Source organism: Mycobacterium sp. 1482292.6 (assembly GCF_001672995.1).
Classification (GTDB): Bacteria; Actinomycetota; Actinomycetes; order Mycobacteriales; family Mycobacteriaceae; genus Mycobacterium; species Mycobacterium europaeum_A.
Genome location: NZ_LZKV01000049.1, coordinates 57,672 through 104,040 on the forward strand (window position 1 = coordinate 57,672; position 46,369 = coordinate 104,040).

At 69.8% G+C, this 46,369-nt stretch carries 45 protein-coding genes and 2 pseudogenes (1 of these 47 running past the window's edge); 27 read left to right on the top strand and 20 right to left on the bottom strand.

Annotated elements, in window-relative coordinates:
• Positions 1-576 carry the 3' portion of a sensor domain-containing protein gene (locus A5624_RS04435; RefSeq protein WP_197518916.1) on the top strand. 69 nt of this gene lie to the left of the window's left edge, so the window shows 576 of its 645 coding nt (coding positions 70-645); its start codon lies beyond the left edge, outside the window; its stop codon occupies positions 574-576.
• Here the strand turns inward: A5624_RS04435 and mnmA are convergent, their stop codons facing one another.
• Genes mnmA through A5624_RS04455 form a run of 4 tightly spaced genes read right to left on the bottom strand, consistent with a single transcriptional unit; the run spans position 577 to position 4,604 of the window.
• Entirely contained in the window at positions 577-1,653 is a 1,077-nt protein-coding gene (gene mnmA / locus A5624_RS04440; RefSeq protein ID WP_067184973.1) for a tRNA 2-thiouridine(34) synthase MnmA, read from the bottom strand.
• A complete protein-coding gene (locus tag A5624_RS04445) occupies positions 1,654-2,832 on the bottom strand; it encodes a cysteine desulfurase family protein (protein WP_066862127.1) in 1,179 nt (392 codons plus the stop codon). It lies immediately after the preceding gene.
• A 33-nt stretch (positions 2,833-2,865) separates the two neighbouring features.
• Entirely contained in the window at positions 2,866-3,768 is a 903-nt protein-coding gene (locus A5624_RS04450; RefSeq protein WP_066862130.1) for a 1-acyl-sn-glycerol-3-phosphate acyltransferase, read from the bottom strand.
• Positions 3,765-4,604: a GNAT family N-acetyltransferase gene (locus A5624_RS04455; RefSeq protein WP_066862135.1), complete on the bottom strand. Its 840-nt coding sequence runs from the start codon at positions 4,602-4,604 to the stop codon at positions 3,765-3,767. Before A5624_RS04455 ends, A5624_RS04450 begins: the two co-directional genes overlap by 4 nt.
• A 173-nt stretch (positions 4,605-4,777) precedes the next feature.
• Here A5624_RS04455 and A5624_RS04460 point away from each other — a divergent pair, with 173 nt between their 5' ends.
• Both A5624_RS04460 and A5624_RS04465 read left to right on the top strand, forming a co-directional pair.
• Positions 4,778-6,259, top strand: coding sequence for a cryptochrome/photolyase family protein (locus A5624_RS04460; protein WP_066862137.1), 1,482 nt, complete (start codon positions 4,778-4,780; stop codon positions 6,257-6,259).
• On the top strand, positions 6,256-6,636 hold the full coding sequence (locus A5624_RS04465; RefSeq protein WP_066862140.1) for an SRPBCC family protein: 381 nt from the start codon (positions 6,256-6,258) through the stop codon (positions 6,634-6,636). Before A5624_RS04460 ends, A5624_RS04465 begins: the two co-directional genes overlap by 4 nt.
• 163 nt (positions 6,637-6,799) lie before the next feature.
• On the opposite strand, the gene A5624_RS04470 is transcribed toward A5624_RS04465, so the two are convergent.
• Positions 6,800-7,756, bottom strand: a complete 957-nt coding sequence (locus tag A5624_RS04470; protein WP_066862143.1) for an electron transfer flavoprotein subunit alpha/FixB family protein — start codon at positions 7,754-7,756, stop codon at positions 6,800-6,802.
• Between the two features lie 40 nt (positions 7,757-7,796).
• Positions 7,797-8,588 (bottom strand): electron transfer flavoprotein subunit beta/FixA family protein, encoded by a 792-nt coding sequence (locus A5624_RS04475; RefSeq protein WP_066862146.1) that lies wholly within the window; start codon positions 8,586-8,588, stop codon positions 7,797-7,799.
• Positions 8,589-8,872: 284 nt separating this feature from the next.
• On the opposite strand from A5624_RS04475, the gene A5624_RS04480 reads away from it, so the two are divergent.
• The 4 genes from A5624_RS04480 to A5624_RS04495 are packed head-to-tail and all read left to right on the top strand — an operon-like array spanning position 8,873 to position 13,934.
• On the top strand, positions 8,873-9,706 hold the full coding sequence (locus A5624_RS04480; RefSeq protein WP_066862149.1) for a bifunctional 2-polyprenyl-6-hydroxyphenol methylase/3-demethylubiquinol 3-O-methyltransferase UbiG: 834 nt from the start codon (positions 8,873-8,875) through the stop codon (positions 9,704-9,706).
• On the top strand, positions 9,703-11,295 hold the full coding sequence (locus A5624_RS04485; protein WP_066862152.1) for a glycoside hydrolase family 57 protein: 1,593 nt from the start codon (positions 9,703-9,705) through the stop codon (positions 11,293-11,295). The genes A5624_RS04480 and A5624_RS04485 overlap by 4 nt, the downstream gene beginning before the upstream one ends.
• Before the next feature lie 22 nt (positions 11,296-11,317).
• Complete coding sequence (locus A5624_RS04490; protein ID WP_066862155.1) at positions 11,318-12,562, top strand: glycosyltransferase family 4 protein; 1,245 nt, start codon at positions 11,318-11,320, stop codon at positions 12,560-12,562.
• Positions 12,563-12,578: 16 nt separating this feature from the next.
• A complete protein-coding gene (locus A5624_RS04495; protein WP_066862157.1) occupies positions 12,579-13,934 on the top strand; it encodes a TIGR01777 family oxidoreductase in 1,356 nt (451 codons plus the stop codon).
• 9 nt (positions 13,935-13,943) lie between these two features.
• Here A5624_RS04495 and A5624_RS04500 read toward each other — a convergent pair whose 3' ends face one another.
• The 8 genes from A5624_RS04500 to A5624_RS04535 all read right to left on the bottom strand — a co-directional run bounded on the left by A5624_RS04500 (position 13,944) and on the right by A5624_RS04535 (position 21,886).
• Complete coding sequence (locus A5624_RS04500) at positions 13,944-15,023, bottom strand: NAD-dependent epimerase/dehydratase family protein (protein ID WP_066862160.1); 1,080 nt, start codon at positions 15,021-15,023, stop codon at positions 13,944-13,946.
• 24 nt (positions 15,024-15,047) lie between these two features.
• Positions 15,048-15,728, bottom strand: coding sequence for a phosphodiesterase (locus A5624_RS04505; protein ID WP_066862163.1), 681 nt, complete (start codon positions 15,726-15,728; stop codon positions 15,048-15,050).
• A 42-nt stretch (positions 15,729-15,770) separates the two neighbouring features.
• Positions 15,771-16,838 carry a sulfate/molybdate ABC transporter ATP-binding protein gene (locus A5624_RS04510; protein WP_066862166.1) on the bottom strand — a complete coding sequence of 356 codons (1,068 nt, stop codon included), beginning with the start codon at positions 16,836-16,838 and terminating at the stop codon, positions 15,771-15,773.
• A 16-nt stretch (positions 16,839-16,854) separates the two neighbouring features.
• A complete protein-coding gene (cysW, locus tag A5624_RS04515) occupies positions 16,855-17,673 on the bottom strand; it encodes a sulfate ABC transporter permease subunit CysW (RefSeq protein ID WP_066862169.1) in 819 nt (272 codons plus the stop codon).
• A complete protein-coding gene (cysT, locus tag A5624_RS04520; protein WP_066862172.1) occupies positions 17,670-18,572 on the bottom strand; it encodes a sulfate ABC transporter permease subunit CysT in 903 nt (300 codons plus the stop codon). The genes cysW and cysT overlap by 4 nt, the downstream gene beginning before the upstream one ends.
• Positions 18,569-19,606, bottom strand: coding sequence for a sulfate ABC transporter substrate-binding protein (locus A5624_RS04525; RefSeq protein WP_066862175.1), 1,038 nt, complete (start codon positions 19,604-19,606; stop codon positions 18,569-18,571). Before A5624_RS04525 ends, cysT begins: the two co-directional genes overlap by 4 nt.
• A 513-nt stretch (positions 19,607-20,119) precedes the next feature.
• Positions 20,120-20,833, bottom strand: coding sequence for a hypothetical protein (locus tag A5624_RS04530; RefSeq protein WP_066862179.1), 714 nt, complete (start codon positions 20,831-20,833; stop codon positions 20,120-20,122).
• A gap of 540 nt (positions 20,834-21,373) precedes the next feature.
• Complete coding sequence (locus tag A5624_RS04535) at positions 21,374-21,886, bottom strand: MarR family winged helix-turn-helix transcriptional regulator (RefSeq protein ID WP_066862182.1); 513 nt, start codon at positions 21,884-21,886, stop codon at positions 21,374-21,376.
• Positions 21,887-22,170: 284 nt separating this feature from the next.
• Between A5624_RS04535 and A5624_RS04540 the strand changes: the two genes are divergently transcribed.
• From A5624_RS04540 to A5624_RS04580, 9 genes are all read left to right on the top strand, one after another.
• The gene (locus tag A5624_RS04540) at positions 22,171-23,295 is read left to right on the top strand and encodes a polyprenyl synthetase family protein (RefSeq protein WP_066862185.1); all 1,125 of its coding nucleotides are present in this window, start codon (positions 22,171-22,173) and stop codon (positions 23,293-23,295) included.
• A gap of 28 nt (positions 23,296-23,323) precedes the next feature.
• Positions 23,324-24,844, top strand: a complete 1,521-nt coding sequence (crtI, locus tag A5624_RS04545) for a phytoene desaturase family protein (protein ID WP_066862276.1) — start codon at positions 23,324-23,326, stop codon at positions 24,842-24,844.
• Positions 24,841-25,794 (top strand): phytoene/squalene synthase family protein, encoded by a 954-nt coding sequence (locus A5624_RS04550; RefSeq protein WP_066862188.1) that lies wholly within the window; start codon positions 24,841-24,843, stop codon positions 25,792-25,794. The genes crtI and A5624_RS04550 overlap by 4 nt, the downstream gene beginning before the upstream one ends.
• Complete coding sequence (locus tag A5624_RS04555) at positions 25,791-26,114, top strand: lycopene cyclase domain-containing protein (RefSeq protein ID WP_066862191.1); 324 nt, start codon at positions 25,791-25,793, stop codon at positions 26,112-26,114. Before A5624_RS04550 ends, A5624_RS04555 begins: the two co-directional genes overlap by 4 nt.
• Complete coding sequence (locus A5624_RS04560; RefSeq protein ID WP_066862194.1) at positions 26,111-26,422, top strand: lycopene cyclase domain-containing protein; 312 nt, start codon at positions 26,111-26,113, stop codon at positions 26,420-26,422. The genes A5624_RS04555 and A5624_RS04560 overlap by 4 nt, the downstream gene beginning before the upstream one ends.
• Positions 26,409-27,134, top strand: a complete 726-nt coding sequence (locus tag A5624_RS04565; protein WP_066862197.1) for a class I SAM-dependent methyltransferase — start codon at positions 26,409-26,411, stop codon at positions 27,132-27,134. The genes A5624_RS04560 and A5624_RS04565 overlap by 14 nt, the downstream gene beginning before the upstream one ends.
• Entirely contained in the window at positions 27,131-28,657 is a 1,527-nt protein-coding gene (locus tag A5624_RS04570) for an FAD-dependent oxidoreductase (protein ID WP_066862199.1), read from the top strand. The genes A5624_RS04565 and A5624_RS04570 overlap by 4 nt, the downstream gene beginning before the upstream one ends.
• Entirely contained in the window at positions 28,654-29,661 is a 1,008-nt protein-coding gene (locus A5624_RS04575; protein WP_066862202.1) for a DUF5914 domain-containing protein, read from the top strand. The genes A5624_RS04570 and A5624_RS04575 overlap by 4 nt, the downstream gene beginning before the upstream one ends.
• Before the next feature lie 216 nt (positions 29,662-29,877).
• The gene (locus A5624_RS04580) at positions 29,878-32,145 is read left to right on the top strand and encodes a catalase (RefSeq protein WP_066862205.1); all 2,268 of its coding nucleotides are present in this window, start codon (positions 29,878-29,880) and stop codon (positions 32,143-32,145) included.
• Positions 32,146-32,222: 77 nt separating this feature from the next.
• Here A5624_RS04580 and A5624_RS04585 read toward each other — a convergent pair whose 3' ends face one another.
• Positions 32,223-32,477 carry a hypothetical protein gene (locus A5624_RS04585; RefSeq protein WP_066862212.1) on the bottom strand — a complete coding sequence of 85 codons (255 nt, stop codon included), beginning with the start codon at positions 32,475-32,477 and terminating at the stop codon, positions 32,223-32,225.
• A gap of 164 nt (positions 32,478-32,641) precedes the next feature.
• Here A5624_RS04585 and A5624_RS04590 point away from each other — a divergent pair, with 164 nt between their 5' ends.
• The 4 genes from A5624_RS04590 (at position 32,642) to A5624_RS04605 (ending at position 34,372) form a co-directional block, all read left to right on the top strand.
• Positions 32,642-33,070 (top strand): hypothetical protein, encoded by a 429-nt coding sequence (locus A5624_RS04590; RefSeq protein ID WP_156748804.1) that lies wholly within the window; start codon positions 32,642-32,644, stop codon positions 33,068-33,070.
• Entirely contained in the window at positions 33,067-33,282 is a 216-nt protein-coding gene (locus tag A5624_RS04595) for a DUF2945 domain-containing protein (RefSeq protein WP_066862218.1), read from the top strand. The genes A5624_RS04590 and A5624_RS04595 overlap by 4 nt, the downstream gene beginning before the upstream one ends.
• A gap of 28 nt (positions 33,283-33,310) precedes the next feature.
• Complete coding sequence (locus A5624_RS04600) at positions 33,311-33,646, top strand: DUF3140 domain-containing protein (RefSeq protein WP_082976017.1); 336 nt, start codon at positions 33,311-33,313, stop codon at positions 33,644-33,646.
• 150 nt (positions 33,647-33,796) lie between these two features.
• Positions 33,797-34,372, top strand: a complete 576-nt coding sequence (locus A5624_RS04605) for a MarR family winged helix-turn-helix transcriptional regulator (RefSeq protein WP_066862225.1) — start codon at positions 33,797-33,799, stop codon at positions 34,370-34,372.
• Here the strand turns inward: A5624_RS04605 and A5624_RS04610 are convergent.
• A complete protein-coding gene (locus A5624_RS04610) occupies positions 34,369-35,619 on the bottom strand; it encodes a glycosyltransferase (RefSeq protein ID WP_066862228.1) in 1,251 nt (416 codons plus the stop codon). The two genes, A5624_RS04605 and A5624_RS04610, sit on opposite strands and share 4 nt — an antisense overlap.
• Positions 35,620-35,630: 11 nt before the next feature.
• Positions 35,631-36,677, bottom strand: a complete 1,047-nt coding sequence (fni, locus tag A5624_RS04615; protein WP_066862231.1) for a type 2 isopentenyl-diphosphate Delta-isomerase — start codon at positions 36,675-36,677, stop codon at positions 35,631-35,633.
• A gap of 146 nt (positions 36,678-36,823) precedes the next feature.
• Here fni and A5624_RS04620 point away from each other — a divergent pair, with 146 nt between their 5' ends.
• From A5624_RS04620 to A5624_RS04635, 4 genes are all read left to right on the top strand, one after another.
• Positions 36,824-38,932, top strand: coding sequence for an MMPL family transporter (locus tag A5624_RS04620; RefSeq protein WP_066862233.1), 2,109 nt, complete (start codon positions 36,824-36,826; stop codon positions 38,930-38,932).
• On the top strand, positions 38,929-39,408 hold the full coding sequence (locus A5624_RS04625; protein WP_066862236.1) for a TspO/MBR family protein: 480 nt from the start codon (positions 38,929-38,931) through the stop codon (positions 39,406-39,408). Before A5624_RS04620 ends, A5624_RS04625 begins: the two co-directional genes overlap by 4 nt.
• Positions 39,409-39,410: 2 nt before the next feature.
• The gene (locus A5624_RS04630) at positions 39,411-40,739 is read left to right on the top strand and encodes a deoxyribodipyrimidine photo-lyase (protein WP_066862239.1); all 1,329 of its coding nucleotides are present in this window, start codon (positions 39,411-39,413) and stop codon (positions 40,737-40,739) included.
• Positions 40,740-41,003: 264 nt separating this feature from the next.
• A complete protein-coding gene (locus A5624_RS04635; RefSeq protein ID WP_066862242.1) occupies positions 41,004-41,555 on the top strand; it encodes a DUF4333 domain-containing protein in 552 nt (183 codons plus the stop codon).
• On the opposite strand, the gene A5624_RS04640 is transcribed toward A5624_RS04635, so the two are convergent.
• The gene (locus tag A5624_RS04640) at positions 41,552-42,289 is read right to left on the bottom strand and encodes an acyltransferase (RefSeq protein WP_066862245.1); all 738 of its coding nucleotides are present in this window, start codon (positions 42,287-42,289) and stop codon (positions 41,552-41,554) included. The two genes, A5624_RS04635 and A5624_RS04640, sit on opposite strands and share 4 nt — an antisense overlap.
• A gap of 141 nt (positions 42,290-42,430) precedes the next feature.
• Between A5624_RS04640 and A5624_RS04645 the strand changes: the two genes are divergently transcribed.
• Together A5624_RS04645 and A5624_RS04650 are read left to right on the top strand one after the other, a co-directional pair.
• Entirely contained in the window at positions 42,431-43,708 is a 1,278-nt protein-coding gene (locus tag A5624_RS04645) for a PQQ-binding-like beta-propeller repeat protein (RefSeq protein WP_197518917.1), read from the top strand.
• Positions 43,709-43,726: 18 nt separating this feature from the next.
• Entirely contained in the window at positions 43,727-44,116 is a 390-nt protein-coding gene (locus A5624_RS04650; RefSeq protein WP_066862251.1) for a DUF6264 family protein, read from the top strand.
• Here A5624_RS04650 and A5624_RS04655 read toward each other — a convergent pair.
• On the bottom strand, positions 44,113-44,796 hold the full coding sequence (locus tag A5624_RS04655; protein ID WP_066862253.1) for an esterase: 684 nt from the start codon (positions 44,794-44,796) through the stop codon (positions 44,113-44,115). The two genes, A5624_RS04650 and A5624_RS04655, sit on opposite strands and share 4 nt — an antisense overlap.
• A gap of 70 nt (positions 44,797-44,866) precedes the next feature.
• Positions 44,867-45,925 (bottom strand): annotated as a pseudogene (locus A5624_RS04660) (class I SAM-dependent methyltransferase); the annotation flags it as partial.
• Here A5624_RS04660 and A5624_RS04665 point away from each other — a divergent pair.
• A pseudogene (locus A5624_RS04665) lies at positions 45,905-46,237 on the top strand (SAM-dependent methyltransferase); the annotation flags it as partial. The pseudogenes A5624_RS04660 and A5624_RS04665 sit on opposite strands and share 21 nt — an antisense overlap.
• Positions 46,238-46,369 lie beyond the last annotated feature (132 nt).

A 46,369-nucleotide genomic window follows, 5' to 3' on the forward strand; every position in this document is an offset into this window, starting at 1 on the left:
ACCCGGGTGGTGGACGGCGCGGCCCTGGCGGGTTCCGGCGCCAACCGCAGAGTGGTGCACGGCGTCGACGTCGACGCGATCCTGCTGGACCAGTCCCGGATGCGCGCGATCACCGGCGCCGGTGAGCATCTGACCATCATCCCCTCGATGGACGGCACCAGCCCGGTGGACATCGACGCGCTCGCCGAGACCGCGCCGCGCGAGTGCCGGTTCATCTACGCCGAGACGGCGACGTTCGGCCGCGACCTGGAGGCATTCCACAAGACGACCTTTCAGGACCCGCCCGACGGCGCGCTGATCTCCGAAGGCGCCGCGGCCTACCGCGATGCCGACGCCGCCCGGCGCGCCTTCGGCGCCCTGGTGGGCACCGTCGGCGACTGCGCGAACGGCTCGAGCGGGCAGCTCTACGTCGGCGACTGGAACGCCGATGCCACCACGCTGCACCTGCGGCCGGGCGGATGCGGCCGCGACTACCGGATCCTGTCGGTGGCCATGCTGGAGGTCACCTTCTGCGGCTTCGCGCAGTCGGTGTCCGACATCGTGATGACGAATATCTCGGCGAACATGCCGCGTTGATCAGCGTGCGGTGCCGGCGATGGTGGCGCTGCCGAGCACCTCGTCGCCGTCGGGGTCGCGGCGATAGAGCACCAGCGTCTGGCCCCGCGCCACGCCGCGCATCGGGGCGCGCAGTCGCACCACCAGCTCGCCGTTGACCAGTTCGGCTATCGCGTCGGCGGCTTCACCGTGCGCGCGCACCTGAACCGCGCACTCCAGCGGGCCCGACGGCGCGACGCCCGAGGTGAAAACCGGTGCCCGCCCGACCATTTCGTGTATCTCGAGGTCGGCGGCCTCCCCCACCCGCACCGTGGCCGTCTCGGCGTCGATCGCTGTCACGTAGCGCGGGCGGCCGTCGGGTCCCGGTCCGGCGATGCCGAGTCCCTTGCGCTGCCCGATGGTGAAACCGTGTACGCCGTCGTGCTCGGCGAGCACCGTGCCGTCCGCATTGACCACCGCGCCGCGGCGCACCCCGATGCGCTCGCCCAGGAACGCGCGGGTGTTGCCCGAGGGGATGAAGCAGATGTCGTGGCTGTCCGGCTTGTCGGCGACGGTCAGGCCGCGCCGGGCGGCTTCGGCCCGAATCTGCGGCTTGGGGGTGTCCCCGATCGGGAACACCGCGTGCCGCAGCTGCTCGGCGCTCAGGACGGCCAGCACGTAGGACTGGTCTTTGTCGTGATCGACGGCCCGGCGCAGCCGGCCGTCGGCGAGCCGGGCGTAATGGCCGGTGGCCACCGTATCGAAGCCCAGCGCAACGGCTTTCGCGGACAGCGCCGAGAATTTGATCTTCTGATTGCACACCACACACGGGTTGGGCGTTTCGCCGCGCGCGTACGACGCCACGAATTCGTCGATGACGTCCGCGGCGAACCTCTCCGCGAAATCCCATACGTAGAACGGAATTCCGAGCACGTCGGCGACGCGGCGCGCATCGGAGGCGTCCTCCTTCGAGCAGCACCCCCGCGAGCCGGTGCGCAGCGTGCCGGGCGCGCTGGACAGCGCCAGGTGCACGCCGACCACGTCGTGTCCGGCGTCGACCATCCGGGCGGCGGCGACCGACGAGTCGACGCCGCCGCTCATGGCGGCAAGCACTTTCACTTAGGACGCCCCCGCGGCGGCCAGCGCGGCCCGTCGGGCGCGGTCCACCGCGCCCGGCAGCACGCGCAGCACGGCGTCGACGTCGGCGTCGGAACTGGTGTGCCCCAACGAGAGTCGCAATGATCCACGCGCGGTGGCCGCGTCGGCGCCCATCGCGATCAGCACGTGCGAGGGCTGCGCGACGCCCGCGGTGCACGCCGATCCGGTCGAACACTCGATCCCGTTGGCGTCCAGGAGCATCAACAGCGCATCGCCCTCGCAGCCGCGGAAGGTGAAGTGTGCGTTGCCGGGCAGCCGCAGCGGGTCGCGGGCCCCGTTGAGGGTGACGTCCTCGATGCCGCCCAGCACGCCGTCGACCAGCCGGTCGCGCAACGCCCGCAGCCGGGCGCTGTTGGTCTCGAGCCCGTCGACCGAGATCCGGGCCGCCGCGGCCATTCCGACCGCACCGGCGACATCGGCGGTGCCCGAACGGATGTCGCGCTCCTGCCCGCCCCCGTGCGCCAGCGGCACGCAGGCCACGTCGCGGCGCAACAGCAGCGCACCCACGGCCGGCGGGCCGCCGAACTTGTGCGCGGTCACGCTCATCGCCGACAGCCCGCTGGCGGCGAAGTCGACCGGTAGCTGCCCCACCGCCTGGACGGCGTCGCTGTGCATCGGCACGCCGAATTCGGCTGCGACGGCGGCGAGTTCGGCGGCCGGCAGGACGGTGCCGACCTCGTTGTTGGCCCACATCACCGAGACCAGCGCGACGTCGTCGTGGCGCGTGAGCACGTCGCGCAGCGCCGCGGCCGACACCGACCCGTCGGGGGCGGTCGGCAGCCAGGTGACCTCGGCGCCCTCGTGCTCGACGAGCCAATTGACCGAGTCCAGCACGGCGTGGTGTTCCACCTCACTGGTGACGATGCGCCGGCGGCGCGGATCGGCTCCTCGTCGGGCCCAGTAGATGCCCTTGACCGCCAGGTTGTCACTCTCGGTGCCGCCGGCGGTGAAGATGACCTCCGAGGGGCGCGCGCCCAGCCGGTCGGCGATCAGCTCGCGGGACTCCTCGATGCGGCGCCGCGCCGCCCGGCCGCTGGTATGCAGCGAGGACGCGTTGCCGACCGTGCCGAGCACAGCCGTCATCGCCTCGACGGCGGCGGGGTGCATCGGGGTGGTGGCGGCGTGATCGAGGTAGACCATGACGCGAACCACGATACCGGCCCGCCCGTTTGCTCAGGCCACCAGCACGTGCCCGTGACCAGCGCGCCGGATGGTTTCGCCGCCCACCGCGGACTGGCAGCGGTGGGCCAGGGCGCGCCGGTCGGTCCCCGGGAGCTGCAGGGACTCGACGCGCACCCGCGCCAGCGTGCGCGGCACGACGAGCAGCCGCCGAATGGAGCTCAGCAGGGTCTCGTCGCCGACGAAGGCCGGCACCGTCGAGGGGCTGCCGTCGACGTGGTGATAGGTCAGCCGCACGGGCTGCACCGGGCGGCCGGCATCGATCGCGGCCTGGAACATCGCCGGGTAGAAGGCGCCGCGGCCTTGATGCGATTGTCCGGCTTCTTTTCCGGCCGTGTCCCGACCGGCATCGTCGCCGGACACTCCGCACCAGGTGGTGCCCTCCGGGAAGGCCACCACCGTCTGACCGGCGCGCAGCCGGCGGGCGACGGCGTCGACCACGCCGGGCAGCCGCCGCAGACTGGACCGCTCGATGGGGATGATCTTCAGGATGCGGGCCACCACCCCGGTCGCGCGGCCGGTGAACATGTCGGCGCGCGCGACGAACGACCCGGGCAGCACCGAGCCGATGGCGAAGACGTCGAGCCACGACATGTGCGGGCTCACCACCAGCACCCCGCGCAGGTTGCGAATCGGGTTGCCCGTCACGGTGATTCGCACCCCCAGGCAGCGCAGCACCGCGCGGCAATAGATGCGCTGCGCGCGGGTGCGGCCCGGCAGCGGCACCGCCAGCAGCGGCAGCCCCGGCGCCAGCAGCAGCGCCAGCGTGAGGCGAAGGGCGATCCGCAGCGTCACCCGCAGCCGTCGCGGCGTCGCCACGTCGCCCACGCCCACGCAGCCCGCATCGCACGAGGCGCGCGGCAGCCAGGAGTGTCCGGTGCCCGCCGGGGCGTTCATCGCCGGCCGCCCGCCATTTCCGATGCCGCCGACACCGACCGGAGGCGTTTGAGATATCGGGTGTCGGCGTGCGCCTTGTCCAGCAGGACGCAGAAATCGCCGACGCCGAAGTCGGGGTCGTGCGCGGGTTCGCCGCACACCTGGGCGCCCAGCCGCAGGTATCCGCGCATCAGCGCCGGAACCGACGGCCGCGCCGGCGGCGCGATGTCGTCGATCGCCGTCCCGTTGACCACCACCGGCCGGTGCGGGTACACCCGGTGTTCCGGCGGTGCCGCGTGCCGGTCGAGGATGAAGTCGCGGACGCCGCGCAGCCGGCTGCCCGGCGCCGGGCCGTCGTCTTCATCGCCGATGGGCACCGACACGCATCCGGTCACGTGGTCGTAGCCGTAGCGGTCCAGGTAGGCCAGGATGCCCGCCCACATCAACAGCACGACGCCGCCGTTGCGATGCCCATCGCGCACCACGGCGCGTCCCATCTCCACCAGGGACGGCCGCAGCGGGTCCAGGGCGCGGATGTCGAACTCGGTGGCGGTGTAGAGGCCCCCGGCCGCGATGGCGCCGGCCGGCGCCAGCATGCGGTAGCAGCCGACCAGCTCGCCGGTGTCGTCGTCGCGCACCAACAGGTGGTCGCAGAACTCGTCGAACCGGTCGAGATCCCGCCCGTCCTGGCCGGCCGCCGGCAGTGCGAAGCCGGGGGTGCTGGTGAACACGTCGTACCGGAGCCGCTGCGCCGCCTCGATCATGGCGGGGTCGGTGGACAGCAACAGGGAGTAGCGCGGTGTGGCCGCCGCGCCGGTGGGCTTTTCGCTGGGTATGAGGACTGAAGCGATGCTCATGAAGCCCAACGTGGCGTAGTCGATGAGCTAGTCGGCATCGCCGCTGTGACGTGTCGGTGCACGTGAGATGACGAAATGCCGCGGTTGAGCACCGAGTGTTGCGGGTAGAGCGTGCAAGATGACGATCCACTCGGGGATTCAGGCTCCGTCGTGAAGCACACCGCGGCCGCGGTATGAGCCCGGACACGCGCCGTTGGTGCTTCGCCGATCAGCTGGGCCCCCACTTCCTGGACCACCGCGACCAGCCGGTGTTGCTCATCGAGTCCCGCGCGGTGTTCGGGCGCCGCCGCTTTCACCGCCGCAAGGCCCACCTTGTGCTCTCCGCGCTGCGCCACCGCGCGGCCGAACTGGGCGATCAGGCGCTGTTCCTGCGGACCCGCACGTACGGCGAGGCGTTGGAGCGGGTGCGCGAGCCGATCAGCGTGTGCCAACCCACCACCTGGGCCGTCGACGGGTTCGTCCGGTCGCGGCCGGCGATCGAGGTGTTGCCCGCGCGCGGATTCTGCACCGACCGCGCGGATTTCGACGAGTGGGCCAAGCGGCAGCGGACGCTGCTGCTGGAGAACTTCTACCGCGACGCCCGGCGCCGGTTCGAGCTGTTGATGGACGGGGAACAACCGGTGGGCGGGCGGTGGAACTTCGACGCCGACAACCGAGAGCCGGCTCCGAAAGGCGCCGAGACGCTGGGCGTGCCCGCGCCGTGGCGACCCGACGAGGACGAGATCGACGAGCAGGTGCGCGCGGACCTGGACCGCTGGGAGCGCGACGGCGACGCCGCCTTCGTCGGTCGCGACGGGCCGCGCGAATTCCCCGTCACCGCAACCGAAGCGCAGACCGCGCTGGCAGTGTTTGTGCGGGATCGGTTGCCGCACTTCGGCCCTCACGAGGACGCCATGCTCTCCGGTGACCGTTTCATGGCGCACAGCCTGCTGTCGGCGCCGATGAACCTCGGGCTGCTCGACCCGCTGGACTGCGCGTACGCGGCCGAGGACGCCTACCGCGCGGGCAACGCCCCGCTGGCCAGTGTCGAGGGTTACATCCGCCAACTGATCGGGTGGCGGGACTACATCTGGCACGTCTACTGGTATTTCGGGCCCGATTACCGGCGCCACAACGCGCTCCAGGCGCACGCGGCACTGCCGGAGTGGTTCGCCGAGCTCGATGCCGACGCCGTCGAGGCCCGCTGCCTGCGCGACGTGCTGGCGCAGGTCCGCGACCACGGCTGGGCGCACCACATCCCGCGGCTGATGGTGCTGTCCAATTACGCGTTGCAGCGCGGCTGGGATCCCGCCGCGGTCACCGACTGGTTCCACCGGTGTTTCGTCGATGGCTACGACTGGGTGATGGTCGCCAATGTCGTGGGCATGTCGCAGCACGCCGACGGCGGGCTGATGGCGACGAAGCCCTACGCCGCGGGCGGCGCGTACATCAACCGCATGAGCGACTACTGCGGGCACTGCGTGTATCGCCCGGCCGAGCGGGTTGGCGAGCGCGCCTGCCCCTTCACTGCCGGCTACTGGATGTTTCTGCAGCGCAACAAGAACTATCTGGGGGGAAACACGCGCATGTCCCAACCGTTGGCAGGCCTGCGAAGGCTCACCGATCTCGATGACGTCGTCGAACAGCAGCGTCGGCTTGGGCAGGCCGCGCCATGATCCTCACCGCGGATCGGCAGATCGCGGCGTCGCCGGCCGCGGTGTGGGAGCTGCTGGTCGATCTGGACGCGTGGCCCAAGTGGGGGCCGACGATCCGTGGCGCGCGGCTCGATGAGCCACACACCGAGCTGGGCCTGCACGCGACGGGCATGGTCCAGACGTCGCTGCTGGTCTCTGCGCCGTTCGAGGTGACCGAGTTCGATCCGGGCCGATCCTGGGCGTGGAAGGTGGCCGGTGTCCCGGCGACCCGGCATCGGGTGGACCCGGTGGGCGACGGCGCGCGGGTGAGCATGTCGGTGCCGTGGTGGGCGGCGCCCTACCTGACGGTGTGCTCCATCGCCGTGCGCCGCATCGACGCGATGCTGACCGGCGCCTAGCCGCGTCGGGGCCGCCCCGGGAACCGATGTGTGACTTCGCAATCCGCTAGCGCCGGTGCTGGCGGTTTCGGGAAGGGGTCAATGGTCCGCACGCGGTGTCAATTCGCCCCCCGACGCAACAGCCCCCGGCACCGTGGTGCCGGGGGCTTTGCAACCGAGAAACTCAGCCCTTGCGGGTCTTGATGGCCTCGGTGAGCTGCGGAGCCACCTTGAACAGGTCGCCCACCACGCCGTAGTCGGCGATCTCGAAGATGGGCGCCTCTTCGTCCTTATTGACCGCGATGATCGTCTTGGACGTCTGCATGCCCGCCCGGTGCTGGATGGCACCGGAGATGCCCAGCGCGATGTACAGCTGCGGCGAGACCGTCTTACCGGTCTGGCCCACCTGGAACTGGCCCGGGTAGTAGCCGGAGTCGACGGCGGCGCGCGAGGCGCCGACGGCCGCGCCCAGCGAGTCGGCCAGCTCCTCGACGACGCTGAAGTTCTCCGCGCTGCCGACGCCGCGACCCCCGGAGACGACGATGGTGGCCTCGGTCAGTTCCGGACGGTCGCCGGCGACCGCGGGCTCGCGGGCGGTGACCTTGGTGGCGTTCTCGGCGGGGGCCGGCACCTCGACGGTGACCTCTTCGCCGGCGCCGGCCTGCGGCTCGGCGTCGATCGCGCCGGCGCGCACGGTGATCACCGGGGTGTCACCGTTGGCCTGCGCCTCCACGGTGTACGCGCCACCGAAGATGGAGTAGGTCGCCTTGTTGCCTTCCTTGACGTCGACGACGTCGACCAGCAGGCCGGAGCCGATGCGGGCCGCGAGCCGGCCGGCGATCTCCTTGCCGTCGGCGTTGGCCGACAGGATCACCGCGGCGGGCGAGTTGGACTCGGCAAGCGAGGCCAGCACGTCGACCACCGGGGTGATCAGGTACTTGTCGACGTCCTCGGACTCGGCGACGTAGATCTTGGCGGCGCCGGCCTCCTTGAGACCGTCGACCAGAGGCGCGGCGGTGCCGGGGGCGCCGACCACGACGGCGGCGGGCTCGCCCAGCGCGCGGGCGGCCGTGATCAGTTCGGAGGTGACCTTCTTCAGCGCACCTTCTGTGTGCTCGACGAGCACCAGTACTTCAGCCATGGGTTATTTCGCTCTTTCGTGTGTCCGGAGGTGTCTGGTGCTAGATGATCTTCTGGGCGACCAGGTACTTGGCGATGTCGTTGCCGCCCTCGCCCTCGTCGGTGACCTTCTCGCCCGCGGTCTTGGGCGGCTTGGGTGTCGACGACAGCACGGTCGACCCGGCGTTCTCCAGCCCGACCTCGTCGGGCTCGACCCCGATCTCAGCCAGGGTCAGCACCGTGACCTCTTTCTTCTTGGCGGCCATGATGCCCTTGAAGGACGGGAAGCGCGGCTCGTTGATCTTCTCGGTAACACTGACCACCGCGGGCAGCGTGGCCTCGAGGGTGAACACACCCTCGTCGGTCTCCCGCTCGCCGGTGACCTTGTCGCCCTCGATGGAGAGCTTGCGCACGTGGGTGAGCTGGGGCAGGCCCAGGTACTCGGCGATGACGGCCGGCACCGCGCCGCCGGTCCCGTCGGTCGCCTCGTTGCCGGCGATGACCAGCTCGGTGCCCTCGATGGTGCCCAGCGCGCGCGCCAACGCCCATCCGGTCTGGACCACGTCGGAACCGTGCAGGCCGTCGTCCTTGAGGTGGACGGCCTTGTCGGCGCCCATCGACAACGCCTTGCGGATGGCCTCGGTGGCGCGCTCGGGACCCGCGGTCAGCACGGTCACCGACCCCTCGCCGCCCTCGCGCTCGCGAATCTGCAGCGCCTCTTCGACCGCGCGCTCGTTGATCTCGTCCAGCACCGCGTCGGCGGCCTCACGGTCCAAGGTGAAATCGCCGTCAGAGAGCTTGCGCTCCGACCAGGTGTCCGGGACCTGCTTGATCAGGACCACGATGTTCGTCATGAGTGTGGTTCGTCCTCCTCGAAGGGGGCTCGCAGCAATCGACTACGAAACCTCGGTACGCGTTTTCGCAACGCACGGCCGTGTTACTACCCGGTAACTTTGTGCGGTATGCATTCACACCATAGCTGGTCGCTCAGGCCATATTGCCCGGTCCTCCCCCGTCCGCTGCCCCGGACGGGATCGTCGCCGGGCGGCACGTTCTTGCGGCCCGTCCGCCGCCTCACGAGCGGGGGCTCGCGTCCCCGGTTCGCGAATCCGACACTTCGCGTTAGCCTGCCTATGCAATGAGCGCACCGGTCCCTGACGTCCCGCAGCACACCCCCGGCGACACCGCGTCGGTGGGTGACGCCGTGATGACGCTCACGGGCGAGCGCACCATCCCCGGTTTGGACATCGAGAACTACTGGTTCCGCCGCCACGAGGTCGTCTACCAGCGGCTCGCCGGGCGCTGCGTGGACGCCGACGTGCTCGAGGCCGGCTGCGGCGAGGGCTACGGCGCCGATCTGATCGCCGGCGTCGCGCGCCGCGTCATCGCCGTCGATTACGACGAGGCCGCGGTGGCCCATGTCCGCAGCCGCTACCCCCGGGTGGACGTCATGCAGGCGAACCTCGCGCAGCTGCCGCTGCCCGACTCGTCGGTCGACGTTGTGGTCAACTTCCAGGTGATCGAGCACCTGTGGGACCAAACACAGTTCGTCGTGGAGTGCGCCCGGGTGCTGCGACCGTCCGGGCTGCTGATGATGTCGACCCCCAACCGGATCACCTTCTCCCCCGGCCGTGACACCCCGATCAACCCCTTCCACACCCGGGAACTCAACGCCGCCGAGCTCACCCAGCTGCTGGTCGACGGCGGGTTCCGCGATGTCTCGATCAGCGGCCTGTTCCACGGCCCGCGGCTGCGGGAGATGGACGCCCGGCACGGCGGCTCGATCATCGACGCGCAGATCCAGCGGGCAATGGCCGCTGACCCAGGGGCTCCCTGGCCGCCCGAGCTGGCGGCCGACGTCGCCGCGGTCACCACCGCCGACTTCGACCTGATCAAGGCCGGCGAGGGTGCGCGCACCGGCCACCACATCGACGACAGCCTCGACCTGGTCGCGATCGCGGTAGCGCCGTGAGCACGGCGCAGAACCGGGTGCCCGGCCTGTTCACCCTGGTTTTGCACACCCACCTGCCCTGGCTGGCCCATCACGGCCGCTGGCCCGTCGGCGAGGAATGGCTGTACCAATCCTGGGCGGCGGCCTACCTGCCGCTGATGCGCGTGCTCGACACGTTGGCCGGCGAGGATCGCCGGAGCCTGATCACCCTCGGCGTCACTCCGGTGGTCAACGCGCAGCTCGACGACCCGTACTGCCTCGACGGCATGCACCACTGGCTGGCCAACTGGCGGCTGCGCGCCTTGGAAGCGACCGCAGTGGCCACCAGCGTGCGTAGCGCCCCCCGCTCGAAGTCGGCCGGCTACCCCTCTTGCACGCCGGAAGCCTTGCGCGCCTTGGGGATTCGCGAGTCCGCCGAGGCGCAGGGCGCGCTGGACGACTTCGCCACCCGGTGGCGGCACGGCGGCAGCCCGCTGCTGCGCGGCCTGCTCGACGCCGGCACGGTGGAGCTGCTCGGCGGTCCGCTGGCACACCCGTTCCAGCCGCTGCTGGCGCCCCGGCTGCGCGAGTTCGCGCTGCGCGAGGGTCTGGCCGACGCGCAGGCGCGCCTGGCCCGGCGCCCGGGCGGCATCTGGGCGCCCGAGTGCGCCTACGCGCCCGGCCTGGAGCACGACTACGCGGCCGCGGGCGTCACCCACTTCATGGTCGACGGCCCGTCGCTGCACGGCGACACCGCGCTGGGCCGGCCCGTCGGCGACACCGACGTGGTGGCGTTCGGGCGCGACCTGCAGGTCAGCTACCGGGTGTGGTCACCGAAGTCCGGCTATCCGGGGCACGCCGCGTACCGCGATTTCCATACCTATGACCACCTCACCGGCCTCAAGCCCGCCCGGGTGACGGGCCGCAACGTGCCCTCGCAGGACAAGGCGCCCTACGACCCCGAGCGCGCCGACCACGCGGTCGACACGCACGTCGCCGACTTCGTCGAGGTGGTCCGCAACCGGTTGCTCTCCGAGTCCGAGCGCATCGGGCGACCCGCCCATGTGATCGCCGCCTTCGACACCGAGCTGTTCGGCCACTGGTGGTACGAGGGCCCGACCTGGCTGGAGCGGGTGCTGCGGGCCTTGCCCGAGGCGGGCGTTCGGGTGGGCACGCTGTCCGACGCCCTTGCCGACGGCTTCGTCGGAAACCCGGTCACCCTGCCGCCCAGCTCGTGGGGATCGGGCAAGGACTGGCAGGTGTGGGCGGGCGAGCAGGTCGCCGATCTGGTGGCGCTCAACAGCGAAGTGGTCGACATGGCGCTGAGCACCGTCGACAAGGCGCTGTCCCAGACGGCGTCGCTGGACGGGCCCATCCCCCGCGACCACGTCGCCGATCAGATCCTGCGGGAAACGCTGCTCACCGTCTCCAGCGACTGGCCGTTCATGGTGAGCAAGGATTCGGCCGCCGACTACGCCCGCTACCGCGCCCATCTGCACGCGCACGCCACCCGCGAGATCGCCGACGCGCTGGCGTCCGGACGGCGCGACGCCGCGCAGCGGCTGGCGCAGGGATGGAACCGCGCCGACGGGCTGTTCGGCGCCCTCGACGCCCGCAGGCTGCCCCGATGAGGCGGGCGAGGTTGGTCTTGGCGTGAAGATCCTGATGGTGTCGTGGGAATACCCGCCGGTGGTGATCGGCGGGCTAGGCCGGCACGTGCATCACCTGTCGACCGCGCTGGCCGCCGCGGGTCACGACGTCGTCGTGCTGTCCCGGCGGCCCACCGGAACCGATCCCCGCAGCCATCCCTCGTCGGATCACATCAGCGAGGGCGTCCGGGTGATCGCGGCCGCCCAGGATCCGCACGAATTCAGCTTCGGCACCGACATGATGGCCTGGACACTGGCCATGGGCCACGCCATGATCCGCGCCGGGCTACCGCTGACCACACCGGGCACCAACCGCGCCTGGCGGCCCGACGTCGTGCACGCCCACGACTGGCTGGTGGCCCACCCGGCGATCGCGCTCGCCCAATTCTACGATGCGCCAATGGTTTCCACGATTCACGCCACCGAAGCCGGCCGGCACTCCGGCTGGGTCAGCGGTGCGATCAGCCGTCAGGTGCACGCGGTCGAGTCGTGGCTGGTGCGCGAATCCGACTCGCTGATCACGTGTTCGGCGTCGATGGCCGACGAGATCACCGAGCTCTTCGGCCCCGGTCTGGCCGAGATCACGGTGATCTGCAACGGCATCGAGACGGCGCGGTGGCCCTTCGCGGAACGCCGGCCACGCACCGGGCCGGCCGAACTGCTGTACCTGGGCCGGCTGGAATACGAGAAGGGTGTGCACGACGCCATCGCCGCGCTGCCGCGGATCAGGCGCAGCCACCCCGGCACCACCCTGACCATCGCCGGCGAGGGCACGCAGCAGGCCTGGCTCGTCGAGCAGGCCCGCAAACACCGGGTGCTCAAGGCAATCCGGTTCGTCGGGCACCTCGAACACGCCGAGCTGCTGGCCGTCCTGCATCGCGCCGATGTCGCGGTGCTGCCCAGTCACTACGAGCCGTTCGGGATCGTGGCCCTCGAGGCGGCCGCGGCCGGCACTCCCCTGGTGACGTCCGACATCGGCGGGCTGGGCGAGGCGGTGATCAACGGCCAGACCGGTGTCTCGTGCCCGCCGCGCGACGTGGCCCGGCTGGCCGCGGCGGTGCGCACCGTGCTCGACGACCCGCAGGCCGCGCAGCAGCGCGCCCGCGCCGCCCGCGAACGACTCACCTCCGATTTCGACTGGCGCACGGTGGCCGACAAGACGGCGCAGGTCTATCTGTCGGCCAAGCGGGGGGTGCGCCAGCCGCACGCGCGGCTGCCCATCGTCGAACACGCGTTGCCGAACCGCTGACGGCTACCGTCGAGGGATGGGGCTGGACTATTCGAGCGTCGTCGACGCTTCGATCACCGACGTATTCGACTGGCATTCCAGGCCGGGGGCGTTCGCCCGGCTCTCGCCGCCGTGGCAGCCGATGCGCCTGGTCACCGAGGCGGCCTCGCTCGCGGACGGACGCGCCACCCTGGCGCTGCCCGGCGGCCTGCGCTGGGTCGCCGTGCATCAGCCCGACGGCTACGACCCGCCGCGACGATTCGTCGACACCGTCGGCGGCGACGGTCTGGCAACCCTGCCGGCGCGAATCGCCATGCGCTGGCGTCACATTCATGAATTCGAGGACCTCGGCGGCAACCGCACCAGGGTGATCGACCGGGTCGAGACGCCGGTGCCGGGGTCGCTGCTGCGGCCCATGTTCGACTACCGGCACCGGCAGCTGGCCGACGACTTGGCCGCGCACCGGTTGGCCGCCGAGAACGGGTTGCGGCCGACGACGATCGCGATCACCGGATCGTCGGGTCCGGTGGGTTCGGCGTTGACCGCCTTCCTGCGCACCGGCGGGCATCGGGTGGTCGGGCTGGTCCGGCGTGCCGCCCGCGGCGACGACGAGCGGCAATGGAATCCCGACAATCCCGACCCGCGGCTGCTCGACGGTATCGACGTGGTGATCCATCTGGCGGGAGCCTCGATCGCCGGCCGGTTCACCGAGCAACATCGCAAAGCCATCCGGGACAGCAGGATTGAGCCGACCAGGAGGCTGGCCGAACTGCTGGGTCGCGGCGAGCCCCGGCCGGGCGCCCTGATCTCGGCGTCGGCGATCGGCTACTACGGGTACGACCGCGGCGACGAAACCCTCACCGAGGACAGCGATCGCGGCAACGGGTTTCTGGCGGATGTGGTGTCCGACTGGGAGCAGGCGACCGCGCCCGCGCAACAGGCCGGGGTGCGGGTGGTGCAGGTGCGCACCGGCATCGTGCAATCGCCCGCCGGCGGCACGCTGAGGCTGATGCGCCCGCTGTTCGGCGCCGGGCTGGGTGGCCGGCTGGGCGACGGTCGCCAATGGCTGTCCTGGATCGGCATCGACGACCTGGTGGGCGTCTATCACCGCGCGCTCTGGGACACCACGCTGGCGGGACCGGTGAATGCCGTTGCGCCACAACCGGTCCGCAACCGCGAGTACACCGCTACGCTGGCGTCGGTGTTGCACCGACCGGCGGTGTTGCCGGTGCCATCGCTGGGCCCGCGGCTACTGCTGGGCGAGCAGGGCGCCCGGGAACTGGCGACCGCGAGCCAGCGGGTGGCGCCGGCCAAGCTCGCCGCCGCCGGGCATCGCTTCCGCGATCCCGACCTCGACGGGGCGCTGCGTCACCTGTTGGGCCGCACCGGTTGACGACGCTCGTCACGGCACCCGCCGGACGGTGAGCGGCCCGGCGGATACATCGCGGCCCAGCGCCTGAGCCAACGACCGGGAGCGCAGCACCGGGCTCGGTGTCCCCGAAGCGTGCAGGAACCCGTCGATGAGGTCGGCCAGCGCCGCCACCGATTCCCAGTGCGGCGACCATTCGAGCACGGCGCGCGCCCGGCCGGTGTCCAGCAGCGGCAGCGAAAAGGCCATATCGAGCCAGCCGCGGTCGATTGGCTGCAATCGCGCACGCCACGATGCCTCGACCGCCAGGCCGAGCAGGCCCGAGGGCACGTGAATCGGGTGCGCCCGCAACACTTTTGCGATGTCGTCGCGGGACACCGGTGGTTCCGCGGCCAGATTGAACGGCCCCGTGGCGCCACGCTCCATCGCCCGCACGCAGGCGTCGGCGACGTCGTCGGCGTGCACGATGGACACGCACAGCGAGCGGTCCAGCGGCAGCACCGGCAGCCAGCGCAGCCACCGCGAGTCGACGTACGCAGGCAGGGTGTAGCGTCGCAGGCCCGGCGCGGCGTCGCGCTGCATGATGAACCCGGGCCGCATCCGGGTGATGCCGAGGCCGTCGGGATTGCGGCGCTCGTAGTCATCGAGCATGCGCTCCACCGTGGATTTGGCGCGGCTGTAGGCGGACGATCTGATGCCCGCGGTCGACCACGATTCGTCGACCTTTTCCCCGTACCGTCCCGGCGCGTAGGTGCCCACCGACGACATGTGCACCAACTGCGGCACTTTCGCGTCGTGGGCCGCGGTCAGCACGGCGCTGCTCCCGTTGATGGCGACCGCGTCCAGATAGCGCGTGTTGCGGGTGGGCTGGAATCCCCACGCCAGGTGGATCACGCACTGCGCGCCGCGAAAGACGTCGAGCAACTCAGATTGCACGCCGGGTTCGGCTAGGTCCAGCTGATGCCATCGGACGGATCGATACACCCCGTCGGGCGGCGGTCGTCGCCGGGTGACGCCGACGATGTCATAGTCGGCGCCGTCTTCGGCGAGCCGGCGCAGCAAGGCGGTGCCGACGTTGCCACTGGCCCCGGTGATCACGATCCGCTCGGACACCGGCTACCTCCTTCCAACGGGCGGCTACCCTTCGGCGTCTCTGCCGTCACGGCTGTGCTGATAGGCGCGGGCGCGCAGATCGGCCAGCCACCTGGGGTGCAGGCTCAGGCCGGGTGCGGTGTTGAGGACGGGGTCGAACGACACGTCGTGGTCGCGCTCGGGATCGATTACGGTAGTCAGGGTCATCCGGGCCAAGGGCGTGAAATCGCCTCTGCCGCAGGCCTGGTCGAGCGCCACCTCGATGTTGCTGCGCTCGAGCTTGGCCCGAACGCTGTCCAGCGAGAGCCCGCCGCCGATCTCGCTCGAGGTCCTGGCCCGCAGCCACCAGTTGTTGTCCTGATAGTGCAGCGGCATCAGCGTGGTCAGCGTTTGACCGTTCCACGACGTGGCCGGGCGCAGCGCCAGCGCGCGCGACAGCACCCCCGACCCCGAGGAGACCAGCAGGATGTCCCACGGCTTGTCCGACGCCTGCGCCGCGGGCACCCGGAAGGCCAGCCCGATGAAGTCGGGCAGCGCCCCCGGCGTACCGGTCGCCTTCGACACGCGCGCAACGATCTCCGACGACGCGATCGGCAGGCCCTGGCCCGCCGGGGCGACGCGCTCGATGAAGCCCTGCGCCAGCACGCCGATCGGGTGGAAGAAGCGCTTACCCCGGATCGCGGAGCCCCACTGGAACGGCAACGCCGCGAGTTCGAAAACGTTCACCGGCGGCGGATTCCCATTCTGCGGCCGGGGAAACACCGACGGTCAGGTGGACGTCAGCGCGGCCCCGTCCCGGTGGGCGGCGCCGGGCTGGCCTATCGGCGGTACCCGGGTGGCCCGCACGTAGACGGTGTCACCCTCGCGCAGGGCCAGCGCCTCGGCATCCCCGCGGGTGATCTGCGCGGTGAACGGATCTCCGGTGACCGCGCTGGTCAACTCCACGCGAACCTCGAAGCCCAGCGCGACCACCCGGTCGACGGTGGCGGCCACCACCCCGACGGACGCGGCGGTTCCATCGCCGCCGGCGACCGCCAATTCGGGGTTGCGGCCCACCCGAATATCGTGCGGGCGCACCAGGGCGCCGTTGAGGTCCGACACCGCGCCGAGGAACGACATCACGAAGGGATTCTCCGGCGAGTCGTACACCTCGGTCGGCGAGCCCACCTGTTCGATGCGCCCCCGGTTGAGGACGGCGATGCGGTCGGCGACGTCGAGCGCCTCGGTCTGGTCGTGGGTGACCAGCACCGTGGTCACGTGCACCTCGTCGTGCAGGCGCCGCAACCACGCCCGCAGATCCTCGCGCACCTTGGCGTCCAGCGCGCCGAACGGCTCGTCGAGCAGCAGCACCTGCGGGTCGACCGCCAGCGCCCGCGCCAGCGCCATGCGCTGGCGCTGACCGCCCGACAGCTGGTTGGGATAGCGGCGGTGAAAGCCGTTGAGCCCCACCACTTCCAGTAGGCGATCGACCTTTTCGGTGATCTCGGCCTTGGGTCGCTTGCGGATCTTGAGCCCGTAGGCCACATTGTCGCGCACGGTCAGGTGCTTGAACGCCGCGTAGTGCTGAAACACGAATCCGATGCCGCGGCGCTGCGGCGGCACCCGGGTCACGTCGCGGCCGTCGATCGTGACGGTTCCGGCGTCCGGTTGGTCGAGCCCGGCGATGGTGCGCAGCAGGGTCGACTTGCCCGAGCCGCTCGGTCCGAGCAACGCGGTCAGCGACCCGGTCGGCACCACGAAGTTGACGTGGTCCAGCGCGACGAAGTCGCCGTAGCGCTTGTAGGCGTCGCGCACCGTGATCGCATACGCGCTCGGGTCGAGGGAGTTCTCGGACATGTGGGTCCTTTCGGTCTCAGGCCAGGGCCTTGGCGCGTGCCCGGCGCACGAGCAGGATTGTCTTGGCGATCAGGAACGCAACGGCAACGCCCATCAGCAAGGTGGACAACGCGTAGGCGCCGTATTCCGCCCCGCGGTTGTAGCGATCGTTGACCAGCAGGGTGAGCGTTTGTGATTCACCGGCCAGGTTGGAGGACACCATGATGACCGCACCGAATTCGCCCAGGGTGCGGGCGGTGGTCAACACGATGCCGTAGGTCAGACCCCAGCGGATCGACGGCAGCGTGATCCGCCAAAAGGTCTGCCACGCCGTCGAACCCAGCGTGGCCGCCGCCTGTTCCTGTTCGGTGCCCAGCTCGACCAGTACGGGTTGGACCTCGCGCACCACGAACGGCAGGGTGACGAAGATGCTCGCCAGCACGATGCCGGGGATGCCGAAGATGATCCTTAACCCGAGGTTGTTCTCGACGAAGCCCAGCGCGCCCGCCGATCCCCACAGCACGATCAGCGCGACGCCCACGATGATGGGCGAGACCGCGAATGGCAGGTCCACGATCGCCTGCAGGACGCCCTTACCGCGGAATCGGTTGCGCGCCAGAAGCAATGACGTGAAAATGCCGAATATCACGTTGAGCGGCAATACGATGGCCACCACCAGCAGCGACAGATCCAGCGCCGATATCGCCGCCGGAGTGGTGATCCAATCGAAGAACTGGCCCACGCCAGGCCGGAAAGTCCGCCACAGGATCACCGACACCGGCGCGATCAGCATCACCGTGATGTAGGCGGCCACCGCGTAGCGGATGAGGTAGCGCACCCACAGCGACGACGTCATGCGGCCTTCTCCTCACGTTTGGCCGCGCGCCCCCCGACGATCCGCAGGAGAACCAGCACGCTGAATGAAATAAGCAGCAGCACAATGGAAATCGCCGCCGCGCCGGTGCGGTCATCGTTTTCGATCAGGGCGCGAATCCACTGTGACGACACCTCGGTGCTGCCCGGAACCGCGCCACCGATCGTCACCACCGAGCCGAATTCACCGATGCACCGCGAGAACGCCAGGCCCGCGCCGGTCAGCAACGCCGGCGTCAGCGACGGCAGCACGATGGAGGTGAAGACCTTTAGGCCGCCGGCGCCCAGCGATGCCGCCGCCTCCTCGACGTCCCGGTCGATTTCGAGCAGCACCGGCTGCACCGCGCGCACCACCAGCGGCAGGGTGACGAACGCCAGTGCCATCGCCACCCCCGGCGGCGTGTGCTGCAGGTGGATGCCGACCGGGCTGTTCTTGCCGTACAGGGCCAGCATCACCAGGCTGGTGACGATGGTCGGCAGCGCAAACGGCAGGTCGATCACCGCGTCGATCAGCCCCTTGCCGACGAAGTTGTCACGTACCAGCACCCATGCGGTCAGCAGGCCGAAGACGACGTTGAACACCGTCACCGCAACGGAAATGGTGAGCGTCACCCGGAACGACTCCACCGCGGCGTGGGAGGTGACCGCCAGCCAGAAGGCCTGCCACCCGCCCCCACCCGCCTGCCAGGCAATGGCGGCCAGCGGCAGCAACACGATCACCGAAAGCCACAGCATCGTCACGCCGACCCGCAGCGGCGTGCCGCCGACCCGGCCGGTCACGGGTATCGGCGGCGGAGCCTGCCCCAGCGCGCTGCCCGGCTGGGCGAGTTCGGGCCGGATCGCCTCCGGATAGGCGGTTTCGGCGGAAAACGATCGAGTCATCCGGTGGCCTGCTTGTAGATCGTGGTGATGCTGCCGGTGTTCTTGTCGAACAGCTGCGAGTCGGCCGCGGTCCAGCCACCGAGGTCATCGATCGTCCACAGCTTCACCGGGACGGGATAGTCGTTGCGAAACCTTGCCGCCACGGCCGGATCGACCGGCCGGAAACCGGCCTGCGCCCAGAGCTTCTGCGCCGCGGCGGTGTATTGAAAGTTCTTGAACGCCGTGGCCGCGTCCAGATGCGGGCTGGTGCTCACCACCGCGAGGGGGTTCTCGACCTTGAAAGTCTGAGCGGGAATGACGTGTTCGACGGACTTGCCTTGCCGCTCGGCCGCGATGGCCTCGTTCTCGTAGCTGATCAGCACGTCACCGCTGCCCTCGATGAAGACGTCGGTGGCTATCCGTCCCGAGCCGGGCCGCAGTTTCACGTGCTCGTGTACCAGCCTGTCGATGAACTCCGTACCCGCCCGGCTGTCGGCACCGCCGCCGCTCTTCGCCGCGTACGGGGCGAGCAGATTCCATTTGGCCGAGCCCGAACTGAGCGGGTTGGGCGTGACGACCTCGACGCCCGGGCGCAGTAGGTCGTCCCAGTCCTTGATGTTCTTGGGATTGCCCTTGCGCACCACCAGGGTGACCAGCGACCCGAACGGAATCCCCTTGGTCGCGTCCTTGTCCCAGTCGGCAGAAACCTTGCCCGCGTTGACCAATCGGGTGATGTCCGGTTCGACGGAGAAGTTCACGATGTCGGCGGGCTTGCCCTCGACGACGCCGCGCGACTGGTCGGCCGAGGCGGCATAGGAGGTGATCACCTGGACACCCCTGCCCTCCGCCGAGGCGTTGAACGCCGGAATCACCTTGCTCCATCCCGGCTCCGGGACCGAATAGGCGACCAGCGTGATCTTGCTATTGGCTTTCGTCAGTCCGCCGCCCCCGACGGCGTCGCTGGCCCCACCACCACACGCGGCGACCACCCCGGCCACCAGGGCCAACGCGGCGCCCTGACGCCAGCCGGGTGAGCCGGCGGGGAGATCGAACATGGGTGGCCTTCCGGTGCGGGACTTCGCTTCGTCGGATCCCGTTGCTGCGGAGCGGCGCCAGGGCATCGAAAGGATGCACCACCCCCGTAGCAGCTACACGGGCTCAAGGGTCAGGGGCGACAACAGTGCACGGCCCGGGAGCAAACACCTGATGTCACGTGCATGGCGCGAAGCGTAACAGCGCGGGGGCGCCGCCGCGCGGCGGCCGCGCAAGTCGCCAGGGACGCCACCAGCGCTATGCGAGGGGCGGTTTCGGGCGGGCGAGGACCGCGGTAGCAGCGCGCGATCCCGGTGCCGGTCAGGTGCGCAGGCCCGCTGAGCCGTCCGGGGGGCCGCACCACTAGCAACGTAGCGCAGGCACCCGGGCGGATGGGGCGTGCTCGCGGGCGATTGCCAGGCGGCGGGCGTCCGGCCGTGCGGGCGCGACGGCGCTCAAGCCGGACGCCAGGCGGCAGGCATACGCGTGGCCGCCGGCGTAAAAGTCATGGTGAGGCAAACCGCGTTGCGGCGCGGCTAGATCATTCGTAGAACGGGCAGTTGTTGCTGTTGTTGTTGCGGATTGTAGGTGTGGCTGTCGATGTAGACCTGCGCCATGACCGCCTGCCACGACTCGATCTGGGGCGAGGACTTCCAGGTGCCCTCGACCAGTCCGACGATCACGGCGTTGTTGTCGTTGGTCAGCGTGTAGACCGGCCCGCCGAAGTCCCGGCTGTCGAATCCCATGTCGGTGACGGCGAAACGGCCATTGCTCACCGAGCTGACCGAGCCGCATCGCTGGCCGGTCGCGCTGCGCAGCTGACACACGGGCATGCCCGGTTGCGCGCGCAGGCCGGGCGCGGACGCGAGGTGGCGCCCCGTCGGCAGCACATCGCTGGCCGTCACATTTGGGGCGATCGCGATGACTTCGTATTCCACGGGCAGCATCGAGGTGTCCGCGCCTGCGTCGGCCTCGATCTGGCGACGTCCGAATATCACCGAACCGATCGGCTTGCGGTCACGGTCGGTCACCATCGACTTCCCGCCGTCGCACTGGCCACTGGTCACGGCGACCCGCAGCCGCGGCTCGACCAGACCCACCATGCAGACCGTGTCGCCCTGGCGGATCGCCATACCGGGGAACACCGTGGCGCCCGGGTCGGCGGCCACCTGACCCGGCGCGGCGCAGAGCATCGTCGTGAACGCGGAGGTGATCACTAGCCGGTACCACCGGCGGCCAAGCTTTTCCATTGGGGCGCATCACCCCTCACGTCCATCGGGGGGACTGTCGCATTAGCTACTTGACGCGCGTATACCCGCCGCCCATGCGGTCAAACCACCCGCGGAACGGGCCGGGAAGCGAACGGCTGCCGGTGCCGAAAAGGCCACGAAACGAATGCTTCACCCGGGCCTTTCGCGACATCGACCTCCGGGCGCTCGCCTCGGCGGTAGGCTGCCGAACAGGTTGAGTTCACAGCTGCGTCTCTAGCGCGAGCGCTGCGGCAAAGCGCTGTCACTCCCTTCTCACCACTCCGATAGGCGCTTTCATGGCTGCTATTCGCGCCGCAAATTCGGCGGACCCACATGACCCCGCACAGTGCCGGTACACGGCTCACTTCGACAGGGCACACCTGTTCGTCTACGCACGCAGCCTCGGCACGGTCGCTGCTGTTCCTCAACGACGAGCTCCGCAAGGCGCGCGTCTACTGCAGCGTGGTCGACGGGGCAGCGGTCCGGCCCACGACCACACACAGCGCCGCGTCGTAACGCCGACCTAACCCGTTGCACTGGTCAGGGTTTCGGTCCGTCGCCCAGCTCGTCTGCGAAGCGCCGCAATGCGTCGATGAGCGCGCGAAGCACTCGGTGCGCGGCGCTCAGGTCCGCATCGGATAGCCCGCCGAGGGCGATCCGGGTATGGCTGCTCAGCGGGCTGAAAAACGACCGCGCGGTGGCCAGACCGTATTCGTCGTTGCGCAACAACACCTTTCGGCGATCCGCCGGATGGTTGTCACGACGGATGTGACCCCCGTCGATCAGCCGGTCCACCAGGTAGGTGATCGCCGATCCCGACAACCCCATCCGGTGACTGAGGTCGCCGGAGGTCATCGGTCGCCCGCCGGTTTCCGCCGCCATGATGTGGAGCAGGGCGCGAAAGTCATTGGGCCGCATGCTATGTATCGGCGCGAACAGCCGGCCGATCTGATCGGACTCGGTTGACAGCTCCCGCAGATCGGCCGAGATCAGCGACTCCAGCTCATCGCGGCCGCAGCGCTGGGCATCAGCGTCCATAACTGTGTGCAGCATATCGCCGATCGGCCGTTATTTCAGTCCCTTAACGGTTAAGTGAGGATGCGTCGACGGGCCCGCCGCCGGCCACCGCCCGCCCGCTTGGCTGGCGCAACCGGCTGAAGTTCATTAAATTAATGTTTAAGTTATTGAACAAAATGGTATGTCGGTAGCGGGCGACGCGGGGCGCGTCTGGCGGTCAGCGCTGTGGTTTTGCCCGCCTCATCGGCGGGTATGACGCGTGTGTTTGGACCGCGCAGGCCTGGGCATGCCAAGCCGTCCGGGAGGGAGCGCTTGCGCACATGAGGGCTTTGTCGTTTTCGCCGGCCACGGCCTCGCCGCCGGTGGCCATCGGTTGGTGCACCGCTGACGACTTCGAAGCGTGGCGATCGAACGTGCGCCGGATGGTGCTTGGCGACGTCGCGGACTTCGTCGCCGCGCGGCGCGTCGGCGAGCTCGACGATGCGCGCATCGACGCCGCCGGCGACATCCTGGTGGAGTTCGTCTCCGGCGGTAAATGCCTGCGTTCCACCTTTGTGTACCTGGGTTGGCTATGCGGCGCGGCGCCCGACGATTCAGCGCTGCGGGCCGCGGCCAGTTTCGAATTGCTGCATGCCTTTGCGCTGCTGCAAGACGACGTCATGGACGGTTCCGCGCAACGGCGCGGACGCCCCTCGGCGCACCGCCAATTCGGCCAGTGGCACCGCGAGCGCGGCCTGTCCGGCTCGTCGCGGCGATTCGGCGAATCGGCCGCCATCCTGCTCGGCGACCTGTGCCTCATCTGGGCCGAACAGATGCTGCGCGACAGCGGCGTCGAGCCGCTGCGCCTGCAACGCGTGTGGCCCCGCTATGACGCCATGCGCACCGAGCTCGCCGTCGGGCAGTTCGCCGACCTGATCAACGACGCGCGGCAGATACCCGGGCTGGAAGTCGTGCTCGACGTGGCACGGCGCAAGTCGGGGAACTACACCGTGCGCCGGCCGCTGGAAATCGGCGCGGCCATGGCCGGGTGCGACGATCGAACGCTGTCCCAACTGGGCCGCTACGGTGCCGCCGTCGGGGAGGCGTTCCAGCTCCGTGACGACGTCCTCGGCGTTTTCGGTTCGCCGGCCAGCACGGGCAAGCCCTGTGCGGGCGACCTGCTCGAGCGCAAGGCGACCAGCGTCGTGGTGGCCGCCCACCAGTTGGCCGATGCGCCGGTGCGGCGTGAACTTCACGAACTTGCGAATCGTGAAACCCTCGACGACACCGCGATCGACAGGTGGAAAGCGCTCATCGTCGAGACGGGGGCGGTGCGGCTGATCGAGGAGATGATCGGCGACCGCATCGCTTCCGCGTGCGAGCACCTCGGCGACCTGCCGATCGATGGGCCGGTTCGCACCGCGCTGGCCGAAATGGCAGCCGTCTGCACGGATCGCGCCGAATGACGAGCACCGACCGGGGAGCCTGTTGATCATGCGGACCATCGAAGGGCGCGGAGATCACGTGGTGGTGGTCGGCGCCGGACTGGCCGGCCTTGCCGCGGCGTTGCACCTGGCCGGCCGGGGCCGTGCGGTCACGGTGGTCGAGCGCGAGCCGTGGCCCGGCGGGCGGGCCGGTCGCCTCGACATCGACGGCTACCGCATCGACACCGGGCCGACGGTGCTCACCATGCCGGACATCATCGACGAGACGTTCGCGGCGGTCGGCGAACAACTACGCGACCGCATCCAGCTGCTGACGGTGGACCCGGCCTATCGCGCCGTGTTCGCCGACGGCAGCGCGCTGGACGTGCACAGCGACGCGGATCGGATGGCCGACGCCGTCGCAGAGTTCGCCGGCTTCGCGCAGGCGGCGGGCTATCGGCGGCTTCGGGAGTGGCTGACACGGTTGTACCGCACCGAATTCGACGGGTTCATCGCCGCGAACTTCGACTCACCACTGTCGCTGCTCACCCCGCAGTTGGCGCGGCTGACCGCGATCGGCGGCTTCCGCAAATGGGACCGGATGGTCAAGCGGCACATCAGCGACCCGCGGCTGCAGCGGATCTTCACCTTCCAGTCGCTGTACGCCGGCGTGGCGCCGCGCGACGCCCTGGCGGTCTACGCGGTGATCGCCTACATGGACACCATCTCGGGCGTGGTGTTTCCGCGCGGCGGGGTGCGGGCGCTGCCCGACGCGCTGGCCGCGGCCGCGGCGGACGCCGGCGTCGAATTTCGTTACCGCGCAACCGTTACCGCGCTCGAGCGGGCGGGCGGTCGGGTGACCGCCGTGGTGACCGAGCAGTCCGGACGCATCGCCTGCGATGCGGTGGTGTTGACCACCGAACTGCCGCAGACCTACGCGCTGCTGGGCCGCACACCGCGTCGCGCCGTGCGGCTGCGCGCCTCACCCTCGGCCGTTGTGGCGCATCTGGGTTGCCCCGCCGTCGCATCCACGACCGCCCACCACACCATCCTGTTCGGCGAGGCGTGGGATCAGACCTTCACCGACATCGTCCGCGACGGCCGGCTCATGCGGGACCCGTCGCTTCTGGTCACCCGGCCGACGGCCGGCGACCCCACCCTGGCGCCCGAGGGGCGTGATCTGCTCTACGTGCTCGCCCCCGCCCCGAACCTGGATCGCGGGACCATCGATTGGGCAACTGCCGGCGACCGCTACGTCGAGGACATGATCGCGCGCGTCGGCGACCGGCTGCTGCCCGGGTTACCATGCGACGCAACAGTTTTGAGCGTCGTCACGCCCGCCGACTGGGCCCGCCAGGGCATGGCGGCCGGCAGTCCGTTCGCGCTGGCCCACACGTTCGGCCAGACCGGACCGTTTCGACCGGGCAACCTGGTGCGCGGCATCGACAACGCGGTGCTCGCCGGGTCCTCCACGGTGCCCGGCGTCGGCGTTCCGACCACGCTGATTTCCGGGCGGCTCGCCGCCGACCGCATCACCGGGGTCGCCGCGCGGTCGGCCGCGCACGTCGACATGAAAGCCGGTTCGGCATGATGCGCGGCGAGCTGACGGCGGCCGGGATCGACGACCCGTGGTTGCGCGACGGGTATCGCCGGTGCCGGGAACTCAACGCCGCGCATGGCCGCACCTTCTTTCTCGCGACCCGGTTGCTCGCGCCCGACCAGCGGCCACCCGTTCATGCGCTGTACGGTTTCGCCCGGTACGCCGACGACATCCTCGACGATCTCGACCCGGCGGTCGGCGCCGACGTCCGCGGTCGCCGGCTGGCGCAGCTGTCGCAGCGATTCTTCTCCGGCGATGCGCACCGCGACGATCCGCTGGTCGCCGCCGTGACCGACACCGTGCGGCGCTATCGGATCAGCGCGGAGCTGTTCGAGGACTTCTTGGCGTCGATGCGGATGGACCTCACGGTCACCGACTATCCGGACCGCAAGGCCCTCAACCGCTACATGCGCGGATCCGCGGAAGCCATTGGGCTGCAAGTGCTTCCGATACTGGGCACGGTGACGCCCGTGCAGGAGGCGGCGCCGTACGCCGCGGCGCTGGGCCGCGCGTTCCAGCTCACCAATTTCCTGCGTGACGTCGACGAGGACCTGCAGCGCGGCCGGGTCTACTTGCCGGCCGACGAACTCGCCGCCGACGGGGTCGACCGGGAGCTGTTGACGTGGTGTCACACCCACCGCCGCACCGATCCGCGGGTGCGCCGCGCCCTGGTCGTTCAGCACGAAATCGCCAGGCAGACTTATCGATTCGCCGCCGACGGGATCGCCACGCTCGCCCGCCGCTCGCGACCGTGCGTGGCGACCGCGGCGGCGCTGTACTCGGAGATCCTGGACTGCATCGAAAGAAGCGACTTCGCGGTGTTCGATCACCGTGCCACCGTCGGCACGACGCGACGGCTTCGGGTCGCCGGTGCGGGACTGATACGGTCGTGGCGGGCGCGCAACGGCGCGCGGGGCGTTCGTCAATCGGGGGCCGCATGAGCGATCGGTGGCAATACCTGGCGGTGCTGGCCGCATGCCTGGTGATCACCGCGCCGCTGGAGATCTTCGGCCCCGGCGTCTACCGCCAGTGGCGACGGGCCCTCAAGGCGATCGTGCCGGTGGCCGCGGTGTTCTTGATCTGGGATGAGATCGCCGTCGCCGCGCACGTGTGGACTTACGACCGCGCCTATCTGTGTGGCCTGGGCATCCCGGTCCGGGTGCCGATCGAAGAGGTGCTGTTCTTCCTCGTCATTCCGGTCTGCGCGTTGCTGACCTACAACGCCGTGACCACCATCCTGGACAAGGTGCACCGCCGATGACGGGCCTGGGCTACACGCTGCCGGCCGCGCTGGCGGTATTGCTGGTCTGCGCACTGGAATTGGCGGTGCTGCGCACCGGGCTCTTCCGGCGTGCGGCGTACTGGCTGTCGATGCTGATCGTGCTGGGATTCCAGATCCCGGTGGACGGCTGGCTGACGAAACTCAGCTCCCCCGTCGTCAGCTACGACGATCGGCAGCTGAGCGGCCTGCGCTTCCCATTCGACATCCCGGTCGAAGACTTTCTGTTCGGCTTCGCGTTGGTCACCGCGGTGCTGCTGCTGTGGGAGCGGCAACGTGCGCGTCGGTGATGCTGGTCCCGCGCCCGCCGACCTGGCGGCCGCGTTCGACGCGGGCGCGCCGGCTTACGACCGGCTGGTCGGGGCCAGCCCCGGTTACCACGCGCAGCTGACCTTGTCGGCGCGCCGAATGCGAATCCCGAACCGCGGCAACGGGTTACGGTTGCTCGATGCCGGCTGCGGCACGGGCGCCTCGACGGCCGCGCTGCTCGCCGTCGCACCGGAGGCCGACATTGTCGCCGTCGACGCCTCGCGCGGAATGCTCGACGCGGCGCGCGCCAAACAGTGGCCCGCCTCGGTGCGCTTCGTGCACACGCCGGTCGAAGACCTGGCCGAGCACGGGATCACCGGACCGTTCGACGGCATCCTGGCCGCCTATCTGATCCGCAACGTCGCCGACCGGGACGCACAGCTGCGCAGGTTCCGCGAGCTGTTGCGTCCGGGCGGCACCCTGGCGGTGCACGAATACTCGGTGCGCGACTCCCCCGCCGCGACCCGCATCTGGCACGCCGTGTGCTGGGCCATCATCATTCCCGCCGGGTGGTGGCGCACCCGGGACGCCGGGCTGTATCGCTACCTGTGGCGCAGCGTATTGGATTTCGACGGCGCCGCGCGGTTCGAGACCCGCCTCGCCGACGCCGGCTTCACCGCCGTGCACAGCGAGACGATGCCCGGTTGGGAGACCAACATCGTGCACACCTTCCTGGCGGACGCGCCGCGATGACCGCCGACCGGCGGCGCCGAACCTTCGCCGCACCAACGGGATTGCCGGACGCCGGTGCGCTGCCCGAGCGCCCCCGGGTGGCCGTCGTCGGCGGCGGGATCGCCGGCCTGAGCGCCGCCACCGGGCTGGCCGAGCGCGGCGTCGTCGTCGAGGTCATCGAAAGCGAGCGCTACCTGGGCGGCCGGGTGGGGGGCTGGACCGAGCGCGACGGCGGCGCCGAGCTCGCGATGAACCGCGGCTTCCACGCGTTCTTCCGGCAGTACTACAACCTGCGCGCCCTGCTGAGCCGGATCGACCCGCAACTGCGGATGCTCACTCCCGTCGCGGATTACCCGCTGATCGACGGCGCCGGACGGCGCGACACCTTCCGCGGGCTGCCGCGCACCCCGCCGTGGAACGCCGTGGTCTTCGCCGCGCGCAGCCCGACGTTCCGGCTGCGAGACTTCACCCGCATCGACGCCCGCGCGGCCGCACCGCTGGCCGCCGTATCGGTGCCCGGCACCTACCAGCGCCTGGACCACACCGACGCCGCGACGTTTCTCTCCGACATCCGATTCCCCGAGGCCGCAAGGCATCTGGCGTTCGAGGTGTTCTCCCGCAGCTTCTTCGCCGATCCCTCCCAGCTCTCCGCGGCCGAGCTGGCGACCATGTTTCACATCTACTTCCTCGGATCGTCCGAGGGCCTGATCTTCGACGTGCCGTCGGCGAACTACGACAGCGCCCTGTGGGAGCCGTTGCGCGGCTACCTCGAGGGTCGCGGCGCGCGGATCCGGCTCGCCACCAAGGTGCTGCGCATCGAGACCGCACCGGCGAAGTCTTTTCGGGTGCACACTGATTCCGATGACCACTGCGAGGTCGACGCCGTCGTATTGGCCACCGACGTCGCGGGTTTACAGCGGATCGTCGCGGCGTCCCCGGATCTGGGCACCGAGGCCTGGCGCACCCAGATCTCGCGGCTGCGCAGCGCGCCGCCGTTCGCCGTGCATCGGCTGTGGCTCGACCGACCGGTCGCGGCGCACCGGCCGGCGTTTTTGGGCACCGCCGGCCATGAACCGCTCGACAACATCAGCGTGCTGGAGCGCTACGAAATCGAAGCCCGCGACTGGGCCGGCGCGCATCATGGTTCGGTGGTCGAGTTGCACTCGTACGCCCTGGATTCCGCGCCGTCGCGGGACGCCGCGCTACGACAGCTACACAGGGTGTATCCGGAAACCGCTGCGGCGCAAATCGTCCACGAGAAGCTGCTGCATCGCAGCGACTGCCCGCTGTTTGCGCCGGGCTCCTATCCCTTCCGTCCCCCGGTCCGCACGCCCACGCCGGGCTTGTTGCTGGCCGGCGACGCCATCCGCATCGACTTGCCGGTGGCGCTCATGGAGCGCGCCGCAACCACCGGCTGGTGCGCCGCGAACCAACTCCTGCAACGATGGGGATTAGCCGGACACCCGTTGGCCACGGTACCCACCCAAGGCCGGTCACCGCTGCTTCGATGGCTTGCCGCCCGCGAAAGATCCACCACACCATGAAGTTCCGCGAACAGCTACAGCAGCGCCTGTCCGCCACCCGGACCAAAGGGTGGCCACTGCAGGTGATCCCGCGCATGTCGTGGGCCGATCAGCGCCCGACCTATCGCGACGCGCAACCCGCCATCATCGAGGGCGCGCTGCGCCGCTCGCAGCGCAAACCCACCGGCAACTGGTACGCCTTCGCCGCCAGTCACCAGGTCCCCGCCGGGCGCCCCGTCGGCGCCCGGGTCGCCGGCGTCGAGGTCGTGGCCTGGCGCGACGACCGCGGCCGATTGTGCGTGGGGCCCCGCAGTTGCCCCCATTTGGGTGCCGACCTCGCCACCGGCACCGTGCACCGGGGCGCGCTGATCTGCCGCTGGCACGGGCTGACCCTGGACGGACACGCGCGCGAATTCGGCTGGAGCCCGTTGCCCAGTCACGACGACGGCGTCCTGGCATGGGTGCGGCTCGACGCGGTGGGCACGGAGGACCCGCTGGACCGGCCGGTGATTGCGCAGCGGCCGGCCGGCGACACCCTGAGCGCGGTCGCCCACGTGGTGGGGGTCTGCGAACCGAGCGACGTCATCGCCAACCGGCTCGATCCGTGGCATGGGGCGTGGTTTCACCCCTACTCGTTCACCCGGCTCGACGTGCTCACCACCCCCACCGAAGAGGCGGACCGATTCATGGTGGCGGTGACCTTCCGGATGGGACGCGTCGGAGTCCCTGTCGTCGCGGAGTTCAGTTGCCCGGAGGCACGCACCATCGTCATGCGCATCGTGGACGGGGAGGGCGCGGGCAGCGTCGTCGAAACCCATGCGACACCAATGGGTTCGGGTCCCGATGGCCGACCGCGCACCGCGGTGCTGGAGGCCACCATCGCGCATTCGGACCGGCCTGGTTTCACGCGCGCCGCTCGGGCGGCGCCGCTGATCACACCGTTCATGCGTTACGCGGCCAACAAACTGTGGCGCGACGACCTCGCCTACGCCGAGCGCCGCTATCAGGTTCGCGCAAGTTCGTAGGGTCAAGCCGCCAGCTGGTCTCTTGGCACGCTCCGTGCCGGGTTGTCCGTGCGGCGGCAGGTGCGCTGCCGACGCCAGACGGCACGACCAGTTTTGCCCGTTCCCAACTTTTATGCCCAAACCGGGGTTTCACCGCGCCGCTGAGGGGAACGCGGGGATAAGCCGCCTGATGCCTCAGGCGGCCGTATCTGAATTCATGCCAACCAAGGAGATTTGATGGCGGAGGACGGCGGGCGCAGCAACCCGGTCAAGGGTGTCGTCGAGGGCGTCAAGGCAGTGGCCAAGCAGGCCATCGGGGCGGTGTCCGGCCAGGAATATCTGGTCCGCGAAGGGAAGGCCCAGCAGGCTCAGGCCAGTGGTTACATTCCCAGCGCGCCGGGTGCCGAGCCGCCAGACCTCGCCGAGCCGACGGCGCCGCGGGAGCCGTTGCCACCCAAGAACGATCAAATCGCCCCGGAACTTCGGACCCCGACCGGAACACCGGTGGAGGGCCCGGCGACCGCGCGTGGACAGCAGGGCGAGTACCTGACCACCGCCCAGGGTGTGCGGCTATATGACACCGATCATTCGCTGAAGGCCGGTGAACGCGGCCCGACGCTACTGCAAGACCACCATCTGCGCGAGAAGATCACCCATTTCGATCATGAGCGCATTCCGGAACGTGTGGTGCACGCTCGTGGCGCCGGCGCCCACGGTGTGTTCCGCGGCAACGGCGCAGCCGAAAAACTGTGCAAGGCAGGGTTTCTCAAGTCCGGCGCCGAGACGGCGGTATTCGTCCGATTCTCCACCGTGATCGGCTCCCGCGGATCGGCCGACACCGTGCGGGACACCCGCGGGTTCGCCACCAAGTTCTACACCGACGAGGGAACGTTCGACCTGGTCGGCAACAACATCCCGGTGTTCTTCATCCAGGACGGCATCAAATTCCCCGACATCATCCACGCGGCCAAGCCGCACCCGGATCGCGAGATCCCGCAAGCCCAGACGGCGCACGACACCTTCTGGGATTTCGTGTCGCTGCACACCGAGGCAGCCGCGCACACCATGTGGGCCATGTCCGACCGGGCGATCCCGCGGTCTTACCGGACGATGGAGGGCTTCGGCGTCCACACGTTCCGGCTGGTCGCGCCGGACAACACCACCTCGCTGGTGAAGTTCCACTGGAAGCCACGCCTGGGGGTGCATTCGCTGGTGTGGGAGGAGGCGCAGATCGCCGCCGGCGTCGACCCCGACTTCCACCGTCGTGACCTCGCCGATGCGATCGAGGCGGGCGCCTATCCCGAGTGGGATCTGGGCATCCAGGTGTTCCCGGACAACCCGGAGCAAATGTTCGAAGGCATCGATCTGCTCGACTCGACCAAGATCGTGCCCGAGGAGTTGGCCCCGGTTCAAATCATCGGCACCATGCAACTCAACGCCAACCCGACCAACTTCTTCGCCGAGACCGAGCAGGTGGCGTTTCACATCGGTCATCTGGTTCCCGGCATCGACGTCACCGACGACCCGCTGTTGCACGCGCGGTTGTTCTCCTACCTCGACACGCAGATCACCCGCCTGGGTGGTCCCAATTTCGCGCAGATCCCGATCAACCGTCCGCACGCGCCGGTCAACGACATGTTGCGGGACGGGTTTCACCAACACGGCGTACATCCCGGCAATGCGCCGTACCGTCCGAATTCGATTGACGGCGGATGCCCTTTCGCCGCCGGAGCCGATCTCGCCGCCTTCATCGAGTCCCCGGTCCCACTGCCCGCGTCGACCAAACGTCGCGCAAATCCCGCGAGCTACGACGATCACTTCAGTCAGGCGACCTTGTTCTACCGGAGCCTGCAGCCCGTCGAACAAGCCCATGTCGTCGAGGCGTTCGCCTTCGAGTTGGGTAAATGCTACGAACAGGTGATCAAGGAACGCGAGCTCGCGGTCCTCGCGAAGATCGACACCGAACTGTGCGCCGCCGTCGCCGCGCGGCTGGGTTTGGAGCCGCCCGTTCCGGCCGCGGCGCCTGCCGCCCCGGCGGTCAGCCCGGCGCTGTCGCAAGTCGGCCAACGGTGGCCGGTGGCCGGTCGCCGCATCGGCATCCTCACCGACGCCGAATCCGACACCGGCGAGGTGACGGCGGCGGTGGCCGCGATCACCGCGGCCAAGCTGGTTCCGCTGGTGTTCGCGTCGCACGGCGGAAAGCTGAACCGCGACGGCGGCCCAACGGTTTCTCGCACGTATTCGACGGGACGATCCGTGGAAGTCGACGCCGTTCTCGTCGCTGGATCACCGGTCGAGGCCGGTGCGCGAACCCTCGTGGACGAGGCGTTCCGTCATCTCAAGCCGATCGGCGTGCTGCCGCAGGGGACCAATCTGCTTGCGGCAGCGGGCCTTCCGGCGGAAGGAGAAGGCATCTTCACGGGCTCAGACGCGTCGGGCATCGTCTCGTCCCTCGTCGCCGGCCTCGAGGAGCACCGGGTGTGGAACCGCGTAGTCCCCACCTGACCGGTCCGACCCGGGATCGGCGAACGCCGAACCGCTTGCCTCGCGGCGATCGTGACACGCACCCGGCGCAGCCGAGCCTACTTCGTGCCTTCCGGACCCGTCGCCGCCATGCCATCAGGGCTGGTGGCGGAGGAAGTGGTCGCCGTGGTGACCGAGCGGTGCCGGCCGCGGGCCGAACGCCGCCACACCAGCACTGACGCACCCGTAAGCAGGACCGCCAACGCGATCGCGGTGGGCCACATGGCCAACTGCGCGAGCCACAAGCGCCGTTGCAGGCGCAGCACTTTACGTTCGGCGCGGCCCAGCCGTCGCGACGTCTCGATCACGGTCATCGCCAGATCAGATACCCGGGGCGGAGTCGTTCAAACCGTCGCGGCGCGCGGCGAGGTCATTCGCACCAAGCAGTTAACCATTCAGCTGATGAACCACCGGATCGACGATTCGCACCGCCCCGCGGCGGGAATGCTCCGACCAACTGGGGGAAAGCATGGACGGCATGGCCAATGGCGAGATCGACGGCGTGGCGCAGGCGGTAGGTAAGGTGACCGAGGCGCTGGAAACCATCGAGCGCGCCCGCGGGCATCTGTATTCCTTTCATCAGCTCACCGGCCGGGCCGACCTGCAACTCGACGAGGCGGTGGCGCGGCTGCGCGAAACCGGCCACGCCGATCTGGCGCAACACATCAGCACCGAGCTGATCGGACGCAACGTCCTGCCCGGCCGGTGGAGCTTCCAGGTGCTGGAGGACTACGACGACGGCTACTACCGCTGCTTCACACAGATCGAGCAGCTGGTGCGAAGCCGGCTCACCGAGGGGCGCCGCCACGTCTACGAGATGGCCCTCAAGGAGCGTCGACGCACCGACGGACACCCGGCCCACACCGCCTCCCCCAGCGACGAATCGGCGAAAGGTGAATCCCGGTGAGCGACAAGCAATTCAAAAAGGGCGACAAGGTCGAGTGGCAAAGCCACGGCACCACGGTCCGGGGCACGGTCGAGGGCAAGATCACCTCCGACACTCAGGCCGCCGGGCGCACGGTGCGGGCGTCCGAGGACGAGCCGCAGTACAAGGTGCGCAGCGACAAGACGGGAGCCGACGCGGTGCACAAGCCCGAATCGCTGCGCCGCGCAAAGTGATGCGCGACAACGGCATCGAGGAGTCACCGTGACCGACGACCATGACACCACCTGGGAGCGCTTCCGGGACACCGTCAACATGACGGCGCGCGAGCTGGAAAACTGGCTCGGCACCGAGGAATCGAAGAGTGTCGGCGAAAAGCGGAGCGGAGCCGAGGCCACGGGCCACGCCAGTGGCCGTCACATCGTCAAGATACTCAAGGCCAAACGCGCCGACCTCACCGAGGCCGACTACGCGCACATGCGAAAGGTGGTCGGTTATGCCAGGCGCCACCTGGCGCAACGCCCGCAGGGCGACATCGATGAAAGCCCCTGGCGGTACTCGTTGATGAACTGGGGCCACGACCCCGCGAAGTCTCGATAGCGCCCGCTCGGCGCGGCTGAGCCGCCGCGGCGGCGATCCGCCGAGGGTGCCGTAGGCTGATGGCCACCGAACGCTCCGGCGCGTTTCGACTGCCGCGGATAGCGGTCACCGATACGCTGGCCGGCGTATTTGCAAAAAGGATGCGGGCAAGTGACCAAGCGCGCCGCCGCTGACCGGCGACCAGATCGAGCCGAACTCGAGAAATTGATGTCGGCCGACATGCGCGCGATCACCGCCCAGTCCGACCGCATCGGCCGCCACTTCGCCCGGCAAAACGATGTCAGCAGCACGGATTTTCACGCGTTGCTGCACATCATGGTCGCCGAAACCGCCGGGGAGCCGTTGACGGCGGCCCAGTTGCGCCGCCGCATGGACGTCTCACCGGCCGCGATCACCTACCTGGTCGACCGCATGATCGACGCCGGCCACGTCCGTCGCGAACCCGATCCCCAGGACCGGCGCAAGACCCTGCTTCGCTACGAGAAGCCGGGCATGGCGCTGGCCCGCTCGTTCTTCACTCCCCTTGGCGCCGAGCTACATACGGCGCTGGCCGACCTTCCAGATCGCGACCTGGCGGCGGCGCATCGGGTGTTCAGCGCGATGATCGAGGCGATGGCCAGCTTCGAATCACGGCTGGCCACACCGGGTCCGAAGACGCCCGCGGCCCCCGAACCTAAGGTCAAGGGTCATCGCGGTCCGGCGAGACGCGGCGCCGCGCCCGACTAGTGAACCGGCCGCTCGGCGGCGCAGCCCAGTAGCCGTTGCTCGATCAGGTCGGCGCCGTGGGCCACGCCCCCCGTCGCGGCGAGCCCCGCGGCCACCCGTTGCGCGCCGTCGGCCATCGTCATCGCCTTGCGTACCTTGGCTCTCAGTCGCGCCGCGGTGAGCTTCTTGGCGGTCAACCGGGTTCCACAGCGGGCCATCTCCACTCGCCTGGCGACCTCGGCCTGATCGCGCGCGAAGGGCACAACGCAGACCGGCACTCCCCGATCGAGGGCCTTCAACGTCGTGCCCATCCCCCCGTGCGTGATGGCGCAGCTGGCGCGGGCGAGGATGGCCGCGTGCGGCACGAACCGGCGCACGGTCGCGTTCTCGGGTCGCGGCAGACCAGCGGGCACACCGGCCGGGAACGTCGCCACCACGTGCACGTCCTCGTCGGCGAGCGCGCGCAACGCGATTCGTCCCAACGCCTCGTCACCCTGGCGCAACGAGGAGGTGTTCACCAGCACCATCGGACGTTCGATGGCGTCGATCCACTCCGGTGCGGCGGCCGTCGAGGGCTCGAATGCGCAGGCACCGATGTGGTGCACCACGCCGGACCATCCCGGATGCGGGTACTCGAACGGCTCGCCGCCGACCGCCAATACCAGCGGCGCGCGCCGGATGAAGCCGTCCACCGAGGTGACCGGCGGCAGGTCCAGCCCGGCGCGAATGGCGTTGACGCGAGGCAACATTGGCCGGTCGAACAGGTGCCTGACGATCGGCCGCACCGTGGCGTCACGGACCTCACCGACGATGCCCGGCAGCGGACGAAATCCGGGACCGAATGGTGGCACCCCGCGCGATCGCAGGTAGGGGGTGAACGGTGAGAACAACAGCCACGGAAGGTCCCCGGCGTCCGCGGCCGACAGGGCTCCCCAACAGTTCGCGTCCACGATCACCGCATCCGGCCGGGTCGCGCCCACCGCACGCCGAAAGTCGTCGACTTCCAGCACCGCCCGCCGGCACAGCACGTCGATGGTTAACTTCAACACTCCCAAGGTATTTCGCGCCTGCCAGTCGTTGCCGGCGATCGCCTCGATCCGCGGATCGACCGGCTCGGCGTGCACGCCGATGGATCGCATCGTCGAAACACCGGCCGACATGGTGCGCAGGTGCACCTCGTGTCCGCGCCGGGTCAGCTCGGCGAGCAGCGCCCCGGCCGGCAGCAGATGCCCCAGGGCGGGCGAGCCGTAGGCCAAGATGACGGCCACGTCGCGCGGGCCTAGTCCGCGCCGACGAGTTCGACGCCGCGCAGGTCCGCCAGGTTCGCGGCACCACAGCCGTGCAGGCAGATCCGCAGCTCGTCGATGAACGGCTGCAGCCAGTCGACCACGGCGGCACTCGATTCGATGGCGGCCGGCAGCAGCGGCCGGGCGACCGCCACGACATCGGCACCGAGTGCGATCGCCTTGGCCGCATCCATACCGGTGCGGATGCCACCGGAGGCCACCAAGGGGATCGCCGGTAGCACCTCGCGCACCTCGACTATGGCGCGGGCGGTCGGGATGCCCCAGTCGGCCAGGTGCGGGTAGCGCAGTTCGCCGTACCGCACGAACTGCTCGACGCGCGACCACGACGTGCCGCCGGCGCCCGCGACGTCGATTCCGGTCACCGGCAATTCGCCTTCTCCCCCGACCAGTTCCGCGGCCGCCGCGCCGCCGATGCCGTGCCCGACCTCCTTGAGCAGCACCGGATAGTCGACGGTGGCGGCGGCCTCGCGCAACCTGTTCAGCGACCCGGCGAAGTCGGTGTCGCCGTTGTGTTGCATCGCCTCCTGGAGCGGATTGGTATGCACGGCAAGCGCATCGGCGCCCACTCGGTCCAGGGCCTTCGCCAGATCCGGCGCGGCGGCCTTGGTCAGTTGCGCCAAGCCGATGTTGCCGAACAGCAAGACATCCGGCGCCACATCGCGCACCGTGAAGCTGTCCGCCGCCCGCTCCCCCAGCGCACTGTCCAACATGATCCGCTGCGAGCCCAGCATCATGCCCAAACCCAGCTGCTGGGCCGCCGCGGCCAGGTTGCGGTTGATCGTCCCGGACAACTCCGCACCCCCGGTCATCGCGCCGATGAGGATAGGCGACCGCAGGCGGGCACCGAAAAAGTCGGTGGACAAATCGATGTCGCCCAGGTTGGTCTGGGTCAGCGCGTTGTACGGCAGTTCATAGCGGTCCAGCCCGGTGGTGACGCCGTCGTAGCCGACCGGCTCGCTCAGGCAGACATCGATGTGCCGCCGCTTGCGGGTGGTCATCTCGCCGCGGTCAGCGGTCATCGCAGGTACCCCCTCGCGTCCGACACTGCCCCCGGCCCCGCGTCCATAATGTCCATAGTGCCCCCTCCTGCGTACCGCCGGCGCCGTCGCGTCGCGATGCGTCATTTCAGTTGATTAATGTTTAACAAACTGAAAGGGTTGTAAACGTGGTGTGGGATTCCGTGGCCGCCGCCGTGACGGGGCGGCGTTGCTGGCTGCTCGCGCTGATCGCGGCCGCGCTCGGTGTCGGGTTGATGGTCCTGATCGGCGGTAACGCCGCCGCGGGCCAATCCCCGCAATCCGTTCCAGTCGATGCGCAATCCGCCCGGGTCGAGACCCTGGCCAGGCAGTTTCCCGGGGGTGACAAGGCGCCGCTGATCGTGGTGGTCAGCCGCACCGATGCAGGCGTGCTGACCGCGTCCGACCGCGACGCCGCCCAGGCCGCTCGGGACCGCGCGCTGGCGGCCTCGCGGCCCGGCGCGAATGCGGCGGCGACCCCGCTGCTGCCGTCGAGCGACGGCAGGGCCGCCCAGGCCGCGGTCCCCATCGACGCCGACCTGTCCGGGCTCGAGCTCTCCGACGCCGTCACCACGCTGCGCACGGCCGCGGCCACCGGCCTGCCCGGGCAGCTGCAGGTGCACGTGACCGGCGGCCCCGCCTTCGGGGCGGACATCGCCGGCGCGTTCGCGGGCGCCAATATCACCCTGCTCGCGGTGACGACGTCGGTGGTGGCGCTGCTGCTGATCGCCACCTACCGCTCCCCGGTGCTGTGGCTGGTCCCGCTGCTCGTCGTCGGATTCGCCGATCGAGTGGCCGCGGCGCTCGGCACGGCGGTCGCATCGCTGACCGGGCTGAGTTTCGACGGCGCCACCTCCGGGATCACCAGCGTGCTGGTTTTCGGCGCCGGCACCAATTACGCGCTGCTGCTGATCTCCCGGTATCGACAAGAGCTGCACCGCCATTCCGCGCACCGCGCCGCCCTGCGCGAGGCCGTGCGCAGGGCGGGGCCGGCCATCGTCGCCAGCAACGCCACCGTGGTGTTGGCGTTGCTCACCCTGCTGTTCGCGTCCACCCCGAGCACCCGCAGCCTGGGCGCGCTCGCGGCGTGCGGCCTTGTCGTCGCGGCGATTTCGGTGCTGGTGATCCTCCCCCCGCTGCTGGCCGGCTGCGGGCGGCGATTGTTCTGGCCGTTCATCCCGCGCGCGGACGACGGCGACACCCTCGGAGCCGGCGCGTGGCTTCGCGTCGCGGAATGGGTGAATCGGCGCCCCGCTCTGGTGGCGGCGGTCGCCGTCGCGGTGCTGGCGGTCCTGGGCACCGGCCTGCTGGGAACCCGGATCGGCCTGACGCAGACCGAACAGTTCCGCCTGCGCGCCGACTCCGTGGTGGGATACCAGGTTGTGGCCCAACACTTTCCGGCCGGACTGACCAACCCGACGCTGGTCATCGGACGCACGGATCACGCCTCGGCACTGCGGCAGGCAATCACCGCCACCCCCGGCGTCGTCTCGGTGACCGAGTCCGGCCGATCGGAGTCCGGGCTGACGAAGTGGTCGGTGGTGATCGACGCGCCGCCGTCGTCGAATCAAGCTTTCAATGCAGTTGCGGCACTGCGGAATTCGACGCGAGCCGTGGACCCCGCGGCGTTGGTGGGCGGGCCCGACGCGCAGGCCCTCGACGTACGTGATGCGGCCACTCATGACCGGCTGCTGCTGATCCCGGCGATCCTGGCCGTCATCCTGGTCGTGCTGTACGCGGTGCTGCGCTCGGCCCTGGCGCCACCGACGCTGCTGGCCGCGACGATCCTGGGCGCGTTGGCCGCGCTGGGCATGGGTGGGTGGGCGAGCCTGCACGTCTTCGGGTTCCCGGCGCTGGACAACACCACCCCGCTGTTCGCGTTCTTGTTCTTGGCGGCCCTCGGGGTGGACTACACGATCTTTCTGGTCACCCGGGCCCGCGAGGAAGCCGCGCGGCCCGGCGCCCGCGCTCCGATGGTGCGCGCTGTATCGGCTACCGGTGGCGTGATCACCAGTGCCGGAATCGTTTTGGCCGCCGTGTTCTGCGTGCTCGGGGTGTTGCCGCTGATCGTGTTGACCCAGCTTGGCATCATCGTCGGCCTGGGAATCCTGCTCGACACCTTCGTGGTGCGCACGCTGGTCATCCCGGCGTTGTTCGCCCTCATCGGCGACCGGATCTGGTGGCCGACCAATCCAACACGCACCAAAACCGTTGAGCAACAAGCGGACCGGAGACAACCAGAACGGAGCACGCCATGAACAGGTCGATACTGGCCGGGACCAGCCTGGCCGTGGCCGCAACCGCCGCGGCCGGCAGCGTCGCCAGCCGCGACGCCACGTCCCGGTGGTACTCGCGGCTCCGCAAGCCCGCCTACCAGCCACCCCGCGCCGCCTTCCCCGCGGCGTGGACCACGCTCTACGGGGACATCGCGGTCACGTCGGCGGCAGCCCTCGACCGTCTGAAGGCAACCGGGCAGCACGACAAGGCCCGCGCGTACGCGGCGGCGCTGACGGCGAACCTGGCCCTGAACGCCGGATGGAGTTGGCTGTTCTTCCGGTACCACAAACTCGGGGCCGCCACGATCGGGGCGGCGGCGCTGACGGCCAGTAGCGCCGATCTGGTCAGGCGCACGGCGCAAGCCACACCGCGCGGCGCGCTGGCGTTGCTGCCCTACCCCTTGTGGTGCGGCTTCGCGACCGTTTTGTCCACCCACATCTGGCGACTCAACCGCTGACTATGCCGGCACTGCTGTGGTTTCGCCGAGATCTGCGGTTGCGCGATCATCCGGCGCTGCTCGCCGCGGCCGAGAACGACGAGGTGCTCGCCTGCTTCGTGCTGGACCCGCGCCTGGAAAAGTCCTCGGGGCAACGCCGACTGCAGTACCTCGGTGACTCGCTGCGCCGGCTGCGCGACGATCTCGACGGCCGGCTGCTGGTCACCCGCGGGCAGCCCCACACGCAGATTCCCCGCATAGTCAAGGAAATCGGGGCGTCGTCGGTGCACATCTCCGAAGACTTCGCGCCGTTCGGCAAGCGCCGTGACGAGCGGGTGCGCGCGGCGCTGGGTCCGGTGCCGCTGATGGCGACGGGGTCGCCGTACCTCGTCTCACCCGGCCGCGTCACCAAACCCGATGGCTCGCCCTACCAAGTGTTCACCCCGTTCCTGCGCCAGTGGCGCAAGACCGGGTGGCGGGAACCGGCGAAGTCGAACGCGAAGTCCGCGCGCTGGCTGGATCCGGCGAGCCTGTCCATCAAGCAGTGCGACCTCCCCGATCCCGGACAGGCCCTCGAGGTGGCCGCAGGCGAGGCGGCGGCACGCAAACAATGGAAGTCGTTCGTCGACAACGGCTTACAAAGCTACGCCGAGGACCGCAACAGGCCCGACCTGACCGGGACCAGCCGCATGTCGGCGCACCTGAAGTTCGGCGCCATTCATCCGCGCACCCTGGTCGCCGACCTGGACGCGCGAAGCGTCGGGGCGCAGGCCTTCTTGCGGGAGTTGGCTTTTCGCGACTTCTACGCCGACGTGCTGCACCACTGGCCGGCCAGCGCCTGGCGGAACTGGAACAGCGATTTCGACGGCATCCAGACCGACACCGGCGCGCAGGCCGCCCGCCGCTTCGAGGCGTGGAAAGCCGGCGAGACGGGCTTTCCGTTCGTGGATGCCGGCATGCGTCAGCTGCGCGACACCGGATTCATGCACAACCGCGTGCGCATGGCCGTGGCCTCGTTCCTGGTCAAGGACCTGCACCTGCCGTGGCAATGGGGGGCCGAATGGTTCCTGGACCAGCTGGTCGACGGCGACATGGCGAACAACCAGCACGGCTGGCAGTGGTGTGCGGGCTGCGGCACCGACGCCGCGCCCTACTTCCGGGTGTTCAACCCGATCACCCAGGGTGAGAAGTTCGACCCGGCGGGTGATTACATCCGGCGCTGGGTCCCGGAGCTGCGTTCGGCCGACGACGTGCACCTGCGCAAGGGTCAGCGTCCCGACGGCTATCCCGAGCCGATAGTCGACCACGCCGCGGAGCGCGCCGAGGCGCTGCGGCGTTACCAGAGCATCTGAGCGGGATTCGCCGTCGAGGCGCTCCCGCCGGCTCCGCGAACTGACGCGCACCCTTCCGCCATGTGCTAGCACCCGCGCCAGCGGAATCGGAAAGCGGATTATGGTGCGCAGACGTTACCGCTGTGACATGAGTGGCCGTTGGTGGGTCATGGACGCAGCAACGGCCACTCCCGCCGGCACCCGTTTGCTGAATCGTGCGCCCGAAACCGATGAGCATGCCAGGATCAGCCCATACATCGCGGGCAAGCCTTTCGGGAGGCGACAATGACCAACTTCATCATCCGGGCGCTGCTGATCTCTGGCGCGGCGGCCGGACTCGCCGCGGGCGTCGGCGCCTGTTCGTGTTCCGTCGGCACCTCGCACTCGGTGAGCAAGAGCGATGTCGCCGGCCAGATCACCGCCAAAATGACCGACGCGGCGGGCAACAAACCGGAGTCGGTGAACTGCCCCACCGATCTGCCCGCGAAGGTCGGCGCGCAGATCAATTGCGACATGAAGGTCAAGGACCGGCCGTTCAACGTCAACGTCACGGTGACCAGCGTCAACGGCAAGGACGTCAAGTTCGACATGGTCGAGACCGTCGACAAGAACCAGGTCGCCGGCGCGATCAGCACCCAGGTGGGTCAGCAGGTCGGCCGCAAACCGGACGCGGTGACCTGCCCCGACAACCTCAAAGGCGTTGCGGGCGCGACGTTACGGTGTCAGCTCACCGACGGCGCCGACAAATACGGCGTGCTGGTGACCGTGACCGACGTCGACGCCGGCGACGTCAACTTCCACTTCAAGGTCGACGAGCAGCCGCAGGCCGCCGGCTAACGGGCCGCCTTCTTGCGCTCGATGTCGGCCAGCGCGGCCGCCAGTTCGGCGCGCTGGGCGGCCGAGCTCTCCCAGGCGAGCTGGCGGTTCTTCACCACCTTGGCCGGCGCGCCGACCGCGATCGAGTAGTCCGGGATCACCCCGCGGACCACCGCGTGAGACCCGAGCACGCAACCACGCCCGATGGACGTGCCGCGCAGCACCGATACCTTGACGCCCACCCAGGTGTCCGGACCGATCCGGACCGGGGACTTGACGATGCCCTGGTCCTTGATCGGCAGGTCGATGTTGTCCATGCGGTGGTCGAAATCGCAGACGTAGCACCAGTCGGCCATCAGCACCGAGTCGCCGAGCTCGATGTCGAGGTAGGCGTTGATCACGTTGTCGCGACCCAGCACCACCTTGTCCCCGAACCGCAGCGAACCCTCGTGCGCGCGGATGGTGTTCTTGTCGCCGATGTGCACCCAGCGGCCGATCTCAAGCTGCGCGAGCTCGGGCGTCGCATGGATCTCGACGCCCTTGCCCAGAAACACCATGCCGCGGGTGATGATGTGCGGGTTGGCCAGCTTGAACTTCAGCAGCCGCCAATAGCGCACCAGGTACCACGGCGTGTACGCGCGGTTGCGCAGCACCCATTTCAGCGAGGCCAGCGTGAGGAACTTGGCCTGGCGCGGGTCGCGCAGATTTGATCCACGCCAGCGACGATGGACCGGGGCACCCCACATGGATGTCATGGCCGGAAAGCCTAGTCGAGAGGCCAAGCGATACCCTCACGTGTACTCGATCGCCGCACCCGCCGAACGCCCCTGCGGAAGGACTTGGAAACCGACGTGCTTGCCCGACGACTCGTCAGTGGGCTACGGCGTTGTTCATCCGTGGCGCTGGCGGCCGTGCTCGCGGTGCCGCTGGGGGCCTGCGTCAACACCGACTCGTGGGTGGACGCCGCGGCCGCGCAAGGCTGGCCGGCCCAGTACGCCGACGCCGCCAACAGCAGCTACACCACCGTCGGCGGCGCCACCAAGCTGTCGCTGCAATGGACCCGGTCGGTCAAGGGAAGCCTGGCCGCCGGACCGGCGCTCAGCGCGCGCGGCTATCTGGTCCTCAACGCCCAGACGTCGGCGGGATGTTCGCTGATGGAGTGGGAGAACAACGACAACGGGCGGCAGCGCTGGTGTGTGCGGCTCCCCCAGGGTGGGGGCTTCGGCGGCCCGCTGCTCGACGGTTTCGACAATGTCTATGTCGGCCAGCCCGGGGCCATGCTGTCCTTTCCGGTCACCCAGTGGACGCGGTGGCGCCAGCCGGTGATCGGCATGCCCACCACGCCGCGGTTCCTCGGGCAGGGCGAGCTGCTCGTCACGACCCACCTGGGGCAGGTGCTGGTCTTCGACTCCCATCGCGGCCAGGTGACCGGGAGCCCGCTCGATCTCGTCGACGGCGTCGACCCCACCGACCCCGCGCGCGGCCTCGCCGACTGCGCCCCGGCCCGCCAGGGCTGTCCCGTCGCGGCCGCCCCCGCCTTCTCGCCGGTCAATGGGATGGTGGTGCTCGGGGTCTGGCAGCCCGGCGCCCCGGCCGCGGGTCTGGTGGGGCTGAAGTACCACCCCGGGCAGACGCCGCTGCTCACCCGCGAATGGACCAGCGACGCCGTCGGCGCCGGCATCATCGCCAGCCCAGTGCTGTCGGCCGACGGATCGACCGTCTACGTCAACGGCCGCGACCAACGGCTGTGGGCGCTGCGCACCGCCGATGCGAAGGTGAAATGGTCGGCGCCGCTGGGCTTCCTGGCGCAGACGCCGCCCGCGGTCACCCCGCAGGGGCTGATCGTGGCGGGCGGCGGGCCCGACACCCGGCTGGCGGCGTTCAAGGACGCCGGTGATCACGCCGACCAGGTGTGGCGCCGCGACGACGTGTTCCCCCTGTCGACGTCGAGCCTTGCCGGCGGCGGCGTCGGCTACGCGGTGGTCAGCGGCCCACCGGCGAACGGCGCCCCCGGCATGTCGCTGCTGGTGTTCGATCCGGGCAGCGGCCGCACGTTGAACAGCTCTGCGCTGCCCGCGGCGACCGGGTATCCCGTCGGGGTATCGGTCGGCACCGATCGCCGGGTGGTGGCCGCCACCAGCGACGGCCAGGTTTACGGTTTTGCGCCGGCCTGACCGGGACATACTGCTGTAGTGCCGATCGACGACCCCGCGGCGCCCGGCGCCGCCACCACCAGTACCGCAGGAAGCGGCCGCAGCAACACCGCCGACACCGTGGCGACGGTCATCTTGCTGGTCATCCACGGCGGCCTCTACGGCGCGACCTTCGCGCTGCTGGGTCTGCTGGTGATGACCACCGATGCGTGCGGCTCCCGGCAGTGCGGCAATCCCGCCTGGATCGACCGGGCCATGAACCTGGCCACCTGGGGCGGCGCGGCCCTGTTGCTCATCGACATCGTGCTCGCGGTTTACCATCTGGTGCGCCGGCGGCGGGCGTTTTTCGTCCCGATCATCGGGTGCCTCGCGCAGGTGGCGCTGGCGGTCGCCGCCGTCGCGATGGAGTTGCAGGCCGGCCCGGTCTAGATCGCCAGCGGCGGAATGGCGTTGCGCGGCACCTGGGCCTGCAGCGGCCCGCCGAACGCCGGCAGCATCTCGCCCGGGGCGAAGTAGAAGATCAGCTGATCGTCGGTGATGGCGAAGTTCTGGTAGTGGGTCGGGTCATGGCCGGTCGACGGCAAAATGGCGGCGCCCAAAGGAGTTTGGCGTTCCAGGTCGCGCTGCACGATCGGGAAGATGGCGTCCAGCGGCGTGGTGTTGGGAGGGAACAGGTTGTCGAAGGTCAGCGGCTGCTTGGTGCCCAGGTTGTAGTTGAAGGCCTTGTACCAGATCGACGAGTGCGATCCCCCGACGTCCTGGAAGAACTTGAGCACCACGCTGCGGGTGTTGTGCGGCGGCTGCCCAGCGCTGTGCTGTTCGGTGGTGGCCTCCAGCTGGTAGGGCTGGTCGCGGCCGCCGGAACTCTGCGCGACCGCGACGAAGCCGTCCCGGTTCTGGGTGATGTAGTCGGTCAGCGCCTGCTCGTCCGGGTAGTCGGCGGGGAAGGTCATGTTGAGCGTGTAGTTGGGGCCGGTGGCGTGCAGATGGCACAGCTGGCCGGCCTCGACGCTGCCGCCCAAACCGGCACACGACGGCGGCTCGGCCGCGGCCGGCGAGCCCACCAGGACCGCCGCCGCCAGCAGCGCAGCGGCTATCGGATAACGCATCGTGGAATCGTCCTCGCAGAGTGGCCAGGGCCGGTGACCCGGAGAAGTGACGCCGCCAGCGTACCCGGAGCTATCGGGAGGGCCGGCAAACGAATGCCATCGCCCGGCTGGCGGTCCGGGCGCCGATGCGGGCGATGACCACGGACAGCGGGCGGCTCCCGCGCAGCCGCATCCGTTTGCGCAGCGCGTCCGGGTCGACGTGCACCCCGCGCACCAGCACCTCGAGCGCGCCGCAGTCGCGAGCCGACAGCGCCTGGCGCAGGCGGCGCTCGTCGAAGACCAGCTGTTCGAGCACCTCAAACCCGCGGTCGGCGGCCGGTAGCGCATCACCGGAGAGGTAGGCGATGTCGGGGTCGAGCTGCCAGAGTCCGTGCCGTGCGCCGTAGTGGCGCACCAGCCCGGCCCGCACCACGGCGCCGTCCGGGTCGACGATCCAGCGACCGGCCGGCCGCACGCCGCAGTCGCCGGGGTCGGTGTCGGTCAGCTGCTCGCCGCGGTCCAGCATGTTGGCCCGCCGGCCCACGCCGGGCCGCGCCAGCCCGGCCGACCACAGGCAGGCTTCCCGGACCGAACCCCGATACGACGTCACCTCGATCTCGCCGCCGAAGCCCAGGCGCCGCACCTCATCGAAATCGATTCCGGGAGCGCACTTTACGACGAAGTGCCGGTCGCGGTAGGTGTCGAGCAGCGAGCCCAGGCCGGGCCGGTAGTCGTCGATACGCAACCGGCGCCGGCCCTCGACGCGCCGGGCCGGGTCGGCGACGAGCACGGCGTCGCGGGTGATCGGGCGCAGGGCGTCGGCGCGGCAGAGCAGGGCCGCATCCCCCACGTTGTGGCGGGCCATGGCCAGCCGCACCGGGTCGATATCGCTGCCCACCGCGGTGACCCCGCAGGCCCGCAGCGCGGCGAGCTCGGTGCCGATCGAACAGGTCGCGTCGTGCACGACGAAATCGGGGGCGGCGCCGGCCAATCGCCGGGCCCGGTGCAAGGCCACCGGCGCCGCGGTGGCCTGCTGCAGCGCCTCGTCGGTGAACAGCCACGCCGGCGTCGCAAGGCCGCCGAGTTTGTCCACCGCGCGGCGGCGCAACAGGACCGTCTCCACCAGGATCGCGGCGCGGTCGCCGAATCGTCGCGGGCGGCGGCGCTGGAGGCCATCGTCGACCTGCACACCTTCACCCCGGGCGACCTGGAGCGGATGGCCGCCAACGCCGGGGCCGCCCAGGTGCGGACCGTCAGCGAGGAGTTCACCGCCGCGATGTTCGGCTGGCCGGTGCGCACCTTCGAGGCGTCGGTGCCGCCCGGGCGGCTGGGCTGGGGCTGGGCGAAGTTCGCCTTCAACGGCTGGAAGACGCTGAGCTGGGTGGACGCCAACGTGTGGCGCCGTGTGGTGCCGAAGGGCTGGTACTACAACGTGATGGTGACCGGGGTCAAACCCTCCTGAGTGGTGGGCTGCGGTTCAGCGCGCAAGACGTCGGCTACCTGCGGTCGGCCGCGGGTGCCGCGGCGCTGGCGGAGGTCGCCCGGCTCGTGCTGACCGACGCCACCCGGGTCGCCGACGTCGCCGCCGCCCGCG

Excerpts from the sequence above, each read along its gene's own strand:
- A5624_RS04445 (WP_066862127.1), bottom strand. The coding sequence starts at position 2,832 with ATGGTCTACCTCGATCACGCCGCCACCACCCCGATGCACCCCGCCGCC.
- A5624_RS04475 (WP_066862146.1), bottom strand. The coding sequence starts at position 8,588 with ATGACGAACATCGTGGTCCTGATCAAGCAGGTCCCGGACACCTGGTCG.
- cysT (WP_066862172.1), bottom strand. The coding sequence starts at position 18,572 with ATGACTCGATCGTTTTCCGCCGAAACCGCCTATCCGGAGGCGATCCGG.
- A5624_RS04570 (WP_066862199.1), top strand. The coding sequence starts at position 27,131 with ATGACCGCCGACCGGCGGCGCCGAACCTTCGCCGCACCAACGGGATTG.
- A5624_RS04560 (WP_066862194.1), top strand. The coding sequence starts at position 26,111 with ATGACGGGCCTGGGCTACACGCTGCCGGCCGCGCTGGCGGTATTGCTG.
- A5624_RS04510 (WP_066862166.1), bottom strand. The coding sequence starts at position 16,838 with ATGTCCGAGAACTCCCTCGACCCGAGCGCGTATGCGATCACGGTGCGC.
- A5624_RS04640 (WP_066862245.1), bottom strand. The coding sequence starts at position 42,289 with ATGACATCCATGTGGGGTGCCCCGGTCCATCGTCGCTGGCGTGGATCA.
- A5624_RS04550 (WP_066862188.1), top strand. The coding sequence starts at position 24,841 with ATGATGCGCGGCGAGCTGACGGCGGCCGGGATCGACGACCCGTGGTTG.
- A5624_RS04480 (WP_066862149.1), top strand. The coding sequence starts at position 8,873 with ATGAGCGCACCGGTCCCTGACGTCCCGCAGCACACCCCCGGCGACACC.
- A5624_RS04460 (WP_066862137.1), top strand. The coding sequence starts at position 4,778 with ATGAGCCCGGACACGCGCCGTTGGTGCTTCGCCGATCAGCTGGGCCCC.
- A5624_RS04455 (WP_066862135.1), bottom strand. The coding sequence starts at position 4,604 with ATGAGCATCGCTTCAGTCCTCATACCCAGCGAAAAGCCCACCGGCGCG.
- A5624_RS04470 (WP_066862143.1), bottom strand. The coding sequence starts at position 7,756 with ATGGCTGAAGTACTGGTGCTCGTCGAGCACACAGAAGGTGCGCTGAAG.
- A5624_RS04625 (WP_066862236.1), top strand. The coding sequence starts at position 38,929 with ATGAACAGGTCGATACTGGCCGGGACCAGCCTGGCCGTGGCCGCAACC.
- A5624_RS04535 (WP_066862182.1), bottom strand. The coding sequence starts at position 21,886 with ATGCTGCACACAGTTATGGACGCTGATGCCCAGCGCTGCGGCCGCGAT.
- crtI (WP_066862276.1), top strand. The coding sequence starts at position 23,324 with ATGCGGACCATCGAAGGGCGCGGAGATCACGTGGTGGTGGTCGGCGCC.
- cysW (WP_066862169.1), bottom strand. The coding sequence starts at position 17,673 with ATGACGTCGTCGCTGTGGGTGCGCTACCTCATCCGCTACGCGGTGGCC.
- A5624_RS04525 (WP_066862175.1), bottom strand. The coding sequence starts at position 19,606 with ATGTTCGATCTCCCCGCCGGCTCACCCGGCTGGCGTCAGGGCGCCGCG.
- A5624_RS04495 (WP_066862157.1), top strand. The coding sequence starts at position 12,579 with ATGGGGCTGGACTATTCGAGCGTCGTCGACGCTTCGATCACCGACGTA.
- A5624_RS04590 (WP_156748804.1), top strand. The coding sequence starts at position 32,642 with ATGGCCAATGGCGAGATCGACGGCGTGGCGCAGGCGGTAGGTAAGGTG.
- A5624_RS04530 (WP_066862179.1), bottom strand. The coding sequence starts at position 20,833 with ATGGAAAAGCTTGGCCGCCGGTGGTACCGGCTAGTGATCACCTCCGCG.
- A5624_RS04540 (WP_066862185.1), top strand. The coding sequence starts at position 22,171 with ATGAGGGCTTTGTCGTTTTCGCCGGCCACGGCCTCGCCGCCGGTGGCC.
- A5624_RS04585 (WP_066862212.1), bottom strand. The coding sequence starts at position 32,477 with ATGACCGTGATCGAGACGTCGCGACGGCTGGGCCGCGCCGAACGTAAA.
- A5624_RS04575 (WP_066862202.1), top strand. The coding sequence starts at position 28,654 with ATGAAGTTCCGCGAACAGCTACAGCAGCGCCTGTCCGCCACCCGGACC.
- A5624_RS04450 (WP_066862130.1), bottom strand. The coding sequence starts at position 3,768 with ATGAACGCCCCGGCGGGCACCGGACACTCCTGGCTGCCGCGCGCCTCG.
- A5624_RS04655 (WP_066862253.1), bottom strand. The coding sequence starts at position 44,796 with ATGCGTTATCCGATAGCCGCTGCGCTGCTGGCGGCGGCGGTCCTGGTG.
- A5624_RS04465 (WP_066862140.1), top strand. The coding sequence starts at position 6,256 with ATGATCCTCACCGCGGATCGGCAGATCGCGGCGTCGCCGGCCGCGGTG.
- A5624_RS04630 (WP_066862239.1), top strand. The coding sequence starts at position 39,411 with ATGCCGGCACTGCTGTGGTTTCGCCGAGATCTGCGGTTGCGCGATCAT.
- A5624_RS04635 (WP_066862242.1), top strand. The coding sequence starts at position 41,004 with ATGACCAACTTCATCATCCGGGCGCTGCTGATCTCTGGCGCGGCGGCC.
- fni (WP_066862231.1), bottom strand. The coding sequence starts at position 36,677 with ATGACCGCTGACCGCGGCGAGATGACCACCCGCAAGCGGCGGCACATC.
- A5624_RS04555 (WP_066862191.1), top strand. The coding sequence starts at position 25,791 with ATGAGCGATCGGTGGCAATACCTGGCGGTGCTGGCCGCATGCCTGGTG.
- A5624_RS04580 (WP_066862205.1), top strand. The coding sequence starts at position 29,878 with ATGGCGGAGGACGGCGGGCGCAGCAACCCGGTCAAGGGTGTCGTCGAG.